59 protein-coding genes (1 of these 59 running past the window's edge) are annotated in these 55,379 nt (G+C 67.7%); 32 read left to right on the top strand and 27 right to left on the bottom strand.

Translation table 11 applies throughout. From position 1 onward, the window contains the following. From GM656_RS17240 to GM656_RS17205, 8 genes are all read right to left on the bottom strand, one after another. Positions 1–691, bottom strand: partial view of an amino acid ABC transporter permease gene (locus tag GM656_RS17240; RefSeq protein ID WP_162414936.1) — the 5' portion only. 293 nt of this gene lie to the left of the window's left edge; 691 of the gene's 984 nt are visible here — the first part of the coding sequence; the start codon lies at positions 689–691; the stop codon falls past the left edge of the window. Continuing rightward, positions 688–1,443, bottom strand: coding sequence for an amino acid ABC transporter ATP-binding protein (locus tag GM656_RS17235; RefSeq protein ID WP_162414935.1), 756 nt, complete (start codon positions 1,441–1,443; stop codon positions 688–690). Before GM656_RS17235 ends, GM656_RS17240 begins: the two co-directional genes overlap by 4 nt. Further along, positions 1,440–2,120: an amino acid ABC transporter permease gene (locus GM656_RS17230; protein ID WP_162414934.1), complete on the bottom strand. Its 681-nt coding sequence runs from the start codon at positions 2,118–2,120 to the stop codon at positions 1,440–1,442. Before GM656_RS17230 ends, GM656_RS17235 begins: the two co-directional genes overlap by 4 nt. Positions 2,121–2,124: 4 nt before the next feature. Beyond that, on the bottom strand, positions 2,125–2,919 hold the full coding sequence (locus GM656_RS17225) for a transporter substrate-binding domain-containing protein (protein WP_162414933.1): 795 nt from the start codon (positions 2,917–2,919) through the stop codon (positions 2,125–2,127). 58 nt (positions 2,920–2,977) lie between these two features. Then, positions 2,978–4,300, bottom strand: coding sequence for an aminotransferase class III-fold pyridoxal phosphate-dependent enzyme (locus tag GM656_RS17220; RefSeq protein ID WP_162414932.1), 1,323 nt, complete (start codon positions 4,298–4,300; stop codon positions 2,978–2,980). A gap of 89 nt (positions 4,301–4,389) precedes the next feature. Continuing rightward, positions 4,390–5,343 (bottom strand): arginase, encoded by a 954-nt coding sequence (rocF, locus tag GM656_RS17215; protein WP_162414931.1) that lies wholly within the window; start codon positions 5,341–5,343, stop codon positions 4,390–4,392. Between the two features lie 6 nt (positions 5,344–5,349). Further along, positions 5,350–6,519, bottom strand: coding sequence for a Glu/Leu/Phe/Val family dehydrogenase (locus GM656_RS17210; protein ID WP_162414930.1), 1,170 nt, complete (start codon positions 6,517–6,519; stop codon positions 5,350–5,352). Between the two features lie 706 nt (positions 6,520–7,225). Further along, positions 7,226–8,032, bottom strand: a complete 807-nt coding sequence (locus GM656_RS17205) for an IclR family transcriptional regulator (protein WP_162414929.1) — start codon at positions 8,030–8,032, stop codon at positions 7,226–7,228. A gap of 536 nt (positions 8,033–8,568) precedes the next feature. Here GM656_RS17205 and GM656_RS17200 point away from each other — a divergent pair. From GM656_RS17200 to GM656_RS17165, 8 genes are all read left to right on the top strand, one after another. Further along, a complete protein-coding gene (locus GM656_RS17200; protein ID WP_162414928.1) occupies positions 8,569–9,294 on the top strand; it encodes a DUF7260 family protein in 726 nt (241 codons plus the stop codon). A 172-nt stretch (positions 9,295–9,466) separates the two neighbouring features. Beyond that, positions 9,467–10,210, top strand: a complete 744-nt coding sequence (locus GM656_RS17195) for a PHP-associated domain-containing protein (RefSeq protein WP_162414927.1) — start codon at positions 9,467–9,469, stop codon at positions 10,208–10,210. A gap of 141 nt (positions 10,211–10,351) precedes the next feature. Next, positions 10,352–10,885 carry a plastocyanin/azurin family copper-binding protein gene (locus GM656_RS17190; protein ID WP_162414926.1) on the top strand — a complete coding sequence of 178 codons (534 nt, stop codon included), beginning with the start codon at positions 10,352–10,354 and terminating at the stop codon, positions 10,883–10,885. A 2-nt stretch (positions 10,886–10,887) separates the two neighbouring features. Next, positions 10,888–12,867, top strand: coding sequence for a TAT-dependent nitrous-oxide reductase (gene nosZ / locus GM656_RS17185; RefSeq protein ID WP_162414925.1), 1,980 nt, complete (start codon positions 10,888–10,890; stop codon positions 12,865–12,867). 28 nt (positions 12,868–12,895) lie between these two features. Beyond that, positions 12,896–13,684, top strand: a complete 789-nt coding sequence (locus GM656_RS17180) for a hypothetical protein (protein ID WP_162414924.1) — start codon at positions 12,896–12,898, stop codon at positions 13,682–13,684. After that, positions 13,681–15,066, top strand: a complete 1,386-nt coding sequence (nosD, locus tag GM656_RS17175) for a nitrous oxide reductase family maturation protein NosD (protein ID WP_162414923.1) — start codon at positions 13,681–13,683, stop codon at positions 15,064–15,066. Before GM656_RS17180 ends, nosD begins: the two co-directional genes overlap by 4 nt. Continuing rightward, complete coding sequence (locus tag GM656_RS17170) at positions 15,053–16,039, top strand: ABC transporter ATP-binding protein (protein WP_162414922.1); 987 nt, start codon at positions 15,053–15,055, stop codon at positions 16,037–16,039. Before nosD ends, GM656_RS17170 begins: the two co-directional genes overlap by 14 nt. Then, complete coding sequence (locus GM656_RS17165; RefSeq protein ID WP_162414921.1) at positions 16,036–17,049, top strand: ABC transporter permease; 1,014 nt, start codon at positions 16,036–16,038, stop codon at positions 17,047–17,049. Before GM656_RS17170 ends, GM656_RS17165 begins: the two co-directional genes overlap by 4 nt. A gap of 15 nt (positions 17,050–17,064) precedes the next feature. Here the strand turns inward: GM656_RS17165 and GM656_RS17160 are convergent, their stop codons facing one another. The 3 genes from GM656_RS17160 to GM656_RS17150 all read right to left on the bottom strand — a co-directional run bounded on the left by GM656_RS17160 (position 17,065) and on the right by GM656_RS17150 (position 20,100). After that, complete coding sequence (locus GM656_RS17160) at positions 17,065–17,961, bottom strand: hypothetical protein (protein ID WP_162414920.1); 897 nt, start codon at positions 17,959–17,961, stop codon at positions 17,065–17,067. A 39-nt stretch (positions 17,962–18,000) separates the two neighbouring features. Beyond that, a complete protein-coding gene (locus GM656_RS17155) occupies positions 18,001–19,101 on the bottom strand; it encodes a hypothetical protein (protein ID WP_162414919.1) in 1,101 nt (366 codons plus the stop codon). Between the two features lie 168 nt (positions 19,102–19,269). Beyond that, the gene (locus tag GM656_RS17150) at positions 19,270–20,100 is read right to left on the bottom strand and encodes an MBL fold metallo-hydrolase (RefSeq protein WP_162414918.1); all 831 of its coding nucleotides are present in this window, start codon (positions 20,098–20,100) and stop codon (positions 19,270–19,272) included. A gap of 169 nt (positions 20,101–20,269) precedes the next feature. Between GM656_RS17150 and GM656_RS17145 the strand changes: the two genes are divergently transcribed. Continuing rightward, positions 20,270–20,719, top strand: coding sequence for a universal stress protein (locus tag GM656_RS17145; protein WP_162414917.1), 450 nt, complete (start codon positions 20,270–20,272; stop codon positions 20,717–20,719). A 55-nt stretch (positions 20,720–20,774) separates the two neighbouring features. On the opposite strand, the gene GM656_RS17140 is transcribed toward GM656_RS17145, so the two are convergent. Next, a complete protein-coding gene (locus GM656_RS17140; RefSeq protein WP_162414916.1) occupies positions 20,775–21,173 on the bottom strand; it encodes a YlbF family regulator in 399 nt (132 codons plus the stop codon). Positions 21,174–21,291: 118 nt separating this feature from the next. On the opposite strand from GM656_RS17140, the gene GM656_RS17135 reads away from it, so the two are divergent. The 7 genes from GM656_RS17135 (at position 21,292) to GM656_RS17105 (ending at position 28,942) form a co-directional block, all read left to right on the top strand. Beyond that, entirely contained in the window at positions 21,292–21,825 is a 534-nt protein-coding gene (locus GM656_RS17135) for a hypothetical protein (protein WP_162414915.1), read from the top strand. Positions 21,826–21,919: 94 nt separating this feature from the next. After that, the gene (locus tag GM656_RS17130) at positions 21,920–23,236 is read left to right on the top strand and encodes a methyl-accepting chemotaxis protein (protein WP_241692810.1); all 1,317 of its coding nucleotides are present in this window, start codon (positions 21,920–21,922) and stop codon (positions 23,234–23,236) included. A gap of 55 nt (positions 23,237–23,291) precedes the next feature. Next, positions 23,292–24,338: a diphthamide biosynthesis enzyme Dph2 gene (dph2, locus tag GM656_RS17125; RefSeq protein WP_162414914.1), complete on the top strand. Its 1,047-nt coding sequence runs from the start codon at positions 23,292–23,294 to the stop codon at positions 24,336–24,338. A gap of 68 nt (positions 24,339–24,406) precedes the next feature. Beyond that, a complete protein-coding gene (locus GM656_RS17120) occupies positions 24,407–26,740 on the top strand; it encodes a PAS domain-containing protein (RefSeq protein ID WP_162414913.1) in 2,334 nt (777 codons plus the stop codon). Next, positions 26,733–27,179: a response regulator gene (locus GM656_RS17115; protein ID WP_162414912.1), complete on the top strand. Its 447-nt coding sequence runs from the start codon at positions 26,733–26,735 to the stop codon at positions 27,177–27,179. The genes GM656_RS17120 and GM656_RS17115 overlap by 8 nt, the downstream gene beginning before the upstream one ends. Before the next feature lie 3 nt (positions 27,180–27,182). Further along, positions 27,183–28,253, top strand: coding sequence for a hybrid sensor histidine kinase/response regulator (locus tag GM656_RS17110; RefSeq protein ID WP_162414911.1), 1,071 nt, complete (start codon positions 27,183–27,185; stop codon positions 28,251–28,253). Positions 28,254–28,303: 50 nt separating this feature from the next. Beyond that, positions 28,304–28,942 (top strand): METTL5 family protein, encoded by a 639-nt coding sequence (locus tag GM656_RS17105; RefSeq protein ID WP_162414910.1) that lies wholly within the window; start codon positions 28,304–28,306, stop codon positions 28,940–28,942. Positions 28,943–29,007: 65 nt separating this feature from the next. Here the strand turns inward: GM656_RS17105 and GM656_RS17100 are convergent, their stop codons facing one another. Beyond that, positions 29,008–30,678, bottom strand: coding sequence for a rhomboid family intramembrane serine protease (locus GM656_RS17100; protein WP_162414909.1), 1,671 nt, complete (start codon positions 30,676–30,678; stop codon positions 29,008–29,010). A 128-nt stretch (positions 30,679–30,806) separates the two neighbouring features. Further along, positions 30,807–31,226 carry a DoxX family protein gene (locus tag GM656_RS17095; RefSeq protein WP_162414908.1) on the bottom strand — a complete coding sequence of 140 codons (420 nt, stop codon included), beginning with the start codon at positions 31,224–31,226 and terminating at the stop codon, positions 30,807–30,809. Between the two features lie 136 nt (positions 31,227–31,362). On the opposite strand from GM656_RS17095, the gene GM656_RS17090 reads away from it, so the two are divergent. Next, a complete protein-coding gene (locus GM656_RS17090; protein WP_162414907.1) occupies positions 31,363–31,722 on the top strand; it encodes a winged helix-turn-helix transcriptional regulator in 360 nt (119 codons plus the stop codon). Between the two features lie 88 nt (positions 31,723–31,810). After that, positions 31,811–32,137, top strand: coding sequence for a hypothetical protein (locus GM656_RS17085; protein WP_162414906.1), 327 nt, complete (start codon positions 31,811–31,813; stop codon positions 32,135–32,137). Here GM656_RS17085 and aglJ read toward each other — a convergent pair. From aglJ to GM656_RS17050, 7 genes are all read right to left on the bottom strand, one after another. Beyond that, positions 32,134–33,180 (bottom strand): S-layer glycoprotein N-glycosyltransferase AglJ, encoded by a 1,047-nt coding sequence (gene aglJ / locus GM656_RS17080; RefSeq protein ID WP_162414905.1) that lies wholly within the window; start codon positions 33,178–33,180, stop codon positions 32,134–32,136. The genes GM656_RS17085 and aglJ overlap by 4 nt on opposite strands. A 302-nt stretch (positions 33,181–33,482) precedes the next feature. After that, positions 33,483–34,142, bottom strand: a complete 660-nt coding sequence (locus GM656_RS17075; protein WP_162414904.1) for a hypothetical protein — start codon at positions 34,140–34,142, stop codon at positions 33,483–33,485. Next, complete coding sequence (locus tag GM656_RS17070) at positions 34,139–34,753, bottom strand: hypothetical protein (RefSeq protein ID WP_162414903.1); 615 nt, start codon at positions 34,751–34,753, stop codon at positions 34,139–34,141. The genes GM656_RS17075 and GM656_RS17070 overlap by 4 nt, the downstream gene beginning before the upstream one ends. A 73-nt stretch (positions 34,754–34,826) precedes the next feature. Next, the gene (locus GM656_RS17065) at positions 34,827–35,741 is read right to left on the bottom strand and encodes a metal-dependent hydrolase (RefSeq protein ID WP_162414902.1); all 915 of its coding nucleotides are present in this window, start codon (positions 35,739–35,741) and stop codon (positions 34,827–34,829) included. A gap of 67 nt (positions 35,742–35,808) precedes the next feature. After that, positions 35,809–36,342: a mechanosensitive ion channel domain-containing protein gene (locus GM656_RS17060; RefSeq protein WP_162414901.1), complete on the bottom strand. Its 534-nt coding sequence runs from the start codon at positions 36,340–36,342 to the stop codon at positions 35,809–35,811. Between the two features lie 45 nt (positions 36,343–36,387). After that, positions 36,388–36,702 carry a DUF7116 family protein gene (locus tag GM656_RS17055; protein ID WP_162414900.1) on the bottom strand — a complete coding sequence of 105 codons (315 nt, stop codon included), beginning with the start codon at positions 36,700–36,702 and terminating at the stop codon, positions 36,388–36,390. Positions 36,703–36,787: 85 nt separating this feature from the next. Continuing rightward, complete coding sequence (locus GM656_RS17050; RefSeq protein ID WP_162414899.1) at positions 36,788–37,027, bottom strand: DUF5816 domain-containing protein; 240 nt, start codon at positions 37,025–37,027, stop codon at positions 36,788–36,790. A 72-nt stretch (positions 37,028–37,099) separates the two neighbouring features. Here GM656_RS17050 and GM656_RS17045 point away from each other — a divergent pair, with 72 nt between their 5' ends. Then, positions 37,100–38,458, top strand: coding sequence for a bifunctional metallophosphatase/5'-nucleotidase (locus tag GM656_RS17045; protein ID WP_162414898.1), 1,359 nt, complete (start codon positions 37,100–37,102; stop codon positions 38,456–38,458). A gap of 32 nt (positions 38,459–38,490) precedes the next feature. Further along, a complete protein-coding gene (locus GM656_RS17040; protein WP_162414897.1) occupies positions 38,491–38,934 on the top strand; it encodes a universal stress protein in 444 nt (147 codons plus the stop codon). Here the strand turns inward: GM656_RS17040 and GM656_RS17035 are convergent. Beyond that, positions 38,931–39,962: a mechanosensitive ion channel family protein gene (locus GM656_RS17035; protein WP_162414896.1), complete on the bottom strand. Its 1,032-nt coding sequence runs from the start codon at positions 39,960–39,962 to the stop codon at positions 38,931–38,933. The two genes, GM656_RS17040 and GM656_RS17035, sit on opposite strands and share 4 nt — an antisense overlap. Before the next feature lie 77 nt (positions 39,963–40,039). Here GM656_RS17035 and GM656_RS17030 point away from each other — a divergent pair, with 77 nt between their 5' ends. Then, complete coding sequence (locus GM656_RS17030; protein ID WP_162414895.1) at positions 40,040–40,786, top strand: proteasome assembly chaperone family protein; 747 nt, start codon at positions 40,040–40,042, stop codon at positions 40,784–40,786. 125 nt (positions 40,787–40,911) lie between these two features. Next, entirely contained in the window at positions 40,912–41,103 is a 192-nt protein-coding gene (locus GM656_RS17025; RefSeq protein ID WP_162414894.1) for a hypothetical protein, read from the top strand. A 96-nt stretch (positions 41,104–41,199) separates the two neighbouring features. Here the strand turns inward: GM656_RS17025 and GM656_RS17020 are convergent, their stop codons facing one another. Continuing rightward, on the bottom strand, positions 41,200–42,051 hold the full coding sequence (locus GM656_RS17020; protein WP_162414893.1) for a translation initiation factor eIF-2B: 852 nt from the start codon (positions 42,049–42,051) through the stop codon (positions 41,200–41,202). A gap of 97 nt (positions 42,052–42,148) precedes the next feature. Between GM656_RS17020 and GM656_RS17015 the strand changes: the two genes are divergently transcribed. Continuing rightward, entirely contained in the window at positions 42,149–42,583 is a 435-nt protein-coding gene (locus GM656_RS17015) for a type IV pilin (protein WP_162414892.1), read from the top strand. Between the two features lie 15 nt (positions 42,584–42,598). On the opposite strand, the gene GM656_RS17010 is transcribed toward GM656_RS17015, so the two are convergent. Further along, positions 42,599–43,693, bottom strand: a complete 1,095-nt coding sequence (locus GM656_RS17010; protein WP_162414891.1) for a DoxX family protein — start codon at positions 43,691–43,693, stop codon at positions 42,599–42,601. 24 nt (positions 43,694–43,717) lie between these two features. Beyond that, the gene (locus GM656_RS17005; RefSeq protein WP_162414890.1) at positions 43,718–44,644 is read right to left on the bottom strand and encodes a DUF502 domain-containing protein; all 927 of its coding nucleotides are present in this window, start codon (positions 44,642–44,644) and stop codon (positions 43,718–43,720) included. A gap of 89 nt (positions 44,645–44,733) precedes the next feature. On the opposite strand from GM656_RS17005, the gene GM656_RS17000 reads away from it, so the two are divergent. From GM656_RS17000 to GM656_RS16980, 5 genes are all read left to right on the top strand, one after another. Next, positions 44,734–45,213 (top strand): GNAT family N-acetyltransferase, encoded by a 480-nt coding sequence (locus tag GM656_RS17000; RefSeq protein ID WP_162414889.1) that lies wholly within the window; start codon positions 44,734–44,736, stop codon positions 45,211–45,213. A 76-nt stretch (positions 45,214–45,289) separates the two neighbouring features. After that, entirely contained in the window at positions 45,290–46,468 is a 1,179-nt protein-coding gene (gene priS, locus GM656_RS16995) for a DNA primase small subunit PriS (RefSeq protein WP_162414888.1), read from the top strand. Next, on the top strand, positions 46,465–47,409 hold the full coding sequence (locus tag GM656_RS16990) for a DNA replication complex subunit Gins51 (RefSeq protein WP_162414887.1): 945 nt from the start codon (positions 46,465–46,467) through the stop codon (positions 47,407–47,409). The genes priS and GM656_RS16990 overlap by 4 nt, the downstream gene beginning before the upstream one ends. Before the next feature lie 114 nt (positions 47,410–47,523). After that, positions 47,524–48,699, top strand: a complete 1,176-nt coding sequence (locus GM656_RS16985) for a hypothetical protein (protein WP_162414886.1) — start codon at positions 47,524–47,526, stop codon at positions 48,697–48,699. A 90-nt stretch (positions 48,700–48,789) separates the two neighbouring features. Continuing rightward, on the top strand, positions 48,790–49,218 hold the full coding sequence (locus tag GM656_RS16980) for a hypothetical protein (protein ID WP_162414885.1): 429 nt from the start codon (positions 48,790–48,792) through the stop codon (positions 49,216–49,218). Between the two features lie 10 nt (positions 49,219–49,228). Here the strand turns inward: GM656_RS16980 and GM656_RS16975 are convergent, their stop codons facing one another. Together GM656_RS16975 and GM656_RS16970 are read right to left on the bottom strand one after the other, a co-directional pair. Next, a complete protein-coding gene (locus GM656_RS16975) occupies positions 49,229–50,329 on the bottom strand; it encodes a S1C family serine protease (protein ID WP_162414884.1) in 1,101 nt (366 codons plus the stop codon). Positions 50,330–50,400: 71 nt separating this feature from the next. Then, positions 50,401–50,916: a DUF21 domain-containing protein gene (locus GM656_RS16970; RefSeq protein WP_162414883.1), complete on the bottom strand. Its 516-nt coding sequence runs from the start codon at positions 50,914–50,916 to the stop codon at positions 50,401–50,403. A 141-nt stretch (positions 50,917–51,057) separates the two neighbouring features. On the opposite strand from GM656_RS16970, the gene GM656_RS16965 reads away from it, so the two are divergent. From GM656_RS16965 to GM656_RS16950, 4 genes are all read left to right on the top strand, one after another. Continuing rightward, a complete protein-coding gene (locus GM656_RS16965) occupies positions 51,058–51,321 on the top strand; it encodes a hypothetical protein (RefSeq protein ID WP_162414882.1) in 264 nt (87 codons plus the stop codon). Positions 51,322–51,457: 136 nt separating this feature from the next. Then, on the top strand, positions 51,458–54,040 hold the full coding sequence (locus GM656_RS16960; RefSeq protein WP_162414881.1) for a heavy metal translocating P-type ATPase: 2,583 nt from the start codon (positions 51,458–51,460) through the stop codon (positions 54,038–54,040). Positions 54,041–54,102: 62 nt separating this feature from the next. Continuing rightward, a complete protein-coding gene (locus GM656_RS16955) occupies positions 54,103–54,822 on the top strand; it encodes a metal-dependent hydrolase (RefSeq protein WP_162414880.1) in 720 nt (239 codons plus the stop codon). Between the two features lie 84 nt (positions 54,823–54,906). Continuing rightward, positions 54,907–55,302, top strand: a complete 396-nt coding sequence (locus GM656_RS16950) for an OsmC family protein (RefSeq protein WP_162414879.1) — start codon at positions 54,907–54,909, stop codon at positions 55,300–55,302. Positions 55,303–55,379: the final 77 nt, after the last annotated feature.

The raw sequence follows: 55,379 nt of genomic DNA, 5'->3' as shown, positions 1-55,379 counted from the left end.
AGAGGCCGACGGCGCGCGCGGCGGTCAGCTGACCGCTATCGACGGAGTCGAACGCGGCCCGCAGGTACTCGGACTGGTAGGCCGCGCTGTTGAGCGAGAAGCTGATGACCGCCACCCAGAAGGCCTGTGCCGGGACGAAGCCGACCCCGACGCCGGGAACCCCCCGCAGGACCTGCGTCAGCGAGGTGGCGAAGTAGAGCACGAAGAGTTGTGCCAGCAGCGGCGTCCCGCGGATGAGTTCGGTGTACGACAGCGCCGCCCAGCGTGCGGTCCGGCCGCCGTAGACGCGCAGCAGGCTGAGCGGGAGCGCGAGCGCGAACCCGAGACAGACGCTGACCGTCGTCAGCAGGACCGTCGTCCAGATGCCCCCTGCGAGGAGCGGCAGGTATCCGATTGCCTCCGCCGCGAACTCGAACCCGCCGGCGAGCCACAGAACCGGCTCACCAACGGGGCCGAGCGACGCGGCGAGGGCGGCGGCACTGTCAGCGGCCGCCGCGAACGGTGCCACGGGAACGAACGGCTCGCCGCGCCCGACGCCGACCGAGCCGACGAGGAGGAAGTCGTTGGCCAGGCGGCCCGACAGCCAGAGCCAGAACAGGGCGAGGCCGACCGTGAGCGGACGGACCGAGACGACTGACCCCATCCGTCGCCGCAGACGCGTTACCGGTGACGCTGATTCGGCCGTGCTCATGGCGTCCCCTCGTGTTCGGTCTGCAGGCGACCGAGGAACTCCCTCGTCCGGTCGGCCTCGGGTGTCTCGAACAGCTGTTCGGGCGGTCCGTGCTCGACGATTTCGCCGTCGTCGAGGAAGACGATGTCCGAGGCCGCCGAGCGGGCGAATCCCATCTCGTGGCTGACGACGAGCATGGTGATGCCGCGGTCGGCCAGATCGCGCATCACGTCGACGACCTCGCCGACGAGTTCGGGGTCGAGCGCGCTGGTCGGCTCGTCGAACAGCAGGAGTTCCGGATCCATAGCGAGCGCCCGGGCGATGCCGACGCGCTGTTGCTGCCCGCCCGAGAGCTCCGCGGGGTAGGAGTCCGCCTGATCGAGCAGACCCACCTGTTCGAGATGTTCACGGCCCCGCTCGCGGGCCTCGTCGGCGTCCATCCCCAGGACCTTGCGCGGTCCGAGCGTGACGTTGCCCAGGGCAGTCAGGTGCGCAAACAGATTGAAGTCCTGGAACACCATTCCCACCTGCTTGCGCAGTTCGTTCACGTCGGCCTCGGGGCGCGTCACATCGGTTCCGTCGAGGGCGACGGTCCCGCTGTCGATGTCGGTGAGCTGGTTCACACAACGGAGCAGCGTGGACTTCCCGGAACCGCTCGGCCCGATGAGCACGGTCACGTCGCCGCGGTCCATCTCCAGGTCGACCCCTTCGAGAACGTCTTCGCTGCCGTAGGACTTGTACAGGTCGTCGATGTCGAGTAGCGGTCGTGTCATGCGGTCCCCTCCGGAACGGCGTACCGGTCACTGAGTCTGTCGAGCGAGCGGTTCGTCGCGAAGGTCAGAACGAAGTAGATGAGGCTGACCGCGAGGAAGATCTCCAGCGCCGCGGTCGACCGGCCGCCCTCGTAGAGGTTTTGGCCCGTCGTCAGCAGTTCGCCGATACCGATGACGATGGCGATGCTGGTGTCTTTCAAGACGATGGTGAACTCGTTTTGAAACCCGGGGACGCTCCGTCTGAGCGCCTGCGGGACGACGACGTGACGGATGGCCTCGAAGCGCGACATCGCGACGGCGCGAGCGGCCTCCAACTGTCCTTCGTCGACGCTCTGGAGCGCGCCCCGAAAGATCTGCGTCTGGTAGGCGGCGCTTCGGAGGCCCAGGGCGGCCGTGGCCGTCGCGAACGCGCTGTCCGAGACGGAGACGACGAAGTACAGCATCATGATGATGACCAGCAGCGGCGTCCCGCGCAGGACCACGCCGGCGCGTTCGACCGCTCGCTTCGGCAGACCGGATCCATACACCTCCAGCGCGCCGGCCGGAAACCCGACGACGAATCCGAGAAGGATGCTGGCAGCGGTGAGCGCGACCGTGACGGCGGTCCCGCGGAGTAACAGCCCGAGGTTGTCGGCGACGAAGAGCCAGTCGGCCGCCTGTAGTAGCGTCGGTGTCATGGCCTCACTTCTGGCCGAACCACTTGGCGGTCAGTTCCTGGTACGTTCCGTCGTCCCTGACGGCGGTCAGCCCGCCGTTGAGCGCGCTGGCGAGCTGTTCGTTACCGGACTGGATACCGAACCCGAACTGCTCGCCGGTCTCGTAGACGAACGCCGTCGTGATCGGGCGGTCGCCCACGAAAGAGTTCGCGACGGGCACGTCGATGACGATGGCGTCGACGTTCTCGTTCAGCAGGTCCTCGACGGCCAGCACGTAGTTGCCGTAGGCCTTGTACGCGGAGGCCTCTATCGTGCCGGTCTCGACGAGCTGTTCGGTGATGACTGACTCGCCCGTCGTCCCCTTCTGTGCGCCCACGAGCGCACCGTCGAGGTCGTCGAGCGACGAGGGCGAGAACGACCCGGCCTCGCGGGTGACGATGGCCTGGTTCGAACTGTAGTACGGGTCGGAGAAGTCGATTGCCTCCTCGCGCTTCTCGTTGATCGTCATGCCGGCGGCGACTACGTCGACGTTCCCGTTGTTCAGCGCCGGGATGAGCGACTTGAACTCCAGTTCGTCCCAGCCGGATAGCTCGTAGTCGGACTTCGCGACGACGGCCTCCAGCAGACTCACGTCGAATCCGACCAGTTCTCCGTCCCGCTTCATCTCGAACGGCGGGAAGCCCGGTGCTGTACCGGCGGTGAGCGTCTGTGACCCGCCGCCGCTCGATTGGCACCCGGCGACCGACAGCGCCGCGACGGTCCCGCCGATTGCGTGCAGATACCTCCGTCTGTCCACGGTTACGCGTGCCTCTCGTGGCATAATCCCACCGTCGAATCCATCATATTTTAATATTTCGGTCACCGCTGAAGCGTCGCGCTCAGGCCGACGCCACGGTGTTCGAAACCTCGGTCAGCACCGACTCGAGGATATCGAGCGCGAGGTCCAGTTCGCGCTCGGTCACGTCGAGCGGCGGGAGGAGACGCAGCGACTTCCGACCGCAGCCGAGCGTGAGCAGGCCGTGCTGAAGCGCGGTCTCCATCACATCGTCGCGGCGGGCCTTCGTGTCGAACTCCAGCGCGGTCATCAGGCCGAGCCCGCGGGCGTCCTCGACGATCGGTCGGTCCGCCGAGAGGTCTCGGAGGCGGTCGAGGAAGTACGTCCCCTTCTCGGTGGCGTTGTCGAGCAGGTCGTGGTCCTCGATGGCGGCGAGCGTCAGCGCGCCCCGCATCGAGCCGAGGATGTCGCCCGCGCCCCACGTCGAGGAGAGCCGCGACGTCTCCGAGGGGAAGACGTCCGACCGGGAGACGGTCGCGCCCACGCGGAGCGCCTTCGCGCTGGTGATGACGTCAGGGGAGATGTCGTAGTGGTCGACGGCCCACATCTCGCCGGTGCGGCCGACGCCGGACTGGATCTCGTCGGCGATGATCGGGATGTCGTGTTCCGCGCACACGTCGTCGACCGCCGAGAGGAACTCGGGGCTGGGGACGTGGTAGCCGCCCTCTCCCTGGATCGGTTCGAGGATGAGGTACGCGACTTCCTCGGGCGGGATGTGACCGGTGTCCGGGTCGAGCTTCTCGCGGAGTCGCTCGACGCCGGCCTCGGAGAACGCCACGTCGTGGATGCCGCTGATCTCGGGGAACTTCCGGCGGTAGACCGACTTCGAGCGGTTCAGCGAGAGCGCGCCCAGCGTGCGGCCGTGGAACGCGCCGTCGAAGGTGATGCCGTACTTCGGCGTCTCGCAGTTGTCGTAGCAGATCTTGATGGCGTTCTCGACGGCCTCCGCGCCGGAGTTCGAGAGGAACACCGTATCGAAGCCGTACTGGCTGGAAATTTCGGTTAGCTTGTCCATCAGGTGAGCCGGCCCGGGCATCGAGGTCTCGTCGGGCGTACCGCCGGTGCTGACGTAGAAGTCCTGGCCGGCGATCTTCAGCGGGTCGACCATGTCGAACTCGTCGGCCCGGTCCATGATCTTGGGGTTGTTGTACCCGAGCGGCGAGGCGGCGACGTGGCTGGTGAAGTCCATGAGGACGTTCCCGTCGGCGTCGGTGCAGAACGGACCGATGGCGTCTTCGGTGATGTCCCAGACGAAGTCGTAGACGTAGGTGCTCGGCGCTGCGGTCTCGTGGTGGTACTCGACCCACTCGCTCGCTCGCGGGCCTGGCAGGGAGTCGACACGCGGTTCTACTGTATCGCGATCCATGCTAGCAATCAGGACATCATGAGTAATAAATCACCGTGTTCCCCGCCGGCGTCCGTCGATCAGCGCGGCCGGGTCGTCGAGGAGCGACGCTACAGTATCTGTTTGCCGAGCGCGGTCGCGGCGAGCGAGGCCGCCTTCTCGCCGGTCTCGTTGCGGGTGTCGAGCACGGGGTTGACCTCGACCACGTCGAGCGAGCGCAGCGCGGACTCGGCCGCGTCGCGGTCGGCGACCCGTTCCATCGCCGTGTGGGCCTCGCGGTAGGTGACGCCGCCGGGGACCGGCGTGCCTACGCCCGGGGCGTCCTCCGGATCGAGCCAGTCGAGGTCGAGGCTGACGTGGACGCCGTCGACGCCGTCGGTAGCGATGTCGAGTGCCTCCTCGACGACAGGCCCGATGCCGCGGCTGTCGATGTCGCTCATCGTGAACACCGACATGTCGCTGTCTCTGAGGACCGCCTGTTCGTCGCGGTCGAGGCTCCGCGCCCCCACGATGACGGTGTTCTCCTCGACGACGTTCGACGCCGTTGCCCAGGGCATCTCCGCGAAGTCGCCGTAGCCGTGCGCCGCGGCGAGAGGCATCCCGTGGACGTTCCCGCTGGGCGAGCTCGTCGGCGTGTTGTAGTCGCCGTGGGCGTCGAACCAGACGACGCCGAGGGGGCCCGCCCGCGCCGCGCCGCGCATGGTCCCCATCGCGATGGAGTGGTCGCCACCCAGCACGAGCGGGACGGTCCCCTCACCGAGGGCCCGGTCGACGCGGTCGGCCAGCGTCTCCGTCATCTCGGCGACGCCGTCGAGGTGCTTCGCGTCCGATTCGTCGGTCGCCTCGTCGGCGCGGGTCCGCAGGGTCGGCACGGCCAGGTCACCCGCGTCGGCGTAGTCGACGCCCGCGGCGTCGAGCGCCGCGGAGAGCCCGCCGTACCGGATTGCCGAGGGGCCCATGTCGACCCCGTGCCGGTCGGCACCGAGGTCGAACGGGACGCCGAGGACCGTGACCGGCGGGGCTGTGCGACTACCGTCACCCGACTGCGTAGACTGGAGCGACATTGGCTGTTAGGGCCATAGCCCGCGGGCGTTCAAAGCGTCACCGATGCGCGAGAGCGCGACGACGTACGCGGCGGTCCGCCACGTGACGCCGCGCTCTTCGACCGCGGACCGTACGTCCGCCCACGCGTCGAGCATCTCGGACTCGAGTTCCTCGTGGACGGCCTCCCGCGACCAGCTCCGGCGGTTGATGTGCTGGAGCCACTCGAAGTAGCTCGCGGTGACGCCACCCGCGTTGGCGAGGATGTCGGGAACGACTGGGATGGCGCGGTCCTCGAAGACGCTGTCGGCGGCCGCCGTCGTCGGCCCGTTGGCCCCTTCGACGATAATTCCGGCGCGGACCCTGCCTGCGTTGTCCGCCGTCAAGACGTTCCCGACGGCCGCGGGGATCAGCACGTCCACGTCGAGTTCGAGCAGTTCGGCGTTGGAGATTCGCCTCGGGGCGTCGTAATCGCGCAGGCGTCCGTGTTCGGCGCCGTCCGCCGGAACCGACGAGACATCGAGGCCGGTCTCGTCGTAGAGGCCGCCGTCGACGTCGTAGTCGTGGTAGTCGAGCGCCTCTCGGGCGATGATGGCGACGCTCCGTCCGGGGGCCTCCTCGCGCCCCTGTGTCCCGCCGACGACGGTCGGCTTCCCGGTGACGACGCCGGGGACCGTCTCGCCCTCCTGCATCGAGTAGGCGTCCATGAACCACGCGACGGTCTGTGCGTCCGTTCCCATGTCCGGCGCGGGGATGTCCTTCGTCGGACCGACGACCTCCCGAAGTTCCTCCGCGAACCGCCGCGTCAACTGCTCTTTCTCTCGCGTACTCAGGGTCGCCGGGTCGACGACGATGCCGCCCTTCGCACCGCCAAAGGGCAGGTCCATCACGGCGCACTTCCAGGTCATCAGCATCGCGAGGGCCGTACACTCCTCGGCGGAGACGCTCGGATGGTAGCGCATCCCGCCCTTGTACGGTCCCCTGACCTCGAAGTGCTGGACCCGGTAGCCGCTGAACACGTCGACCGTCCCGTCGTCCCGGCGGATCGGGACGGAGACCTCGACGGACTTCGTCGGGTGTCTGAGCTGCTCCAGCATCCCGTCGGACAGGTCCAGGTGGCCCGCCGCGCGTTCGAGCTGGTGGAGCGCCGTCTCGACTGGTGATACCGCGTCGTCGTTCGGCTCTGTTTGCTGACTCATGTTTGGTGTCGGGTGGCCGACGGTCGCTCCCGCACCGGCGCGGTCCGAGCGGTGCCGCTCGGGACCGACGGCCGTCGGCGCGGACGCGCTGTCGGCGGCCGCAGCCCTCTGTTCGGAGGACGCGGAGACGTGTCTCGACAGATTGCGGTATCATAAATAAACATTTGGGATCCCGCGGGTGACAGGCCGAGGGGGACATCGGATTGGGGTTTGAATATTTCAAATGAGATGTGATCGCGACATCGGACGAGCTGACCGGTCGAGCGCCCAATCCTGGGAAGTACCGTCGATTGTCGTGGGTCGATCAGCGTTGAAATAGACAAACCTCTGCGGTGGTACGGAGAACCGCCTACCGAACGGGGAGAACGCCCGAGAGGCGTAACCGGATGCTGGTCGGCGGTGACCGGATTTTGAGTCGCTCAAATACGCCACGGCCGACTGACGATGTCGCCCGCGTGAAACGCCCCGAGACGGGCGTCACCGAGTCCGATTCGTACCCTTCGGCCGTCGGTAGCTCGGTCCCGGAGCGGCCCGGAGCGCGTCGCCAGAGCGGCCGGCCACTAACGATGGTACGACTGTTATGCTATCCTGTGGGACGGCGTCTCGCGCGCCCGACCCCCGAGAATCGTCAGTCGGGAGAACGGTCGGCTTTGAAGTGGTCAAATCGCCCCCGCGAGCGCGTCCGGAACGCGTCGTCGGACGGTCGTCACGCGGTCCGGTCGAACGGCATCATCTCGAGGTTGACTTCGATGAGGTTCGCCGCCTCCATCACCATCTCCGGGATCTCACGATCGAATCGCTCGCCCTTCAGCCGGCTGGTCGGGGCCGTGACGCTGACCGCGCCGACGACGCTCCCGTCGCTGTCGACGACTGGCGCGCCGACCGCGCGGAGCCCCCTGATCTCTTCCTCGTCGTTGACCGCGTACCCCCGCTCTCGGACCGTCTCCAGTTCCGTCACGAGCCTGTCGCGATCGGTGATGGTGTTCTCCGTCTGTCGAACGAGTCCCTCGCGGGAGACGATCTCGCCGACTCGCTCCTCGGGGAGCCGAGAGAGAATGGCCTTCCCCGAGGCACTGTCGTGGAGGTGCTGGGGGGACTCGCGCAGCTTCAGGTGGTAGTCCTTGCCGACGGCGTGCTGGCCCCGGCGTTCGTAGATCGCCACCTCGCGGCCGTCGTTCTCGGTGACGAGATGGACGTACTCGCCGGACTTGTCGGCCAGTTTGTCGACCTCTTCCTGCCCGGCGGCGTACAGGTCCGTCTCGTTTCGCACGTGTTCGCCCATCGTGACGAACCGGAACCCGAGCTGATACGTCCCCTCCTCCTTCGTGAGGAAGCCACACTCGACGAGCGTCCCGAGATAGGTGTGGACCGTCCCCGCCGAGAGGTCGACCGCGTCGGTGAGTTCCCGGAGCGTGGCCCCGTTCGACCGCTGGACGGCCTCGATTAGCTCGCAGGCCTTCAGGACGGACTGGATACGTCGCTTCGAGTGGCGTTCGTCCGTTTCTCCGGTCATTACCCGGTACAAACGCTGTCGTTACTTAAAATTCCGGATGTGGTTCGGGTTCGAAGCGAACCGTGTTCATCCGTCCGTCGAGACATCACCGGCCCGATCAGTACGTCCGGAAAACGATGGGAGAGTCGGACACTCGGTGAGGATACTGCGTACGGATATAGACGTAATAGGATATATTCCCATATATGAACTCAAATAGGGTTAAAATAAATACAGAAAATTAAATAGAGGTTCGAAGTGGCAATTATTGCCCACAGATTGCCTGCTAATTTGCGGTTTTGATAATTCGATCCCTAGTATCGGGCTGTTTTATCGACGTATTGGTCCCTAATGGTATTCTATACTGTCTTCGGACCCGATTCCGAAGTCCGTTGGCCGTTTCGAATCGTTCGCTCGATGCCTCCTGACATGAGAACGCGCGGACATGCGGATTCGATCAATTTGGAGGCATGCCTGTATATAAATGGATGCCCGGACGACGGCGGTGTTGTCGGGTAACTAAAAGACTTATTGTTGTTACCGAGCGATATACTAGCATGTCGACCACGCCTGCGCCGGACGGGACGCAGTGGTTTCTGCACACGTGGCAGGACCACATCCTCGAACCGGTGGAGACGGCCCTCGACGTCTTAGCGCGTGAGCAGACGGAGTTGGCGGCGGAGCGCGAAGCTCTCGACGATTTTTTGACGCGTCTGGACCGTATCGAACCCGTCGAACAGCGAACTGTCCCCGTCGGCTCCCCCTCGGAGAGCGCCGGAACGGCTCCGATAGAAGGACTCCGCGAGGCGTACTCCGAGACGGTTCTCTCCGTCGAACACTTCGAGACGGTCTACGACGAGACGCTGGTCGAGAACGTCGCGGTCGAGTTCGGCCCGGACTACGCCGCAGTGTTTCACCCAGACTCTAACGTCCACTTCTCACCGCCGATCAAGCGGTCGCTCGTCGCCGCCACGGAACAGGCAATCGACGAACGCGAGTCGTTAGAACGGGCCGTCAAGTTGGAACAGCGCGCGATTTCGTCGTACCGGGAGCAGATTCAGTCCCTCCTCGACACGCTCGACAGCACCGTCGTGCCGGAGTGGTACCGCGAGACGTTCCACGAGAACGTCGCGGCGATACTCTCCGATCGCCAGGAGGAACTCCACTCCAGCGTGCACCGGTTCGATACGCTCGACTTCTGTTCGTACATGTACGAAGATCAGCTATGGACACATCCCGTACTGACCAGCGTCGCTCGGCTCCAGGAGTCGGTCGACAGCTAGGGGACTGACAGGTTCTCGCACGCGGCGCGGTGTCACTCTTCGTCGACAGTCGCTGAGTCCGCCAGAAAATATACGATACGATATACGGTCTCGAAATCCTATGTGTTCTGGTATATCTGACCCGAGGCCACCAACGGAAATCTTACACCGACCGGGAACCGAATGGTGGTGAATGGAAGACACCGTCACCGTCAGAATCGACCCCCACGTCCACTCCGAGGGGTCGTACGACGGCAGTGAACCGGTGGAACTCATCCTGGAGCAGGCGAGCGATATCGGCCTCGACGGCGTCGTCGTGACGGACCACGACGACATCGAGCAGTCGCTCCGTGCCGCCCGACTGGCCCCGGAGTACGGGCTACTCGGGATCCCCGGCGTCGAAGTGTCGACCGCGGACGGCCACCTCCTCGCCGTCGGTGTCGACGAGCAACCGACGCCCGGAAAGCCGTTCCTCTCGACGGTGGACGAGATCCGCGCACGCGGGGGCGTCGCCATCGTCCCGCACCCCTTCCAGCGGAGCCGACACGGGGTCCGAAAGCGCAAGCTCCGGGACTGCGACGCCGTCGAGGTGTACAACTCGATGCTGTTCACCGGCTACCGGAATCGCCGGGCGGGGTCGTTCGCGCGCCGCCACGACTACCCGCGGGTCGGCGCGAGCGACGCACACTCGATTCGGAATATCGGCCGTGCCTACACGGAGATTCACCTCCCTGAGTCGGTGGCCGCCAATGGCGTCGAGAGCCGGTCGGTCATCGACGCGCTCGCGGACGGCGCGACGACGATTCGCGGGCGGCGAACGCCGATTCACCGGAGCGCGCGACAGTACACCAACGGTGCCGCGAAGAAGAGCCTCTTTCTGACGACCTCCCGTCTGCCCGTCATCCCCACGCTCCCCGCCTCGTTCAGACAGTCCTGAGCGGCCCGCCGGCCCCGCGGCGTGGGCGATGGGCCCAGAGTGACCATCTCCCGACGAACATCTTCGGTCGGGTTCCAGCCCCGTGAGAGCGCGCGCCCCTATATATACAGGTCTGTCCACCAGTGCCGAATGTGAGCTCCCATGGCAACACGTAGAACGTTCATCCGAGGGCTGGCCGTAACGGCAACGGGAACGGCAATCGCTGGCTGTTCGTCGGGCGGTAGTTCGAGCGGCGGTAGCGGAGGCGGCGACGGTTCCGACGGCTCCGCCTCCGGGGACGGTTCAGGTGACGGGTCCAGTGGTGACGGCGGCGGATCGAGCGGCGGCGGCTCCGAGTGGACCCAGACGAGCACGGTCGAGATGACCGATTCGCTGGCCTTCGAACCGAAGAAGATCCAGGTCGAGGCCGGCACGACGGTCACGTTCGACAACGTCGGCAGTATCGGCCACACCGTGACCGCCTACGAGGACAAGATTCCCGACGGAGCGTCGTACTTCGCCTCCGGCGGATTCGACTCGCTGCAGGCCGCGAAGGACGGCTACAGCAACGGCATGAAGGGGAACATCCCGAAGGGCGAGAGCTACGAGGTGACCCTCGAGACGACGGGCACGTACGAGTACTACTGCATCCCCCACGAGATGAACGGGATGGTCGGCCAGATCAAGGTGGTCTAATCATGAGCGACGCAGAATCCCCGCGCGACCCGACGGACGTGATGGACGAGTACGAACAGACGCTCGACGAGGTGCTGGCGGAGGTGGACTCGCCACCGCGAGACGAAGACGACGGCGGCCTCTCGCTGGGCCTCCCCGGCCTCACGCTCGACCGGCGCGACTTCATGAAGGCCGGCGTCGCCGCCGGCGCGATGGGCTCGGTCGCGGGCTGTTCCGCCCTCAGCGGCGGTGGCGGCAGTTCCGGGAGCCAGTCGACGCCGTCCGGCAGCGGCGCGAGCCACGTCGTCGAACCCGGCGAACACGACGAGTACTACGGCTTCTGGTCCGGCGGCCACTCCGGCGAGCTGCGCGTCATCGGCATCCCGTCGATGCGCGAACTCACCCGCATCCCGGTGTTCAACACCGACTGCGCCTCGGGCTACGGCTACACGGACGGCACGCAAGAGCTGCTGGAGGAGGGCGGCGGCTACTCCTGGGGTGACAACCACCACCCGAACCTCTCGGAGACCGACGGCGACTACGACGGCGAGTACCTGTACGTCAACGACAAGGCCAACGGCCGCATCGCCCGCGTGAACCTCACCTACTTCGAGACGGACGCCATCACGGACGTGCCGAACATGCAGGCCATCCACGGCTGCTGTGTCCTCTCGCCCGACACGAAGTACGTGCTGGGTAACGGCGAGTTCCGCGCGCCCCTTCCCAACGACGGCCGTGACGTGAAGAACCCGGACAACTACACGTCGCTGTTCGTCGCCGTCGATCCCGAGTCGATGGAGACGCAGTGGCAGGTGAAAGTCGACGGGAACCTCGACATCGTCGACACGGGCAAGGAGGGCCGGTGGGCCATCGCCTCCTGTTACAACAGCGAGGAGGCCACGGACATCCAGGGAATGACCCGGGACGACCGGGACAACGTCAAGGCCTTCGACATCCCGGCCATCGAGCAGGCCGTCGAGAACGGGGAGTACGAGGAGGTCAACGGCATCCCCGTCGTCGACGGCACCCAGAGCAGTTCGCTCAATCAGGGCGACCGGCCGATCGTGAAGTACGTCCCGACGCCCAAGAGCCCCCACTGCGTCGAGGTCGGACCGAACGGCGACTACGCGTTCATCGCCGGGAAGCTCTCCCCGACGGTGACGATGCTCGACCTGAACAAACTCCCGGAGGTGTCGGACCCCGCCGAGGCCGTCGCTGGCCGTCCGCGGGTCGGCCTCGGGCCGCTGCACACGACTTTCGACGGCAACGGCCACGCCTACACGTCCCTGTTCATCGACTCGCAGGTGGCGAAGTGGGACATCCAGGCCGCCGTCGAGGCCGACGAGGGCTCCGAGGAGCCCATCATCGAGAAGCAGGACGTCCACTACAACCCCGGCCACATCCAGGCGCTCGAAGCGATGACGACCGACCCCGACGGCGAGTGGCTGGTCAGCCTCAACAAGCTCTCGAAAGACCGGTTCCTCCCCGTCGGCCCCATCATGCCCGACAACGACCAGCTCATCCACATCGGGCAGGGCGAGGAGTCGATGGAACTGGTCGCCGATCACCCGGCCTACCCCGAGCCACACGACTGCGTCTTCGCCCACAAGGACAAGATCGACGCGAAGAAGGTCTACGACAAGGCCGACTACGACCAGACCTACATCACCGAGGAGGACTCCGGCGTCGAGCGCACGGGCGAGAACAGCGTCCACGTCAAGATGACGACCAAGCGCTCGGAGTTCGGACTCCCCGACTTCACGGTCCAGGCGGGCGACGAGGTGAAGCTGTCCACGACCAACATCGAGGGCGTCCAGGACATCATCCACGGCGTCGCCATCCCCGAACACGACATCAACTACGCCGTGGCTCCCCAGGACACCCGCGAGGTCACGTTCACGGCCGACGACCCGGGCGTGTACTGGATCTACTGCACGTACTTCTGTAGCGCCCTGCACCTGGAGATGCGCAGTCGGATGATCGTCGAACCGGCGGAGGAGTAACCGCGTCCCCCTTCGGAGGTGTCCAGTCATGCAACGACCCACCCTCGACGACTTCCGCGAGGTCAGGCGGGGCCTCCCCGTGCTAGCGGCGCTGCTGTTCGTCGCGGCGCTCGCGTTCCCGATGTGGCGCATCAGCGTCGACGCCGTGCAGTACCCCAGCACGACGCTGCACGTCAATCTGTACGCCTACCCGCGGCTGACCGGGGACTACACCGAGATGGCCCGGCTGAACCACTACATCGGGTTCTACTTCCCGGACCCGGTGTTCATCGAGCCGAACTACCCGGTGGAAGAGCGGGCCATCGACGTGCCCGAGTGGTCGCTGGGGCCGTTCGCGTTCGTCGCCGTCTCACTGTTGTCGGTGTTCGTCGCCGTCGCACCGACAGCCGGGAAGCTCAAGCGCGGCCTGACCTACCAGTTCGCCGGCACGGTGCTCGTGTTCACCGTCATGCTCGCAGACATCCAGTTCCGGCTCTGGCAGGCCGGGCACACGCTCGACCCCGACGCCCCGGTGATGGGCGTCAGCGGCTTCACGCCGCCGTTGTGGGGGCGCTATCAGGTCGCGAACATCACCAGCGTCTCGCGATTCGGCCTCGGCGCGTACATGGCGATGGCCGCCGTCGCCCTGCTGGCCGCGGCGTTCTACTACCGCGACCGTGCGGTGACGTTCGGCGAGCTACCGGGTCGGCTCCGTGACGGCGTCACGGGCCTGCCCGGCGCAGTCCGCCGACGAGGCGGCCAAGACCGCGACGAGGACGACGGCTCGCACCGACCGACGACGACCACCGACGGAGACAGGGTTCCGAACCACCGATGACACCCACGTCCCACGGACTGGAGCGCGCGTTCACCGTCGCGATAGCGGCTGTACTGGTCTTTTCCGTCGTCGCTGCGAGCGCAGCGAGCGCCGACGGCGGACCCGACGACGACCTCGCGTTCGACCCCGACGTCTCGGATCCCGAGTCGTTCAGTGCCCCGTCGGCCGACGGCGTCGCAACGGTCGACGGCGAGACGTACGAGAGCGTGCAGGCGGCCGTCGACGCGGCCGACCCCGGTGAGACCGTCCGGCTTGACGGCCGCTTCGACGAGACCGTCGTCGTCGCGACGCCGAACGTCACGCTCGCGGGGAGCGGCCCCGGCACGGCGCTGCTCCACGGCGACGGGGAGGGAGACGTGCTCACCGTCGACGCGCCGGGCGTGACCGTCGCGGGACTCTGGGTCCGCAACGGCGGGTACAGCACCGCGGAGAACGACGCCGCGGTCTACGTCAACGCCAGCCGCGTCACCGTTCGCGACAGCCGCGTCACGGACATGACGTTCGGCATCTGGCTGAACGGTGTCAGCGACGCTCGTATCGCGAACAACACCATCGTCGGCCGCGCGGAGATCACGCGCCTGACCGACCGCGGCAACGGCATCCAGATCTGGAAGACCGAGGACAGCGTCGTCCGGAACAACGACATCACGACGGTCCGCGACGGCATCTACTACAACTGGGCGAAGGACGTGGTCGCCACGGGGAACGCGATGTGGGACCTCCGCTACGGGGTCCACTACATGTACTCCGACGACTGCGTCCTGCGGAACAACACCGCCTTCGACAACGACGCCGGCTACGCGCTGATGGTGTCGAAGCACCTCGTCGTCGCCGACAACGTCGCGGTGAACAACACGGGCCAGTCCGGCCACGGCATCCTCGTCAAGAGCATCGACGACACGGACATCAGGGGCAACCACCTCGTCGGCAACGGCAACGGCCTGTTCGTCTACAACTCCGTCAGCAACCGCGTCGTCGGGAACCTCGTCGCCGGCAACGACGTGGGCGTCCACATCTCCGCCGGCAGCACCGAGGAGACCGTCTACAACAACAGCTTCGTCCGGAACGACCGGCCGGTGCTCGCGGTGATGAACGACCAGGTCCACTGGAACGAGAGCGTCGGCAACTACTGGTCCCGGGCGAACCCGACCGACGTGGACGACGACGGCGTCGGCGACACGCGCTACAGGCCGGCCGGCGCGGTCCAGCAACTGACCGCCGAGAAGCCCGCGGCGCGGGTGTTCGCCAGCAGTCCGGCGTTCGACGCCGTCCGGCTGGCCGAGTCGTCCGTGCCGGTCGTCCGCTCGCCCGGCGTGGTCGACGCCCGCCCGCTCACCGAACCGCCCCACGACAACTGGAGGACGTACTATGAACGTGATTGACGTCGACGACGTATCGAAATCCTACGGCGACGTGCGCGCGCTCGACGGGCTCTCGCTGTCCGTCGAACGGGGGACGACCCTCGGCGTGTTCGGCACGAACGGCGCGGGGAAGACGACCCTGTTCAAACTGCTCGTCGGACTGAACCGCCCCGACGCCGGGACGGTGACCGTCGCCGGGGCGGACCCGGCCGACGGGACCACCGTCCGCGAGCGGGTCCGTTACCTGCCCGAGCACGCCGGCTTCCCGCCGGCGCTCACCGGCAGGGAGATACTCCGCTTCCACGCCCGGATGCGGTCGGTTCCGGCCGACCGCCGCGAGCGCCACGTCGAGCGGATCCTTCACACCGTCGGGCTGGCCGACGCCGCGGACCGACGCGTCGGCGGCTACTCGAACGGGATGAACCGCCGCCTCGGTCTCGGGACCGCGCTGGTCGGCGAGCCGGCAGTCCTGATACTGGACGAGCCGACCGCCGGGCTGGACCCGGACGGCATCCGCGCGTTCCACGACGTTGTGGCGTCGCTCGGAGAGAAGACCGACGTGACCATCGTCTTCTCCTCGCACGCGCTCGGCGAGATTCAGCGCCTCTGCGAGGAGGCGGTCGTCGTCGCCGACGGCCGGGTCGCCGCGGCCGGGCCGGTCGAGGACCTCCGGCGCGCCGCCGCAGACGAGGTCACGGTGTCGCTCTCGTTCGACAGGGAGGCGGACGCCGAAGGCGCGGCGGCCGCGCTCCGGGACCACGCGGCGGCGCTGGCCGTCGACCGCACCGACCTCGACGCGACGGCCACGGCCGAGCCGGCCGCTGCCTACGACCTCCTGACGGCGGTCGGAGAAGACTACGACATCGACCGCTTCGAAGTCCGGGAGCCCGGGCTGGAGGCCGCGTTCCACGAGGCGGTCGGCACGAGCGACGACCGGGCGTCTGAGACGGGCGCGGACACCGCCGCCGACGACTCGGGAGGTGAGCCGGCGTGAGCGACGACCGCGCTGGCGACGCGCCCTCCGGAGCGTCGACCGCGCCGACCCACGCGACCGACGCCGCTCCCGACGGTGGCGTCGCCGTCGACGGGCCGGCCGCCAGGCTCGACGGCGGTGGGACCGAACAACAGGTGAGCGGCCCGACCGCGGACGCGACCGACGGCCGCGCCGCGGACGCCGCCGAACGGTCCGCGTTCGCCCGACTGGCCGACGGCGGTCTCGTGACCATCGCACGGCGCGAGTACCGCCTGGCGGTCCGGAGCCGGTGGGCGCTCGGCGTCGCGCTCTTGTTCGGCTTCTTCACCGCCGCTGTCGTCCAGTTCGGCGCGAGTTCGGTCGGTCCCGGTCGCTTCGACGCGGTCGTGGCGACCATCGCCGAACTCGGCGTCTACCTCGTCCCGCTGGCGGCGCTCGCGGTCGGCTACGACGCAGTCGTCGGCGCGGACGAGCGAGGCTCGCTCGAACTCCTGCTCGCGCTCCCGGTCTCGCCGGGCCGCGTCGTCGTCGGCACGGCGCTCGGCCGCGCGACGGTCCTGGTGGGGTCGATGCTGCTCGGCTTCGTCCCCGGCGGGCTGTTGCTCGTCCGCTACCTCGGCGTCGCGAGCGTCGGGCCGTACGCGGCCGTCGCGCTCGCCGCGGCGCTCACGGGCTGTGCGATGCTCGGCGTCGCCGTCTTGCTCTCGACGGTCGCGCGAACCAAGACCCACGCGCTCGGTGCGTCGCTGGCCGTCTGGCTGTGGGTGGCGCTGCTGCACGACCTCGCGGCGCTCGGGGCCGTCGCCGGGTTCGACCTCGGATCGGGAGCCATCGCCGCGGCGGTGCTGCTCAACCCCGTCGACTGCTTCCGCGTGCTCGCGCTCTCGCAGGTGGACGTGGTCGCCGGCGGCTTCGCCGGCGTGCTGGCGCAGGCCGGCCTCTCGACGCCGGCGGTCGCCGCAACGCTGGTCGCCTGGCTGGTCGTTCCGGTCGCGGTCGCCACCCGACTCGTCCGCAGACGGCGGCTGTGAGCAGCTAACAGTTCTTCAGACGGACTGCAGCGCCGTCTCTTCCGGGTCCTCGAACAGGTCGGCGACGAGCCGGGTCGTCTCGGTCCGCTCGTGGGCGTTTTCCAGCAGCACCGTCTCGCTGGGGAACAGCCGCTCGCCGAGTTCGAGGCCGTGGTCGCGCGCTGTCGACCCCGTCACGGTGAGGTAGACGCCGAGGCCGGTCGCCGCGATGTCGGCCTCCTCCTCGCTGCCGTTCCTCGGGTAGGTAAAGCAGATGTCGTCGAGCGCGCCGGTTCCCAGCACCGCCTCGACCAGCCGCTCGTAGCGCGGCGAGATGCACAGCTCGCCCTCGTAGTTCGCGACGAACGCGCGGTCGAGGGGGCCGTCCTGCGAGTCCGCGACCTCCGGCGTCCCGAGCAGGGTGTGGTACACCGTGTCGCCGAGGCCGGTCACCACGCGAACGTCGGTGTCGAGCGGGTCGATGCGGTCGTTGATCTCGTCGATGCTGGTCAGCGCCTCGTCACGGAGCTGAACGACCTCCTCGAGGACGAGGTCGGCGCTGTCGAACCCGAGCGCGAACTCGTGGGTTCGCAGGGCGCGAAACGGCTCCTCGCGGCCGACGAGCTGCACGTCGCCGTGGTCGGTCGGGACGGTGACGCTGTCGAAGACGATGCGGCGCGGCATCCCCTCGCGGTCGTCGCGCAGCAGCGTGAACTCGGGTTCGTGAGGGTCGTCGAGCGTGGAGTAGTCGCCGATGCGATGGTACACGTCGCCGTCGGCGTCCTGGGTCCCTTTGGTGATGGCCTTCTCGTAGCGAAGCGTCGAGATGATCTCGTCGGCCAGCTCGGTCGCGCCGGTGCGCGCGGCGAGTCGCTCCAGCACGGCTTCGAGGGGCCGGCCCTTGCGGGGGACGGCCACTCTCGTCGTCGTCATTATGCAGGCACAGACGGTGGATCGGTAAAACGAGTTCGGTTACTCGCCGCCGCCGATGACCGAGGAGAGCTGTTCGCGCCACTCCTTGAGGTCCTCGATCTCCGACTCCGTCTCGTCCACCCGATCGGCGAGTTCGCCCTCGCCGATCTCGTCGCGGACGGCCTCGATTTCGCCCTCCAGATCGTCCACCTGGCTCTCGATGTCGTTCACGTCGGTCGCCAGCGTGTCGACTTCCTCGGAGGCCTCCGCGGCGGCCGATTTCGCCGTCTGAATGTCGTCTTCGAAGTCGTCGAGCGTCGATTCGAAGGACTCCAGGCGCTCGCTGAAGTCCTCGATCATGTCCTCGCCGGTCCCGTTCTCGTCCAGGAACTCCTCGAGCGCGCCCGTGTAGGCCCGAAGGTCGGCGATATCGGCCTGAAGCCGCTGGATTCGGGCCTCGTTGACGCCGTCGTCGGCCGTCTCATCGTCGTCGGAGACGGCGTCCAGCGCTCGTTTGAGCAGTTTTACGTCATCGGCCGAGACGTTCTGCTGGCGGATCTCCTCGGCCATGGTCGCGATGACTGCGCCGGTCTCCACCTCGGCGTCGGCCGTCGACCCGTCCCCCTCGCTCGACTCGGCCCCGGCGTCCGGGTTGTTCGGATCCGCGAGCTCCAGTGTCTCGATGTCCTCGTCTTCGTCGCCATCCTCGTCCAGGCCGGGGACGCTGTCCACGTCACCGGAGATCACGTCGCGAACCGCGTCGGAACTGCCGACGAGGTCCTCCTCACCGTCGTCGAGCGGCGGATCGACGCTCTCGATTTCGGGTTCGGTGAGGAACTTTTCGACGTCGTCGGTCCCGGTCGCGCGGATGCCGTACACCGTCGTGTAGTCGGCCTCCGGGTCGAGTTCCTTCTCGAAGGCGATTCGGTCCTCGTTGATGTCCCAGTACTCACTTCCGTACTCCGGATGGAAGCCGAGGTCTTCGACCGCCACGTCCTCGGGGACCGTATCGACGAGTCTGACGGTGACCGCCCCAGTCCGACGCGACCGGAGATTGAACGCGATCGCGGGGACGGGAAACTCGTCCGCCTCGAACCGCTTTGTCACCGTCACGCCGTCGGACGCGACAGTGACCTCCTCGTAGGCCTGTGTATCGCTCATGCACTGTATGCGCTCATCAACGGTATTAAAGGTACGTACCTGGCCAACATTTACACCTTTTTTCCGAACGTCTGTCCTTAAGATAATGGCCGTTTTTCACGACTGGTAACGAGACCAGTCGTCGGCTATCGGTTCCGATCACCGCGCTTTCACCCGCTTCTGATTCCGCTACAGGTCGTAGCGGTCCCCGATTTCGACGACCGATAGGGACTCGGGATACTCGAAGCTGTTGGCGTGGTTGTGTAGCACCGTCGGCTCCGTCGTCATGCCCTTCCACATGTCCCAGTGAGTGGGCAACAGCGTGTCCAACTGGAGTTCGTTGGCGGCCTCGACGATCATGTTCTCGTCGTTGTACCACTTCGTCCGCTTGGGTTCGCCGGTCTCCTTGTCGTCGATCATCCCGACCGCGCCGAACGCCAGCGCGGCCGCGTCGATGTCGTAGCGCTCGCCGACCGCCTCGAACTCGCCGGGTCGCGCGTCGCCGCCGTGGAAGAAGGTCCCGGACTCGTGCTCGAAGACGTACGACACCGGGTGGTCGGCGTCGGGGTCGTTGGCCGGTTCGACGTGGACCGTCAGGTCGCCCACCTCGACGGTGTCGCCCTCCGCGACCTCGTGCAGTTGGTCGTCGACGACGCTCCAGTGCTCCATCCAGCCCTCGTCGTCGATGACTTCGTGGCCGCTGTCGGTCGTGTAGTAGTCCGCACCCGTGCCGGCGAGGATCGGGGCCTGGGACGGTCCGTGGACGTGGTCGACGTGCTCGTGGGTCCCGAAGACGGCGTCGCACTCCGTGATGTCCTCGGGGTTGAACGGCACCGGGATCATCCGCACGGTCCGGGGCGGGTCCCCGGTGCCCAGGTACGGATCGACGAACACCGTCGTTCCGCCGCTCGATTTCAGAATGAACCCGTTACAGCCCAGATACCAGATCGCCAGTCCGTCGGGCGAGGCCGACTCGACCGCGCGCGGCAGCCAGTCCTCCCAGTCTGATTCGACCGTCATACCCGGGAGTGTCCGTCCCTGTCGCTAAGGTGTTTCGAAGACCGTAGCGGCGCGTGCTCGCCGGGCGTCTCCGAGCGGCACGCGGCGGGTCCGCCGTTCGACGGCCCGCTCTCGCTCGTCGGGAACCCGACACCGGTTTTATTTCGTGACCCGGCGTAGCCGGACCCGAATGTACGACACGATACTGCTGGCCACGGACGGTACCGTCGCGTCGAGGGACGCGGAATCGCACGCGATCTCGCTGGCGCAGTCGCACGACGCGACGCTGCACGCCCTGTTCGTCGTCGACGAGGACGTGTACACCGCCTACAGCGGCGACGAGTACGTCGACGAGGCGGAGGGGCCGGAGCACGGCCTCGAAGAGGAAGGGGAAGAAGCGCTCGCGGCGGTGCGTGAAGCCGCCGAGGACGCGGGCGTCGACGTCGTCGAGACGCTGATCCACGGGAGCCCGGTCGAGTCGATCATCGCCACCGCAGAGGACAGCGACGCCGACGTGATCGTCCTCGGGACCAAGCGCCGCCCGGCGGAGTACCGCAGCCTGCTCGGGAGCGTCACCGACAAGGTCGTGCGGCTGACGGCGCGGCCGACCGTCGTCGTGAAGACCGAAGTCGACGAGTAGCGCCGCTCCGCGCTCGTTCGGGACGGGAAAACGGCGCTCTGTCGGAGGCCGGTGCTCAGTCCTCGCAGCAACCGCCGGCCTTCTGGCCGAAGTCGACTGCCAGTTCCTCGGAGACGACCTCGTTGAGTTCCTGCAGGCGCAGTTCGAGTTCGTTCTGGGCCTGGAGGTAGTCGCTCATCACCGGGATGTCGTGGAGCTCCTCCTGTTTCTGCTGGACCGTGCGGAGGTCCTCCTGCGAGGCCTGGCCGGTCTGGCGCGCGAGCATGAACTCCTCGCGGATCTGCTCGAACTCCTGGATGGCCTCCTGGGCCTCCTCGTGGTTTTCGACGGCGTCCTTGGCCGCCTCGAATCGCTGGTACACCGGCAGTTCGGCGATCGCTTCGCCGAACTCCGTCGCGAGCTCATCGACGCGGTCGCCGTCGACGTCGGCGGCGGTGTCGGTCTCGATGCTCATCGCCAGACGGTTTGGACTCGGGCGGTATAGGCCTGCCGAAACCCCGAGCCGGTCCGGGCGCGGAACACGCGGTCCGGCGCGGGCGAGCGTTGAATAGCCGCCGGTGAGTCCATCGGACATGCAACTGGTCGAGGGGATCGGTGCAGTGCTCGCGATATTCCTGTACCTCCTGCTGTTGGCGGTGCTGGGGCTGGGGATATTCTTCGGGCTCGCGGCTACGGTCGGACTGGTCGGCGCGGTACCGTCGATACCCCTCATGTACGTCCTCCCGGACGTGCGTCGGTTCCTGGCGCTCGCCACCGGCGGCGGTCCAGACGACGAGACGCCGCCGTGGCGCGTCGCGATCCGGCCCCGGTACCTGCTCCTGTCGATGGCGGGCGGCGTCGCCTACGGGACGGTCTTTCTGCTCCTGTTTATCCCGGTTCGGGAACTCGGGCTGGTGGACGTGACGGTCGGTCCGGTCCCCGTCTGGCTGGGTATCCCGGTCGCGTTCGTCGGGTTCGCCGTCCCGGTGGCGTACGTCGCCCATCGGAACTCGCGCGCCTGGACGGAGGCGACCGACGCACGCTCGGCGCTCCTCCAGTGGCTCGCGTTCGTGAGCGCGGTCGTGGCCGTCGAGTCGACTGTCCCGTTTCTCGCGATATGGCTCTGAGGACGGTGATCGACCGACAGCGGCCACCATCTCGTTATCAAAGTTTGAGATTGGCTGTGTGGATTTATCAGCCCGAACGTATTTCGCTCACGTGATGACCACGGAGGGACACGCGAAGCAGTTACTGCCCGAGTCGATAGCGTCCAGCGACGAGTTCTGGCTCCACGCGTTCGAATCGCTCATCGAAGACCTGCCGGAGGGCGCGTTCATCGTCGACGCGGACGGCGATATCACGCACTGGAATCAGGCGGTCGCCGAGATGCTCGGACTGCCGGCGAGCGAGGCGATCGGGCTGAACGCCTACGACGTGTTCGGGACGGAGGGCGAGTCGGAGACGCTCGCGGAGGAAGTGATCCGGACCGAAACGCCGAAGCGAGAGGCCGAGTTTCGGTCCGCGGAGCGCCCCGACGGGACGCTGGCACACGCTCGTGCGCTGGCGATCCCGCTCCTGAGTCCGAGCGGTGAGGCCGTCGGTGCGGTGGAGCTGTTGCTCGACTTCAGCGACATCGTCAATCAGCGCGAGGACCTGCGTGACCTCCAGTCGCAGATGGCCGAGGACGTCGACCAGGCTGTCGGCGAACTCAGCGAGTCGGCGAGCGCGGTCACGGAGCAGTCCGACGAGATCAGAGAGGTGGCCGCGGAGCAGGCGGACAACCTCGACGAGGTCCAGACCGAGGTCTCCGGCTTCGGCGCGACCGTCGAGGAGATCGCGTCCAGCGCCGAGGAGGTGAGCGCACAGAGCGGCGAGGCGCGCGAACTCGCGGCGGAGTCCGTCGAGACCGCGACGGAGACGATCGAGCGCGTGGAAGACGCGACCGAGTCGGCGGAGCAGGTCGCCGAGGACGCGGAGGAACTGCGCGGCCACGTCGAGGAGATCGACGAGTTCGTCGAAGTGATCAACGACATCGCCGACCAGACGAACATGCTGGCGCTCAACGCGAACATCGAGGCCGCGCGGAGCGACGGCAACAGCGACGGGTTCGCCGTCGTCGCCGACGAGATCAAGGAGCTAGCGGACCAGTCCAAACAGCACGCCGACGAGGTCGAGCGGATCGTCGCGGAGGTCCGAGAGATGACCGACGACACCGCCACGAACGTCGGGGAGACCACGGACGCGATTCAGCGGTCGCTCGGCGACCTCGAAACCGTCCTCGACAACCAGGAGGCGATCCTCTCGGCGACGACGGAGACCGACCAGGGAATCAGTGAAATCGCCGAAGCGACGGACGAACAGGCCGCGAGCGCCGAGGAGATCGCCGGGATGATCGACGAGGTCGCGGACAGAGCCGCCGAAATCGCCGCGGCGATCGACGAACTTGCGGACGCGAACGGGACCCAGCACCAGAAGGTCCGAGACCTGGAGGCGAACGTCGAGCGCGTCGAGCAGCAACTGAACACGATCATGGAGTGAGCGGGCGCTTCCCGAAACACGGGGGTTATGCCGCTCGAACGGATACACGGTTGCAATGAGTCAAGAGCGGACCGAGGGCGACCTCCGGAACACCGGGCTGTCGCTCAAACACGATCGCGAGTGGGACTACGAACTCGATCGCATCATCGACGCCGTCGAGGAGCGTGACGCCGAGAAGGTGGGCCTCCAGTTCCCCGAGGGACTGAAGCGACGCGGCCCGGCCGTCGCCGACGACCTCCGCGAGGAACTGCCCGACGACGTGACCGTGCTGCTCTCCGGCCAGCCCTGTTACGGGGCCTGCGACCTCGACACGTACATGATGCGCCGGACGGACGTGTTCGTCCACTTCGGGCACTCCCCGATGAAGGAGTCCGAGAAGATCATCTACGTGCCGCTGTTCTCCAACGTCGACGTCTTCCCCATCATGGAGCAGGCCCGCGAGGAACAGCTCGCGGACCCCGAGGACGACCCCGACGTGGGGCTGGTGACGACGGCCCAGCACATGAACAAGTTCGACGAGATGCGCGAGTGGCTCGAAGAGCGCGGCTACACCGTCCACACGCGGCGCGGCGACGAGCGGCTGACCCACGAGGGGCAGGTGCTCGGCTGTAACTACGCCAGCGCCGACGTGGACGCCGACCAGATGCTGTACGTCGGCGGCGGGAAGTTCCACCCGCTCGGACTCGCGATGGAACACCCCGAGAAACACGTCGTCATCGCGGACCCGGTCAACAACGTCGTCACCGTCGCGGACACGGAGAAGTTCATGAAACAGCGCTACGCCTCGGTCCACAAGGCGATGGACGCCGAGACGTGGGGCGTCATCTTCTGCACGAAGATCGGGCAGGGCCGCTGGGAGAAAGCCGAGGAGATCGTCGAGAACAACGACAACGCCTACCTCATCACGATGGACGAGGTGACGCCGGACCGCCTGACGAACTTCGGGATGGACGCCTACGTCAACACCGGCTGTCCGCGCATCACGACCGACGACGGCCCGCAGTTCAAGAAGCCGATGCTCACCCCGGGCGAATACGAGATCGCAGTCGGCGAGAAGCCTCTCGAGTCGCTGGAGTTCGACACGTTCCACGGCACCTGGTAGCCGGATCTGATTTTCGCATCTGAGAACCGGACGCGTAGTTCCTTATATCTGCCAGCCGATTCATCGCTATGGCCTCGACAGAGGGTGAGAGCCAGCCCTACCGGGACGTGTTCGACGCGTCCCCGGACCCGATTTTCGTTCACGATCCCGACTCCGGCGAGGTCACCGGGGCGAACGCCGCCGCGGCCGACCTCCTCGGCGTCGACCCCGAGCAGATCGCCGGGATGCACGTCGGGGATTTCAGCCCCCCGGAGTACTCGACGGCCGCGGCGAACGACCTGATACGGACCGCTCACGAGACCGGCGAGTCACACGTGGAGTGGAAAGTCGAGGGTCCGGACGGTGACCCACGATGGACCGACGTCGAACTCCGGGGGACGACCATCGACGGGGAACCGCGAGTCGTCGCCTACGCCCGGGACGTGACCGAGTATCGGGCCGCAGAGCAACGGTACCGCACCGAGCGGAACCTCCTCGACAGGCTGCTGGACGTCAGCCCCGTCGGGATCGTCATCCACGGCGCCGACGGAACGATCCAGCGGACGAACGAACGGGCGGAGTCGATGCTCGGGGTCGACCGGGCGGAACTCGTCGGTGCGGAGTCCGTCCCGGTGCAGTTCGATCTGCGCACGGTCGATGGAGACCCGCTCAGCGAAGACAGGGCACCCGTCGAGCGCGTTCTCGAGACCGGGTCGACCGTCACGGACACCGAACTGAGATTCACGCGAGGGGACGGAGAGAAGGTCGTCGCCTCGGTCAGCGCGACGCCAATGTTCGGCGACGGCGGGAGCATCGAGCGAGTCGTCGTGAGTCTCGCGGACGTCACCACGCGCCGGGAGCGGGAACGGCGACGCAAGGAACGGAACGAACAGCTCCGGACGATGGTCGATAATCTCCCGGTCGTCGTGTTCACGCTCGACCCGGACGGCGTGTTCACTCACTCGGCTGGACGGGGACTGGCGACGCTCGGGCTCGAAGCGGGCGAGCTCGAGGGCGTCTCGGTCTTCGACGCCTACGCCGGCTATCCGGACGTGATCGACGCCGTGACCGCGGCGCTCGACGGCGAGGAGGTGCGTACGACGCAAGCCCTAGACGGTCTGACGTTCGAGACGTGGTATCAGCCGGTCCACGACGACGCGGGCGATCTGAAGAACGTCGTCGGCGTCGCGCGCGACATCACCGAACTGACGCGCCGGCAGGCCCGCGTCGAACGGCTCAACGACGCCACGCAGGAGCTGCTGTTCGCGGAGTCGCGCGAGGAGATCGGCGACGCGGTGACGCGGATCGCCCGAGACGTGACCGGGCGACCGCTCGCGGCGATGTGGGCCTACGACGAGGAGGCCCACGAGCTCAATCTCGTCGGTACCACGATCGAGAACGCCGAGTTCGAACCGCCCGACGACGTCGACGTGGCTCCCGTCGAGCCGGGTCACGACGAGATGTCGATCTTCGAGGACGGCGAGGTGACCTATATCCGGGACTACCGGGAGCTGTCGGCTCCGTCGAACCCGGACGCTCCGCTCCGGTCGGTCCTGTGTCTCCCGCTGGACGAATACGGCATGCTGATGATCGGCGCTGAGTCGGTCGAGCAGTACGGCGAGACCGAGCGCCATCTCCTCGAGATTCTCTCGAGCACGACAACCGCGGCGCTCGATCGGGCCGAGCGGGCGCACGAACTCCGCGAGTATCGCGACGAACTCGAACGCTCCAACGAGAGCCTCCAGCAGTTCGCCTACGTGGCCTCACACGACCTGCAGGAGCCGCTCCGGATGGTTTCGAGTTACGTCGACCTCCTCGATTCGGAGTACGGCGACGACCTGGACGACGAGGCCAGCGAGTACATGGCGTTCGCGGTCGACGGTGCTCGTCGGATGCAGGAGATGATCGACGGCCTGCTGGCGTACTCGCGGGTCCAGACGGACGCCAGGGAGTTCGAAGAGACCGACGCCACCGCCGTCCTCGACGAGACGATCACCGCCCTCCAGTTCCACATCGCGGACGCCGACGCGGAGGTGACGGCGGCGGATCTCCCCCCTGTGGAGGCAGACTCGAACCAGCTCGGCCAGGTCTTCCAGAACCTCGTCAAAAACGCCGTCACGTACGCCGACGACGGCGAAACGCCGCCGCGGATCGAAATCGACGCCGAGCGTGGCGAGGAGATGGTGACGTTCAGCGTCTCCGACAACGGGCCCGGGATTCCGGAGTCCGCGAGAGAGGACGTCTTCGAAGTGTTCACGCGCGCAGGGACCCACGACGCCGAGGGGACCGGCATCGGGCTCCCCGTCTGTGAGCGCATCGTCCACCGGCACGGGGGCGAGATCTGGGTCGAGTCGCCGCCCGGCGAGGGCGCGACGTTCCGGTTTACCGTGCCAGCGGTCACAGAACAGGAGAACTATGTCTGAGAACCCAAACGGAGAACCGATCGAGATACTGCTCGCCGAGGACAACCCCGGCGACGTGAAACTGACGGAGAAGGCCCTCGAGAAGGGGAACGTACTCAACAACCTCCACGTCGTCACCGACGGCGTCGAGGCGCTCCAGTTCCTGCGAAGGGAAAACGAGTACGACGACAAACCGCGACCGGACCTGCTGTTGCTGGATCTCAACATGCCGCGAAAGGGTGGCCGCGAGGTCCTCGACGACGTGAAGTCCGATCCGGAACTGCGGCGCATCCCCGTCGTCGTGCTGACGAGTTCGGAGGCCGAAGAAGACATCGTCGCCTCGTACGACCTGCACGCGAACGCCTATCTCACGAAACCGGTGAACTTCGACGGCTTCATCGACACGATCAATCGAATCGAGGACTTCTGGCTGACCGTCGTCAAGCGGCCCCCGAAGTGACCGATGTCGGAGACGTCCACGCGGCTCGATGTCCTCCTCGTGGAAGACAACCCCGGCGACGCGAAGCTCGTCGAGCACTACCTCGATCTCCCGGCGGTCTCGCAGTTCGTCGACGACCTGACGCTGGACCACGTGGAGTCCCTGGACGAGGCCGCCGGCGAAGCCGCGAGCCACGACGTGGTACTGCTCGACCTCGGCCTCCCCGGATCGACCGGACTGGAAACGCTCGACAGGGCGACCGACCTGCTCGCGGAGACGCCGATCATCGTCCTGACGGGGATGAGCGACCAGGAAACGGCGCTCGAAGCGGTCAGGCGCGGGGCACAGGACTACCTCCCGAAAGGCGATCTTGACGGCGATCGCCTCGTCAGAGCGCTCCGGTACACCGTCGTTCGGAGCCGCCAGCAAGACCGGCTCCGTCGCCAGGCCGACCGGATGGAGTTCTTCAACAGCATCCTCCGTCACGACATGCTCAACGGGATGAACGTCATTCGGGCCAGAGGCGAGATGCTGGAGGCGGAACTCGGCGGTCAGCAGGGCGAGTTCGCGGCGACGATCGTCGACTGGAGCGACGACATCATCGCGTTGACCGGAAAGGTCCGATCGGTGCTCGACACGGTGTCCGAGCAGGGTATCACCGACGTCAGTCGGGTCGAACTCGCACCGGCCATCGAAGCCGCGGCCGACCGGGCGCGGTCGATGAGCGACGGCTGCCGCGTGACCGTGGAACCGGTGGACGTCGTCGTCCAGGCCGACGAACTCCTCGAGGACGTGTTCAGCAATCTGTTTATCAACGCCGTCGAGCACGGCGGCGACGACGTGACCGTGTCCGTCACGACGACGCTCGACGAGTCCTCGGTGACGGTCCGAGTCGCCGACGACGGGCCGGGCGTCTCTCCGGCCGAGCGGCGAACGGTCTTCCGTCGCGGGAAGAAGGGGACGGAGTCCACCGGGACCGGGTTCGGGCTCTACTTCGTCGACGCGATGGTCGACAGCTACGGCGGATCGATCCACGTCGAGGACAGCGATCTCGGGGGCGCGGCCTTCGTGGTCGACCTCCCGCTGGGAGTATAACCTTCGAGCATTTCCAAACATTTTTGCATGAATCTGGCGTATGGGCGCTGATGCCGACAAAGAGCGCGCTCGCCCAGCAGCTCGCCGTCGTCGCTGGGTTCGACGACCCGCGGGCCAGTCTCGAACAGTACCGGACGCCGCCGGACTTGGCGGCCCACCTCGTCCACACCGCGGACCTGCAGGGCGACGTTCAGGACCGGACGGTCGTCGACCTCGGCTGCGGGACCGGCATGCTGGCGCTCGGAGCCGCGCTCCGGTCGCCGTCCCGGGTCGTCGGTCTCGACATCGACCCCGCACCGCTGTCGACCGCCCGTGACAACGAGCGCAAGGTCGGGTCGACCACGTCGGTCTCGTGGGTGCGCGCGGACGCGACGGCGGCACCGCTGTGTCCGCCCGTCGACGAGACGACGGTCGTCATGAACCCGCCGTTCGGCGCGCAGTCGGACAACGAGCACGCCGACCGTCGCTTTCTCGAAACCGCGGCGGCCGTTTCGAGCGTCTCCTACTCCGTCCACAACGAGGGGAGCCGCGAGTTCGTCGAGGCCTTCGCCACGGACAACGGCGGCGAGGTCACCCACGCCTTCGAGACGGAGTTCGATCTCCCTCGGCAGTTCGACTTCCACGAGGACGAGCGCCGGACCATCACAGCCGAAGTCTACCGGATCGACTGGGGCGACAGCGGCCGATGATCGACTGGGCGACAGCGGCCGATAACAGTCAGTGTACGGTCGAGTATCGGACGGGACTCATCGGTTCAGCGGCTCCGCTCGCGGTCGCGCTGTCGCCGCTCCGCGACCTGGACGCGCGTCCCGTCGGTCCGCGCGTACAGCCGCGTCCGGTTGCGCTCGAACGTGAGCCCGCCGATGGTCGCTCGCGTCATGTTCGCCGGGAGCGGACCGCGGCCGACCGTCTCGTTGCCGTCGGTGACCGCGATGTCGAAGCCCCCTTCGCTCGCCGACAGCGTCACGTTCCGCCCGTCGAGTATCACGTCCGCCGTCGACGGTTCGGACGTGTAGACCGTCCGTCGCTCGCCGCCGGCCGGCCGTAGCTGCACCCGATAGACGCTCTCGTTGCCGAGCACCGACCAGTCGGTCCGCGTCGCGTGCACTGACGAGCGCCACGTCGGCCCGCCGACGGTCACGGTCTCGCGGCCGTCGACAGCGAGCCGACCGGGCTGGACGGCGACGATCCACACCTCCCGCTCGGCGCTGGCGACGATGACGCCGCTCGCGTTGACCGAGACGCCCCCCTGCGTCGGGTACCAGATGTTCTCGAAGTAGCGGTTCGGCACGTCCTCGTCGTAGGTGACGGCGTAGTCTCGCACCTCGACGCCGTCTTCGGGCAGGTCGTCGGCCTGCAGGTCGACGACGTTCGTCGGGACGGACGCGACACAGAGTGCGCCCAGCGCGACGACGATGACGACGCCGGCGAGCGACGCAGGTCGGCGGTCGAAGCTCGGGACCCTCGGGCGGTCGGCGTCGAGCGTCACCGCCGCGGTCAGGAACGCGAGGACGAACACCAGCGCCGCGCCGAGGAAGCGATACAGCCGGAACCGGCCGCCGCCGAGCGGGACGTACACCGCCCAGAGCCCCTGAAAGACGGCGAAGACGAGCGCCGCGAAGAACACCCGCGGCGCGCTGGGACGCTCGTTGCGGTACCACAGCAGGCCGGCGGCCACGACGATGCCGGCGAGCAGGCCGATGGCGTGGCCCTGGATGGCGACGTTCGACCACCAGGGCGTCACGAACCGGGTCTGGCCCGACGCCGTCGACACCGGATACCGGAGCGCCGAGTACAGGAGGTCCACGACGCGGCTCCCGACCAGCGCGCCGAGGAACAGCGTCGGCCGCGTCACGAGCGCGAACCCAGCGAGGGCGAACACAACGCCCGAGAAGCCGACGACTGGCCCGACGGCGAACACCGCGGTGTAGACGCCGACGACGGACAGGACGACCGGGACCGCGAGGATCCGTGCAAAGGGATTCGTCCGCAGGGACGTGAACGTCTGCGCGCCGCGCTTTCGGGGGTAGTGGCCCCAGACGTACTCGGCCACCGACCCGTACACCAGCGTCCCCACGAGGTTCCCGGTGACGTGGCCCTGACCGCCGTGGGTGAAGGCCCCGGTGAGCATCCCCAGCGGATAGAAGTACGACCACGTCCGGAACGGCGTGACCAGCGGGTTCCGGGGGTACCACCACGCGCCCTGGACGAACAGATACACGGCGAGGACGCCGCCCATCGTCAGCAGCGTCCCCCATGGAACGCCGAGAAGCAGTCGCGCCCGAAGCGCATTGCCGGGCCGGTCGCCGGCGATTCGACGGACGCCGAGGAGGACCGCGACGACCACGGCGAGGACGACCAGTTCCTGCCACGGCAGCCACGCTGGCGGCGTCGGCAGCGCGTCCGTCGGCAGCGACTGGATCATTCACGCTCAGTTCAGGTACGGGACGGCTTAGGAGTGACGGCGGACGGCGGTCGAGTCGGCGGAAAACAGGCACTCGCGACCATCCCGACGACGGTCGACAGCGAACGTGTCCTCGGGACGGTGGCCGCCTAGACGAGACCGATGCCGACGCTGTAGGTCCAGGACGTGCCGGCGACCGCGAGCACGGCGAGCGCGCCGCCCGCGAGGGCGACGTTCTTCAGGAACTGCGTCAGTTCGTCCTGCGTCTGGTCGTCGGGAACGGCCCAGAAGTCGTGCATCGCGACGGCGGAGCCGACGAGGAACGTCGCGAGCGCGCCCGCAGCGACGACCGGATAGATCCCGAGGACGACGAAAACCCCGCTCACGGCGAGCAGGCCGCCGCTGCCGTAGACGGCCGCGGTCGGGGCGGGGAGACCCTTCGCCTCGGCGTAGGGTGCCAGCTGCTCGGCGCTGCTGAAGTGGTTCAGGCCCATGAACGCGAGGACGCCGCCGAACAACACGCGGGCGACGAGGAACAGTTCGGCCGCGCCGGCGGTCTCGAACGCCATCAGGCGCTCACCCCCGCGGCGTCAGCGGTTTGAGAGCGGTACAGCGAACCGAAGTATTGCGGTTTCATTACGTTACTTGGTTCGAATCCGAACCTATATATCGCTTCCCGGACAATGGAGACACCAGGTAACACCGATGTCTTCGGAAGTATTCACCGACGCGGCGAAGGAGGAGGAAAAGAGCGGTCCCTGTGCGGTCGTGAAGTCTCTCGACCAGATCGGCTCGCGCTGGCGGCTCGTCGTCTTGCACCAGCTCCGGAACGGCGAGCACCGCTTCAACGAACTCAAGCGGGCGACCGATGCCAGTTCCCGGACGCTCTCGCGGGTCCTCGACGACCTCCAGGAGATGGATTTCGTCGACCGCCGTCTGGAGGAGGACGCGCCGGTCGCCACGTACTACCGGCTGACGCCGAAGGGGGAGTCGCTCTGTCCCGTGTTCGAGGAGATCGAGACGTGGGCCGACGAGTGGCTGGCCGACTGCCAGCGCGAGGCCTGAAGCGGCGTTCGTCGGTCGATAGCGCGTCGGCTCCGGCGCTCGTCCGACAACACAGATTTTTCTATCCCCCGGTCCCACCTCTCTCACAATGGGAGTACGGCCACCAGCCGACAACAACGACGAACCGGACGTCATCGAGTTCGGTATCGCGGCCCTCGACGACCGCCTCTCGGACGTGGAGATCGACTATCCCGCGACCGCCGACGAGGTCCGCGACGCCGCCGGTCACGTCTCGGTCCCGTTCGACGCGTCGGGACACTCGATGACCGTCGCCGAGGCGCTCTCGGAGGCGAACGCGACGCGGTTCGAGAACGAACAGGACCTCCTGAACGCCCTCCACCCCGTGTTCGAGCGCCGACGCGAGGCGACCCGGAACAGCCTGCTGTCGCAACTGCGCTCGCTCGTCCCGTTCTAACGCTGGTCGTCCGTCCCCGTCGAAACGGTCGTCTCCGCCGAGGACGTCTTCGATTCCGTCACCGTCTCCTCCGTCTCGGCCGCGTCGTCGAAGGCGTCACCCGCCCACTCCTCGCCCTGTGAGAGCGTGACGGCGATGTCCTCCAGCCGGCGCGTCTGCTCGCGGTTGACCGCGACGAGCATGTCCGACAGCACGCCGAACATCAGGAGCTGAATCCCGAGCAGGATGCCGAAGGAGCCGACGACGGCGATGACCTCGTGTGAGGTGCTGTTGACGACCCAGTCGTAGGCGACGAACGCGCCGAGCGCCAGCCCGACCGTCGTGCTGGCGATGCCGACGCTCCCGAAGTAAAACAGCGGGTTGTTCGTCTTCGCCATCTGGTACAGCGTCAGGATGATGGTCGCGCCGTCGCGGAACGGACGGAGGTTCGTGTCGGACTCGTCGGGCCGGGGCTGGTAGGTGATGGGGACCACCGCCGTCGAGATGTTGTGCTTGACGCACTCGACCGCCATCTCCGTCTCGATGCCGAAGCCCTCCGCCGTGAGGGAGCTCCGGAGGAACGACTCGCGGGTGAACGCCCGGTAGCCCGAGAGGATGTCGGTCAGGTTCCGGCCGTGGATGACCTCGAAGGCCTTGTTGATGATCCGGTTCCCGAACTGGTTCAGCCGCGTCATCGCGCCGGACTGCATGTTCGCGAAGCGGTTTCCGATGACGTGGGCCGCGCGCCCGGACAGCAGCGGCTTGAGCAGGCGGTCGGCCTCGTCGGGCCGATAGGTCGCGTCGCCGTCTGCCATCAGCACGTAGGGCTCGTCGACGTGCTGGGCCACCGCCTCCCTGACCGCCTGGCCCTTTCCGGACCCGGTCTGTTCGACGACGCGCGCGCCGGCCGACTCGGCGATATCGCGCGTCCCGTCGGTGGAGCCGCCGTCGATGACGAGGACGTTTGGAAACCCCTGCTCCCGGAAGCCGGAGACGACCGACTCGATGGTCTCGGCCTCGTTGTACGTGGGCAGCAGTACGCAGACGTCGTCTCGGTCGGCCATTGCCCCAACGTCCGCCACGCGGCCTCAAATAAATACGGATACGCTCTCAGACGAATCGCCGTGGGTCAGTTCCGTCCCGACCGGCCGCTGTCAGCGGTCGCGGCGGGACGCGGTCGCGTCGGCCCGTCTCACTCGTCGCGGCGCTCGCTCGTGTGCTCCCAGACCTCCGCGCAGCCGCAGCCGTCGTCGATGTCCGCCAGGTGCTCGTAGTCGTCGGTCTGGGTTCGTTCGGTCATGGTTACTCGGTCTGCGAGTAACTAATCGCCGCCATCTACAAATAGATTCCGGCGAACCGGTCAGTGTCATCCCGCCCGTCGTTCGAGCAGCGATTCGACGTGGCCGACCACGTCAGTGAGGTGGGCCGTGCCCCAGATGGCCACGACGACCGCGCCGACGGTGTCGAAGACGAGGTCGAGCATCGTATCGCTGAGGCCGAACTGCGTGAGGATGGTGTCGCTGCCGATGGCTTCGGCCGACAGCGAGATGGCGAACTCGATGACCTCCCAGAACACGCCGAAGGCCATCACGAACAGGAGGATGAACACGAAGGTAAAGCGCGGCGGGAGGTAGATCTCCTCCGAGTGCTCGTCGAGGGCGCGGACGGTCGTGTAGCCGACGGCGGCGACGACGGACGACGAGAGCGCGTGGGTGAGATGGTCCCACCACCAGATCGTGACGTAGAAGTTCTCCTCCGCGCCGGGGAGGCCGGCGGTCCCGAGCGCGTGCAGGAAGACGGCGGCGGTGATCCAGAGGGTCAGCGCGGGGTCGAGCGCGATGCCGTAGTCGCGTTCGAGCACCGGCGGCAGCTGCGTGACGGCGATGCCGACGGCGGAGTTGACCATGATGCCCGGATTGCCGCGCTCCAGACCGACGGCGAAGATGCCGACGAGCGCGAACGAGAGGACCCGAGAGAGCCGTCGTTGCCAGACGGTGCTCAGACCGACGCGGTCGCGGACCCTCATGCGTCGGCCTCCACGGCGACGCGCTCGACGCCGATCTGTCGTCGGACGTAGTACGCGAAGACGACGCCGGCCCCGACGCCGGCGATGGTGGAGGCGACGAACTCCCACATCAGGTCCTCCTCGATGGCGTGGTCGGACAGCGCCGGGTCGAGGAGGAACGTCGTCCCGAGGGCGAGGTCGGCCGTCCAGCGGACGACGGCCCACGCCCCCGCTGTGGCCATCGTGGCGATGGCGACGAAGACGACGGCGAACCGCGGCGTCATCCGAACGGGCGTGAACACGTGGAGTTCGACGGAGACGATGAGGGCGATGGCGGCGACCGAGAGGTACGTCGCGAGGTTCCCCGTGGCCGGGAGCGTCGCGAACACGCGCCCGACGACGGGCAGAGCGGCGAGGAACAGGATCTCCCAGGGGAGCATCGCGTAGCGGTGTCGGAGCAACACCGGCGGTAAGAGCGCGAGCGCCGCGACGGCGCCGGCGAATCCCATCCACAGCAGGTCGCCGCGGACGAAGCTCCAGCCGGCGACGGCGACGAGCAACGCCACGACGAGCCAGGCCGCGGCGGCGTTGACGCGCTGGTCGCGAAGCAACTGGGTGACGTCGCCTTTCATACCCTTAGGGGTGACGGCAGTCAAAAAACGCTGTCGCAACGGTCGGGCGAGCGCGTCGCGGGACCGGCGCCGCTCACAGCGCGCCGTAGGCCATCGCGTACGCGAGCGCCGCGACGGTCACCGCCGCCAGTCCCGTCACGAGCGTCTCCAGCCAGTCGACGCCCCGGCTGAACGGCCGCACCGGCGCGCCGACGACGCCCAGCGCGAGGACGCTGAAGACGAAGTGCGCCGACCGTTCGAGCGTCGGGGCCGGCAGGAAGATTGCGGCCGCAGCGTACCCCAGCCCAAGCGCCGCCCGCGGGCGGACGAGGCCGGTGAGCGTGAAGCCACGGAGGTGGACGTACGTCCGAACGGCGAGCCAGACGGCGGCGAGTTCGATGGCGAACGCGGCGAGCAGGTGCGTCGTCGGGTCGGGGTGTAACACGACGCGCTCGGCGACCAGCGTCACGTCGAACGGGTAGAGGAACGGCGGTGGGCCGCCGGTGAAGAGGTCGCCGAACGGGTGCGAGAGCAGGCCGAGGAGCGCGACGCCGGCCGTCGCTCGGGGGCCGACATTCTGCCGCCGCGCGACGGTCGCGACGCCGAAGCCGGCGACGACGAACACGGCGGTGACGAACCCGCCGACGAGCCCGCTGTAGGCCGCCCCGACGGCGACGAGCGAGACGCCCACGGCCGCCGAGAGAGCGCGAGTGTGGACCGAGTCGACCGCCCAGAGCCCGGCGGCGACGGCGAGCGCCGCGCCGAGGACGAGCGAGTGCGTGGGCCCGCGGTGGACGACGTTCGCGGTCTCCCAGAACACGTCGGGCGTCAGCGTCCCGACGGCACCGACGACGAGGCCGACCGGCGCGTAGACGATGTCCACGTCGGGCACGGCGGCGAACAGGCCTGCGAACACGGCTAACTGGAGCGCGCGCTCTCGGGAACAGCCGAGTTGCCTCGCGCCGAGCGCGGCCAGGGCGAACGCTAGCAGCGCGTGGCCGACGAACATGCTCGTCCGTACGATGTCGACAGGCTTAAATATCGCGTGTCAACGGATAGCGGGTCGCACCGGGGCGTCAGGAGCCGGACTCGACCTTCGTCCAGCGTTCCTCGATGCCGGCGTTGGCCCTGACGACCGTGTCGCCGTCCACGCGGAAGCGGGTCTTGCGGAGTTCGATGGCGGTCACTTCGCCGGTGGTGTCGCCGACGGTCACGGTGTCGCCGGGGTTGAAGTCGGGGTCCCGGAGCAGGTAGACGCCGGCGACGGCGTCCTTGATCATGGCCGAGAGCGCGTAGGAGACGCCGAGCGCGAGGAAGCCGGTGGCCGTGCCGAGCGAAGCCGCGATGGCGGTCAGGCCGACGATGGAGAGAAAGGAGAGCGCGACGCCGAACCAGAGGAAGACGAGGACGATGGTGGCGATGAACTGCCGGTAGACCGGGGCCTCGCCGGGGAGCGCGCGTTCCAGCGCGGCCCGGACCACGGTCATCACGATCTTGATTCCGAGTGCGGCGATGGCGAGGAAGGCGAACCCGGTGATGATGGCCGGGAGCGCGTCGAGGACGTTCGCGGCTAACTGTTCGAGCGCGCGGTTGATGACGCCGACTTGCACGCCGGGTACGTCGGCGGAGAGCCTCCTAAGTGTTGGCGTGTGCCGTTACGCGGTGATCTCGCCCGGCCGGCGGAGGACGTCGTAGTCGCCGTCGTCGCCGACGCCGATGACCGCCCAGTCGTACCCGAGGTCGCGCCGGTCGAGGCGGCGACAGAGCCCCCCGGCGTCGGACCGCCGTGTGACGAAACAGCGCAAGTCGCCGTCCTCCGGGACCGGGTCCTGTGGATCGACCACGGAGACGGTGACGACCCGCCATTGGTGCTCGGCTCGCAGTTCGGTACCAGTGCGCGACACGGTGTATCCGAGGTCGTCGAATATCGACCGGGCCTGCTCGTCGAGTGATGTGGTAACGGCCCCCATCTGTCAGCCCGTACCAGGGGCTATCGCATAAACGTTCCTACTCGACAGATGGTCGACAGTACCCGCGCGAGCGGTCGGGTGGCGGCTACTCGTGAGCGGCGTCCCACTCCTCCGCTTTCCGGAGGTTCGAACAGTCGTTACAGCGGATGCGTCCCATCGAGTCCATCGCGTTGTTGAACGTCTCGCAGTTGCCACAGAAGTAGCCCCAGCGCCGTTCGCGGTTCTCGTCGAGGTAGACGACGTAGAAGGGGCCTTTGGTGCCGATGTCGCCGTCGCTCCTGTCGACGTACAGCGTCGCGCCGTCGGGTCCGTCCATCGCGTCCATACCCCGACGTGACCGCCCAGCGGCTAAATCACTGCGGAAGTCATTTGTCGATCCCGGCCCTGGTAGTTCGGTATGAGTCCGCGCCTCGTCCACTACTCGGACGTCGAGAAGGCCTACGACACGCCCGAGCGCATCGGACGGTTCGCGGGGACCATTGCCGCGGCGGACGGCGCTGACGCCCTCCTCGTCGGGACCGGCGACAACACCGGCCCCGGCGTGCTCTCGCTCGTCACCGACGGCCGACAGTCCCTCGACCTCTTCACCGCCGTGTCGCCGGCGTTCGAGACCTTCGGCAACCACGATTTCGACCACGGTCTCGACGCCACGCGGCGCGTCGTCGCGCAGTCGCCCCAGACCTGGCTGACCGCCAACGTCGAGCAGGACGGCGAGCGGTTCGCGCCGCGTTTGACCGAGTCGTGGGCGACCCGCTCCGTCGACGGCGCGCGGATCGGGTTCGTCGGCGTCACCGATCCCGACACGGCGTCGGCCAACCCGCAGGCTGAGACGCTGTCGTTCACAGACCCGGTCGCCGCCGTCGCCGAGGCCGCCGACGCGCTCCGCGACGCGGGCGCGTCGCTGGTCGTCGTCCTCTCGCACCTCGGCCGCGGCGACGACGACCTCGCCCGGGCCTGCGACGTGGACGCGATCCTGGGCGGGCACGTCCACGAGCGCCGCATCGACCGCGTCGCCGGGACGCTGCTCACCAGACCGGGTGCCAACGGGGACGCGGTGGTCGAGGTCGATCTCGGCGGCACGGAGCCGACGGCGAAGTTCCGCGAGGTGGCCGACGGGCCAGTCGACGAGCGAGTGAAGACCGCGGTCGAGAACCGCCTCGCCGAGGCCGGCCTCGACGAGGTGGTCGGGCACGCCGACGAGCCGCTGGACCGGAGCCGCGAGACGACCTACGGCGGCGAGTGCCGGCTGGGGAACCTCGTCGCCGACGCCTACCGCTGGGCGACCGGCGCGGACGTGGGGCTCCAGAACAGCGGCGGGCTCCGGAACGACACGGTCCCGCTCGCCGGCGCGCTGACCGTGGCCGACATGGTCTCGGTCGTCCCCTTCGAGGAGCCCCTGACGGTCGCCGAACTCACCGGCGCGGAACTGCGGACGCTGTGTCGCCAGGCCAGCGGCCGGCGGGTGCGCTTCGGCGAGCCCGACTGGTGGCACGCCCACCTCAGCGGGGCCGAGGTGGTCTGGGACCACGAAACCGACACGGTCGAGCGGCTGGCCGTCGACGGCCGGCCGGTGCGCGACGACGAGACCTACACCCTCGCGACGAGCAACTACCTCTACTACACGACCCAGGAGTTCCCCGTCCTGACCGAGTCTCACCGGGTCGAGGTCGCGTCGGTCCAGTACGAGGCGCTCACCGACTACGTCAGGGCCAACGGGGTCGACGCTCCCGTCGACGGTCGGGTCCGCTGTCGCTAGCGATTTAACCCTCGCCGTCGAATCACTCGTCGATGCCACAGGTCGTCGTCCCGGTCAGGTACCCGCTCTCCGAGAACTCCCGCGCCACGCTCGGGAAAGCCATCCAGCTCGCCGAGGCGGAGGACGCTGACCTCACGGTGCTCCACGTCAACCTCTATCAGAACAGCCACCGCGTCAAGCGGACGGAACTCAAGCGCGCCGTGGAGGAGGCGTTCGGCCACCTCCCGCGGACGCGGTACGTCGTCCGCTCGGGGATGCTGGTCGAGGAGACGATCCTGGACGAGGTCGCCGCACAGGAGGCCGACGTCGTCGTCATCGGGAGCAAGCAGGTGAGCCGCTGGCGGGAGATGATCCGCCGGCTCGTCAGCGACCCCGACGTGGAACAGTATCTGCGCGAGGAACTGGACTGCGAGATCGTCACCGTCACGCCGGAGGACGCGCCGACACAGCAGTCGACGGGCTCCTCGGAGTCCTAACTGTCCGAGAGCGGGCCGTCGCGGTCGAGCGGGTCCGTCGGATCGAGGTTCTCGACGCCGTTCCCCCCGGTGAGCGAGACGTTCATCTCGCCGCTGGTCTCGTCGAAGTACAGGTGCGAGTGCGGGTAGGCGATCTCCACGTCGGCCTCTTCGAGCCGTCGCCAGACGTTCGTCTGGACGCGCGAGCGGGCGGTGAGGAGCTTGTACGGTTCGGTCACCCAGTAGCGCAGCGTCAGCAGGACGCCGTGGTCGGCGAACTCGTTGATGTACACCGTCGGTGCGGCCGGATACCGGGCCGCGCCGACGCGGATGTTCGGGCCGCCGCCGATGACGTTGTCCACCTCGCGTGCGGCGTCCTCGATCAGCTTCCGCGCGGCCGGGATGTCGCTCTCGTAGGTGACGATGATGTCGAGCGAGAGCCGCGTCCGGGAGTCCTCAGCCGAGTAGTTGACCACGTCGCGCTGGCGCATCTCGCCGTTGGGGATGACGAGGAAGGTGTTGTCGAGCGTGAACATCTTGGTGTGTCGCAGCGTGATGTCCTCGACGAAGCCGCGCTGGCCCCGGTCGGCGAGTTCGACCATGTCGCCGATCTCGTACGGCTGATCGGCAAGCAGGAACACGCCGGAGACGATGCTTCCGACGATGGGGGCAAGGACGACACCCACCACGGCCGAGAAGATCGCGACGGAGAGCCCGATTTCCGAGAGCCGGAGCCCGTAGATGTTCAGGACGGTCAACAGCGCGAAGACGTACACGCTGACGCGGATGCCCCGGAGCGCCGTCCGGGTCAGGCTGGGCCGGCGAAACCGCTGTGCCACTCGCCGGCCGAGGAGCCGAACGAGGACGCGAGACACCACGATCGCCAGCGCGATGACGACGAGCGAGCGCCCGATGTTCGCGGCCCACATCGGAATCTCGAAGGGGAGGAGACCGCCGATGTCGGTCGCGACGTCCGTGGCGGTCGCCGTCGCCGCCTCGGTCGGCGTGGGTGACGAGGTCTGTAAGGGCCAGACGGGACCGGAACGCATGGCACACGTTCGACGCCGCCGTGAGAAAAGGGTTCCCCTCCCAAAACGCTTAGCCGCCGGCGGCCGTCTGGTCCGCCATGTCGTCGGACGAGACACAGCGAGTCAAGATAGCGTTGACCGACGAGTGCCCGCCCGTCGAGACGCTCGTCGTCGGTATCTCCGAGTACGGACTGGCCGGCCTCACGGCGGTCGACTACCTCGCCGACCAGCGCTCGATGCGGCAGGTCGGTCACCTCCGCGGAGGCGGCCCGCCCTCTATCGCGCCGTTCCGCGACGGGACGCCGCGGCACCACACGCGGCTGTACGCCGACGAGGACGAGTCGCTGGCCGTGCTGGTCGGCGAGCGGTTCGTCGCCCCGCCCCTCGTCGAAGACGTAGCCGAGGCGGTGCTCTCGACCGGCGAGGACCTCGGCGTCTCGAACGTCACCATGCTCACGGGCGTACCCGTGGCCCACGGTCCCGAGGACCACGTCCCCTTCTACATCGCGACCGAAGACTATCAGGCGGCGTTCCTCTCGGAGACGGACATCAGGTCGATGGGGAACGGCTTTCTGGAGGGCCTGAGCGCCGAGCTGGTCACGCGCGGCATCAGCGACGACAGCCTCGCGACCGGCGTGTTCACCACGCCGGCACACCCGCAAGCGCCCGACGCCGCCGCCGCGATCAGGCTGGTCAAGGCGCTGAGAGCGACTCACGACATCGCTGTCGATACCGGGCCGCTGGAGGCGTTCGCCGCCAACGTCGAGGCGCACTACCAGGCGCTGGCCGAGCGCCTCGAAGCGGAGGCAACGGATAGCATGCCAGATGACCGCATGTACATGTGAAGAACGGGTAATGAACCGAACATCCAGTTTGGCACGGTCTATCACCACAGTATCTCGCGAATGTGCGTGAATAATCAAACAGTCTGCCGACACATTTTTCCGTCGCCGGTGCGTTCTTTTCTCCAATGACTTCCACCGAAATCTACGCCTGCGGCGCGGTCGAGGCGGACCCCCCGTCCCGGACGCGCTCGAAGTCCGCACTGTTCTGTCCCGACTGCGAATACGAGGGCCCGATCGACGGGTGGACCGTCGAGCAGTCCGACGGAGATCGGACGGTTCGCTGTCCGAACTGCGGAACCGACGTGCAGCACCGATAGCGGCGTCCAGTCCCCGAGCGCCCTTCCAGTCACACCGCTTCTTCCGGCGGATTTTCACTGTCCTCGCGAGCGTAGCATCCGAAAAGCCCGGTGTCGTCAGTACTCGTGCGTCGCCGCGTCGGTGACGACCGTGTCGAGGAGGCGCGTCGGGGTGGCGTCGTAGGCCGGATTGGCCACGTCGAACCCCTCGGCCGGCTCTCTGAGGACCTCCGACGGCGAGCGGTACTCGTTCTCGAACCCGAAGGCTCCCTCGACGTACTTGGCGGCCGAGCCGACGACCGTCACCGGCACGTCGTTGTCGGCGGCCGTCGCGGCGATGGGGTACGTCCCGACGCGGTTGTACAGCGTCTCGTCGACGATGCAGTCCATCCCGACCAGGACGCGGTCGACCTCGGACATGAAGTGGCCGGCCGCGCTGTCGACGAGGAGCGTCACGTCGACCCCCTCGCGTTCGGAGAGGTGGCGCGCCATCTTCCGGCCGATGAACCGCGGCCGGGACTCGGTGACGTACACGTCGAAGGAGTGGCCCGCCGCCACTGCGTTGTCGATGGTGGCGAGGACGGTCGAGGAGAAGTCGTGGGTCAGCAGCGCCCCGTCGTCGGCGATGACCGAGGCCGCCCGCTCGGCCGCGCGGTCCTTCGCCGACTCCACCGCCTCGATGACTGCGTCGATGGCGTCGAGCGTCAGTTCCTTCGCGGCGGCGACGTCGGTCGGGTCGGCGTCCGAGACCGTCTCGACGATCTCGACCTGGGTCGTGTACAGGGAGGCGTGCGACGGGTTCGCCCGGCGGAGCGCGCTGCTGTTGCGGTCGAGCGAGCGGAGGTAGTCCTCGACGGTCGGGTACTCTCGGTCGGTCAGCACACGGAGCGCCCGCGCGGCCTTGACCGCGACCACGGAGGAACTGTGCGTCTGCATCTCCGAGATCTCCTCGACAGTCTCGTCTATCATGTGGGTGGCTGTGACCCGAACCGGCATGTGTCTTCCCCTCGCCGTCGCGCCGCCGAATGACATTTAACGCCGTCTCACGTTGGGGCGACACACGGCCATGGGACGGTTCAGCACTGACACGGCGGGGATGTCCGAGAACATCGGCGTCGCGGCGCTCATCGGACTGACGCTGCTGGTGACGGCCATCGTCGGGCTGAACGTCCTCGTCATCGACGACGACACCGGCGGACCACAGGCCAACTTCACCTACGACTACGTCAGCCAGAACGAGTTGCTCATCGTCACGCACCAGCGCGGCGACGAATTCCCGGCGGGCGACCTCGAACTCGAAGGCCCCGCGGCGACGGTGACCTGGGCCGAACTCGCCAACCGAGAACCGAGCGCGATGATCGGTCCCGGGGACCTGGCACAGTTGAGTAGCGGCAACGCCTACGGTAGCCGAGTAAGCGCTCGCGACACGGTCACGATCTACTACAACGCGAGCGGGAGCCAGAACCGCACGCAGCTCGACCAGTGGTCGGGCGCGAACTGACCACGGCGGGCCGCGTCAGTCGGCGGTGACGGCCGACTCAGCGTCGCTGTCTGCCGGCCGACCGAACCACTGATCGAACGAGAGCGGCCCGGCCCCCATCGTGAACACGGCGGAGGCCATTCCGAACAGCGTGACGTGCGCCAGGACGGGGTCGTCCGGAAGCCCGAACAGGGTCGTCGTGAACAGCACGAACGAGGTGGCGGCGGCACCGCGCGTGAGGAACCCGGCGATCAGCGCCACACCGACGAGCATTTCGGTGAGCCCCGCTCCGACCACCCACAGCCCCGGATCGACCGGGACGACCGCGGTGAGATCGTACTTCTCGACGACGAGCAGCGCCTGGCCGGGTTCGGCGAGCTTCTGGAACAGCCCCAGGTAGACGAACGTCACGCCCATGCCGACCCGGACGACGACCGGGACGTATCGTCGGTACGGTTCGGTCGCCGCGTCGAGGAACGACTTCAGGTGGTGAATCGGGTCGACGCGGCCGTAGTACGTCCCGTCGGTGCTCGCGACGCGCTGGAGGATGTGGTCGGCGCTGGGCCGGCCGCCCCCGAGGACCAGCAGCGCGAGAAACGCCGGGACGTACTCCATCGCCAGGACGACCCCGACGTCGACGGTCAGCGCCCACGCGAACGTCAGGAGGGCGACGGTCGTGACGATACGGGTCGCCAGTCCGAACAGGAGCAGGAATCCGAGCCCGATGAACAGGACTCGAAGGGCGGGGTGCGTGGCGGTGTCGAACGTCACGGTCGGGGCGAACAGGTACCCCTGGAAGCCGGCTCCGACGAGGGGCAGACCCACGCTGAGCCGGAGCATCCACGGGACGAGGTCGGCGTAACCGACGAGGGTGTCACGGAGGACGACGATGTCTTCGACCGTGGGTCGTACCCGGAGGTACACCGCGAGACCGGCGACCGTCGCGAGTCCCGAGACGCCGACGATGGCCGCGTTCACCGGATTCGCGAGGACGGACAGGAAGAAGGCCAGCGCGTCGAGCGCCGCGCCGGGGCCGTCCGTCACGTAATCGACGTGTGCCGACGCGGTCGCGGGACCGAGCGTCAGCGCGAGTGTGGCGGTGCCTGCGGTGACCAGCGAGCGGCGATCCATACCTGATGATTCGCGTCGGAGACGCTAATCCTGTTCGTCTTCGCGCCGCAGGTCCGACGGCGTGTCCGTGTCGTCGCCGAGCGTCTCGCCGTCGCCCTCGCGCCTGCTGACGGCGTCCGGCGTCTCCGCGTGCTCCGGGTCCACCTGATCGATGTACGCCGCCCAGCGGTCGTCGGGGTCGGCGTGGGCTGTCGGCTCTCGGCCAGACGGGTCCCGGTCGAAGGTCGCTTCGTCGGGGTGGTCGGCGGTCACCGAGGACCGCGAGGTCCCGATGGGACGCTCGACGCTCCCCTCGCCGATCGCGACGCCGCTCGTGACGATGGACTGGACGCCCTCCTCGACGGACATGTCCACGTCGTAGACCCGCTCGTTCGAGACGTGGATGACGTACCCGCCCATCACGGGGTTGGGAGCCATCGGCATGAACAGGGTGACCATCTCGCTGTTGCCGGTCGCCGAGCGGATGGTCTCCGGCGTGTTCGCCGTGACGAACGCGATGGTGTAGGACCCCGGTGTCGGGTACTCGACGAGGACCACTTCCTGAAAGCTCTGCGTGTCGCTGTCGAGCACCATCTCGCTCATCTTGTCGAAGCTGGTGTACAGCGACCCGATGGCGGGCAGTCGCTTCACCGTCGATTCGAGGAACAGTTCGATGCGGCCGGGGCCGGACCGGCGCTCGGCGACGAACCCCACCGCGAACACCCCACAGAGCAGGACGAGGAACGCGACGAGTTTCAGGAGCGCCGTCGAGGTCTGTGCGGGGTCCGCACCGGACAGGCTCACGAGAAACCGGACGACCGGGTCGAGCACGCCGGAGAGCGTGTTGACGACGACTCCGACCACGAGCACGGTGACGAGCAGGGGAATCGTCAGGGCGAACCCGCTGACCATCGACTGGCGGACGGAGGTTCTGACGGTGTCGGTGGAGACCCGGTCACGCGCGTCGCTCATGCAACAGTCAACTATTCCGGTGTCGGAAAAAGCTGTACCCCTTGCACAGGCGGTGGAATTATATCCACGCCCCCGCTAATCCTACGGCAGTGAGCGTCAACATCGAAACAAAAATCGTCGACCGGGGCAGCGACGAGCACGTCGGCGAGGCGTGGGACCTCAAGGAGAAGATCCGAGAGTCCGACGGGGTGCTGCGCCAGCGACGGGGGTTCTTTCGCGACGCCTACCGACGGTCGACCACCTACCTCTACACCGACCGGTCGAGCGACCGGCTCGTCGGATTCGCGGCCGTGCGTCGCGACGGCTACATCCTCTTTCTCGCCGTCGACGAGGAGTACCGCGGCCACGGCTTTGGCAAGCGCCTCGTCGCACGCGTCGCCGAGGACTACGGGAGCGTTACCTGCCACGCCCGGGCGACGAACCGCGAGGCGCTCGGGTTCTACCAGCACATCGGCTTCGAGATCCGCCGCCGCATCGACAACTACTACGAGGACGGCGGCGACGCCTACTACCTGAAACTGGGCGAGGACTCGATCAAGGACAAGCTCTCGAAGTACCTGCCCGGCTGAAAGGGGCAGCACTCCGTCCCCCTCCGGCGTCCCGACAAGGAACGCTTTTCACGGGTAGCCACAAACGAGGTAGCCGATGGAAGAGCGGACCCGCGCGTACCTCCGCGGCCGGTTCGGCGACCACTACCGGCGGGCGTCGGTGACGCCGCCGCCGGCCGCAAACGAACGCGAGTGGGGGTTCATCCCGTGGACCGAGGGCCCCGGCGAGACGATGGTCCGTCACCGGTCGCTGCTGGACCTCGGCGAGATCGAGGACTTCCTCGGACGGAAGAAGCCCCGACACGTCTACTTCTCCGCGGGCCGCTACGACGACCCGAGCGCCTCGACGATGGCCGAGAAGGGCTGGCGCTCCTCGGACCTCGTCTTCGACCTCGACGCCGATCACCTGCCGAGCGTCGTGCTCGGCGAGGACAGCTACGCGGAGATGCTCGCGAAGTGCAAGGACGCGCTGTTGCGACTCCTCGATTTCCTCGAAGACGACTTCGGCTTCGACGACATGACCGTCGTCTTCTCGGGCGGTCGCGGCTACCACGTCCACGTCCGCGACGAGCGGATCCGCCACCTGGAGCGGGACGCCCGCCGTGAAGTCGTCGACTACGTGCGCGGCATCGGCCTGGAGTTCGACGAGCTCGTCGACGAGGAGTCCGTCGCCGGCACGGCCGGCCGCTCCAGCCCGGCGCAGAAGCGGACGCTGACCACGGAGGGCGGCTGGAGCGCCCGCGCCCACCGACACCTGCTCTCGTTCGTCGACGACCTGCTCGACATGGAGGAGGACGACGCACTCGAGCGGCTCCAGTCCTACGACGGCATCGGCGAGGGGAAGGCGACGGCGGCGCTGAACGCGGCGCGCTCGAACTACGAGCAGCTGGCGGCCGGCAACATCGACGTGCACCCGGCCGTCTACCAGCTCGCGCAGGTCGTCGTCCACGAGGTCGTGGCCGCCGACAACGCTCCGATCGACGAGCCGGTGACGACCGACACGAACCGCCTCATCCGGCTCCCCGGATCGCTCCACGGCGGAAGCGGGCTCGAAGTCCAGCGCATCGAGCGCGACAAGCTCGACGCGTTCGACCCGCTGACCGACGCGGTCCCGGAGACGTTCCGGGGCCACGAGATCGCCGTCGAGGTCACCGACGGCGGTCCGGTCGAACTCGGCGGCGATAGTTTTACACTGGAGGCGGGTAATCAAACCGTACCAGAGCACGTGGGCGTGTTCCTGATGGCTCGCGGTCGAGCGGAGAAGGGGAAGGAATGAATCTAGACGAACTGCAGTCCGTCCAGTCGAGAGAGCGCCAGACCGACCAGCTCCAGCAGCTGCGCGCGACGTTTTACGAGGAGGCGGGGCAGTTCATCCAGCAGCTCCGCGACGAACGCGAGCGCGCGGCCGAGCGCGCCGACGACCCCTTCGACTCGCCCGAGGTCAACCGCCTGACCGACGACATCAAGACCGCCGAGCAGACCGTCGAGGCGGTCTACGAGCGCCGCGTCGGCAAGATCGTCAAGATGGCGTCGCTGGCCGCGGCGGACATGCCCACCGAGGACGACGGGCTCACGCGGGAGGAGCGCGACCTGTTCGAGACGATGGTCACCGCCATCGAGTCCAACCGCTCGCACGTCCTCGACGTGATCGCCGGCGAGGCCCCGACCGGTGCGGTGGGCGACGGGGAGTCGACGACCGACGACGCCGCGAGCGACCAGACGCCGACTGCGGACCAGTCCGGCGACCGAACCGCGGACCCGACTCCCGACCAGATGCCGGACGCGGTGCCGGAACCCGAATCGAGAGACGGGACTACGACGAGTCCGGAACCGAACGTGGACGCCGCCGATATCATGGGCGGCGGCGACGGTCGAGCGGCCGACACCGCCGGCGATCCCACTGAATCTGACTCGGCGACCCACCCGTCCGAACAGGACCCGGCCCGACCGGCCGAGGAAGGGGCGGCAGCCACCGGGACAGCCGAAGCGCCACCGCCACCACCGCCCGAGGACCCGGACGCTGCCCCACCGAAGGACGCCGCCGGCGGGACGCCCGACGCCATCGAGCGAAAGACCGTCCGCATCACCGACGACGTCGGCGAGATCTTCGGCGTCGACCAGCGCGAGTACGACCTCTCGGCCGACGACGTGGTGACGCTGCCGGCCGACAACGCCGACCCGCTGGTCGAGCGTGACGCCGCCGAACCACTGGAATAGGCCGTCTGCGAACGCTTCAGTCCGTTTTCACGATCCGACAGAGCTCGCCGTGAGATCCGACAGTAGCGGGCAGCGTCAGCTATAATGTAGTGCAAATTATATTACGTCAGTATCATGAGCGCGGTTCGAACGGTGGTACTCGCCGCCGTCGTAGTCCTCGCTGGGTGCTCCGGGTTCTTCGGAGAGACGACGGAGACAGCGACTCCGTCCGAGACGGCGTCGGGGGGCGTCCCGCCGGCGGAGACCGAGACAGCGGCGGCGACGGCGACACCGAGTCCGACGCAGACGCCGCAAGGGACGGTACCGGAAACTGACTCTCCGAGCGGCGATCAACGGCTCGCGCCGGGCATCACGCGCGACGGCATCGTCAACCCCGTCGAACTGATGAGCGCGCACCAGCGCGAACTGCTCGCCGCGGGCTACGAGATCAATCAGACCGTCGTCAGCACGTACAACGGGTCCGTCAGCAACCGACTCGTCGTCCACACCACCGCGGGGCCGGGCGGCGAGATTGCCTACCAGAACGGCACGTCCTACGGGTACGACTTCGACGGCAACGAGAGCGTCACCGGCAACGCCGTGTGGCTGAACACGACATCGATGGTCACGAGACACGTCAAGGCCGGGACCACGACCTACCGGGTCCAGCCGCGTCTCTACCCGCCGGAGTCGCTCATCTGGTACAGCGGGCTCCAGCGCGACATCCAGTTCGCCGCCGACGAGTACGAGGTGACGAGCGTCGACCGGCGAGACGGCGTGCGCGTCGTCACGCTGGAGGCGTCGATCGACCGGGTGGCCGGCGACGACATCGACGACACGACCTCGACGCTCCGAATCGACGAGAACGGCGTCATCAGGGACGCGGAGACGGAGGTGAACTACGGCACCGGAAACGTCTATCACACGTACTACGCGGTCGAACAGGTCGGCTCGGAGCCCCCGGAGCGACCCGCCTGGCTGGACGCCGTCCCGCCGAGCGCCTCGCTCGACGTGGGGATGGACGTGTTCGGCTTCGACGAGACCAGCGTCGAACTGGTCCACACCTACGGCGACGCCGCGCCCGCCGGCTCGATCGTCACGGTCGTCTCCAACGGGACGCTGTACGAGGCCACGCTGGACGACCCGTTCCGCGGCGACACGCTGTACCTCTGGGTCGACGCCGACGGCGAACTCCGGGCGACGGCCGACCGGCCCGACTCGACCGCCGCCCGCGAACTGGGACCGGTGGTGACGGTCACCGTTCGCGCGCCGGACGGCGGGGAACTGTTCTCGACCAGCCTCGGCCGCTGACAGCGACACGGGTCCAGCGAACGGCTCCCGCCTCCCGCCCGTGACGGAACGGCGTCCAGTTTCTTATCCTCGCTTGACATACCCGTCGGTATGAACAGGTACCTCCGTGTCTTGGTCAGTCTGGCCCTCGGCGTGGTTGCGTTCGTCGTCACGACCGTCGCGGTGACGGCCGGTTTCGAACCACAGATCGAGTTCTCGCTGCTCATCGGGCTCCCGATGGGCGTCACCGCCGGTCTGACCGCGTTCTTCGCCGGCTCCGTCCTGCTGTGGTATCGGGACCGGACGGCGGCGGGCGCGGTTTCCGGGCGCGCGGTCCGACTGCGAGCGGCCGCGCTGGCGGCCGTCGCCGACTTCCTCGCCGTCGCCGCCGCCGGCGTCGGCCTCTACGTCGTCGCGAGCGACAGCATCGGCATCGGTCTGCTGGTGGCGGGACTGCCCGTGACGGTGGTGCTCGCCGCCGTCGTCGGCTACCTCGTGGCCGGCCGCGACCGCGACAGTCGGCGCGGATTCGGAACCTGACCCGAGCGTCTCACGGCTCCGGTCGCGAGCCGAGCGTGAGTTCGACCGTCCGCTCCGCGCCGTCGCGCTCGACGAGCACGTCGATGGTGTCGCCCGGGCTGGTCGAGAGCGCGAGGAAGCTGGCGAGCGCCTGTCGGGTGGGCGTCGGCGTGTCGCCGAGCCGGCGGACCACGTCACCGCCGACTGGGACGCTCGTCTCCGAGACGAGTTCGGTGCCACTGGAGCCCCGCAAGACGCCGTCAGAGGGACCGCCCTCGACCACGCGGTCGATATAGACGCCCGACGCGGGGTCGAGGTCGTTCGCCCGGGCGACGAGCGGCGAGACGCTCCGGAGGCCGACGCCCATGTAGGAGTGATCGTAGTCGCCGCTCGTGATGAGCGCCGGAACGACGCGCTGTGTCAGCGGCGCGGAGATGGCGAACGCGACGTTGTCGCCGCCGCCGGCGTTGATGACGCCGACGACTTCGCCGTCGAGCGTGACGAGCGGGCCGCCGCTGTTGCCGGGGTTGACCGGCGCGTCCGTCTGGACCGTGTCGGCGATGGAGAAGTTGTTCGCGCCTTCGAGCGTCCGGTCGACGCCGCTGACGATGCCGGCGGTCACCGAGCCCGAGAGGCCGAACGGATTCCCGATGGCGACGACTTCGGTCCCGACGGGCGGTTCCGTCTCGACGAACGAGAGGGGCGTCACTCCCGCCGGCGGCGCGTCGATCCGTAGGACGGCGAGGTCGCTGTACACGTCCGCGCCGACGACGGAGACGGACCGCCAGCCGGTGTCCGAAAAGCGGACGGAGACCTCCGAGCCGCCGGCGACGACGTGCTGGTTCGTCACGATGTGCTCGCCGTCGACGAGAAAGCCGCTGCCCTGGCTGGCGCTCCCGGCGTCGGTGTAGACCCTGATCGAGGCCACGGCGTCCACGACCTGTTCGTAGACGGCCGTGTAAGCGCTTTCCGGCTGCGTCGATTCGCCGGCCGACGGCGACTGGTCCGCGTTGGTCGCCTGATCGCCGGCGGACGACTCGGCCGGTGACCCGGGGGCCTGACAGCCCGCCGTGGCGGCGACGGCTCCGCCGAACGCGCCGAGGAGTCGCCGGCGCGTGAGTGACTGCTTCATACCGGACCGTCGCCCCTGCCGGCGAAAAAGCCACGGTTCCGAACACCCGCCCGGCGACTGGTGGCCGCTGATCAGTCCACGTACGGCTTCTCGATGTCGCTCTCGACGGTGAGGACGACGCTGATTCGACGCGTGATGCCGTCGAGGAGCGAGATGACAGGCGAGAGGAGCCGCTCGGTCAGGCGAATGGGTGTCGAAACGGTGAGCGCCCAGTACTTCGCGTTGCCGAGGCCGAAGGCCTTCGGGACGATCTCCCCGAAGACGAGGATGAGGAAACTGGTGAACAGCGTCGTCGCGACGACGGCCGGGCCGGCGGGGAGGTAGGTGGTCACGATAACGGTCACGATGCTGGAAATCGCGATGTTCACGACGTTGTTGCCGGCGAGGAGCGTGACGAGGAGTCGGTGGGGATCGTCGGATAGCTCTTTCAACAGGCGGGCCCGACGGTCGCCCGTCGCGGCCTGTTCGTCGATCCACCCTCTCGGGAGCGAGAAGACGGCCGTCTCCGAACTCGAGAAGAACGCGCTCAGACAGAGCAGGACGACGAGCGCTCCGCCCCCGACGACGGCGAGTGACAACGTGCTCATAGCCACAGTACAGACAGCCACGCCATCAATGTGGCGCGCGGCCGGCGGCATCGCCCTCGGGACGCCCTGACCGTTTCGCCCACCGCTCCGCGTCGCCGAGCGGGCACAACATTCAATCGTCTCGGCGTCGTACGCCGGCCAATGTCCGAGGAACGGTCCAGTTCGAAGCCGCCGACGCCGGGGTTCCTGTTGCCCGGCCTGCGCTGCGGCGTCGAGATGGCGCTGGTCGGAACGATCATCCTCCTCGTGGGCCTGCCGGCCGAGGAGCCGCTCCGGCTCGGAATCGTGCTGCTGGCCGCGCTGCTCGCGATGACGGTCGTCCTCTTCTGGGCGATGGGGCGACACGTGCGCCGCTGGATCCGCTACGCGCAGGGCAAGCCGACCCAGCACACGCCGTTCGACTGAACGCGCTCCGTCGTGGTATCGGCTCGCGATGAGCGGCTGAATTAATAACTCAATCCAGATTCTTTATTAATCAGTCCCATTTCGACGGGCTATTCTAACAGTCGAATTAATAAGACGGGGCGGCCTAGCTTCGTCAATGACAGATTCAGGACCCGCGGACCCGGGCGGTGGTGAGCAGACCCACGACCGGACGACGGGCCGCGATCACGACGCCGATCGCGACGGCGAGCGCGTCGCGCAGTTCGCGGTCCCCGAAATGGACTGCCCGTCCTGTGCGGGCAAGGTCGAGGGCAGCGTCCGAACGCTCGACGGCATCGAGACGGTCGACCCCCAGGTCACCACGGGGACGCTCACCGTCTCGTTCGACGCCGACGAGACGGACGCCGAGGCGATCGCAGACCGCGTCGAGAAGGCCGGCTACGCCGTCGAATCAGACGACGCGAGCGGGTCGTTCGCGGTCCCGGACATGGACTGTGCGTCCTGCGCCGGCAAGGTCGAGAACGCGCTGTCGAGGGTCGACGGCGTCAGGGACATCGAGACGCGGCCGACGACGGGCACGGTCGAGGTCACGTACGACCCGTCGCAGACCGACGCCGACGCGCTCGCGAGCGCCATCGAGAGCGCCGGCTACGAGGTGACTGAGCACTCGGCCGACGGAGACGAGGGGCGTGCGAGCGGCGAGCCTTCGTCCGCGGACGACATCTGGACGAGTCCGCGCGCCCTGAAGACCTGGACCAGCGGCGTGTTCGTCGCGCTCGGCCTGACTTTCGAGTTCCTGCTGCGCGGCGGCAACGCGCAGATCGCGACCGTTCTCGGGTCCGACCTCCACGTCGCCGACGCGCTGTTCCTCGTGGCCGTCGCCGCCGGCGGCCAGGAGATCCTCCGCAACGGGTACTACTCCCTGCGGAACCGGAACCTCGACATCGACCTCCTGATGTCCATCGCCATCCTCGGCGCGCTCGTGGCGAGCGTCGTCTTCGGCGAGGCGCTGTACTTCGAGGCCGCGACGCTCGCGTTCCTGTTCAGCGTCGCGGAGCTCTTAGAGCGGTACTCGATGGACCGCGCCCGCAACTCCCTGGAGGAACTGATGGACCTCTCGCCCGACGAGGCGACGGTCCTGCGCGACGGCGAGGAGGTGACGGTCTCCGTCGAGGAGGTCAGCGTCGGCGACACCGTGGTCATCAGGCCCGGCGAGAAGATTCCGATGGACGGCGAGGTCACCGACGGCGACAGCGCGGTCAATCAGGCCCCCATCACCGGCGAGAGCGTCCCGGTCGACAAGACCGAGGGCGACGAGGTGTACGCCGGGACCATCAACGAGGAGGGGTACCTCGAAGTCCGCGTCACCGCCGCGGCCAGCGACAACACGCTCTCCCGTATCGTCCAGCTGGTCGAGGACGCCCAGTCGAACAAGACGGAGCGCGAGCAGTTCGTCGAGCGCTTCTCGGCGTACTACACGCCGGTCGTGGTCGTGTTCGCCGTCCTCGTCGCGCTCGCCAGCCCGGTCGTCCTCGGGACGACGGCCTCGACGGCCGTCGTCTACGGACTCACCCTCCTCGTCCTCGCGTGCCCCTGCGCGTTCGTCATCTCGACGCCAGTCTCCGTCGTCTCGGGCATCACCAGCGCCGCGAAGAACGGCGTCCTCATCAAGGGCGGGAACCACCTCGAAGCGATGGGGGCGGTCGACGTGGTCGCCTTCGACAAGACGGGCACGCTCACGAAGGGCGAACTCACCGTCACCGACGTGGTCCCGCTGAACGGCAACTCCGAGGAGGACGTGCTCCGGTGCGCCCAGGGACTCGAACGTCGCAGCGAACACCCAATCGGCGAGGCCATCGTCGCGAAGGCCGGTGCAGCCGGCGTCTCGGAGCGCGAGATCGATGACTTCGAGAGCATCACTGGCAAGGGCGTCCGCGCAGACCTCGACGGGACGGCCCACTACGCCGGCAAGCCGGGGCTGTTCGACGACCTCGGATTCGATCTCTCGCACGTCCACGCGACCACCGACGGCGGCGTCGTCACGCAGACGGCACAGCACATCTGCGAGCGAAACAACTGCCTCGACCTGCTCGACGACACCGTCCCAGCGCTCCAGGCAGAGGGGAAGACGGTGGTCCTCGTCGGGACCGAAGACGAACTGGAGGGCGTCATCGCCGTCGCCGACGAGGTCCGTCCGGAGGCGAAGGCGACCATCGCGCGCCTGCGCGACCTCGGCGTCGAGCGGACGGTGATGCTCACGGGCGACAACGAGCGGACGGCGCGGGCCATCGCCGAGTCGGTCGGCGTCGACGCCTACCGCGCCGAACTCCTGCCCGACGAGAAGGTCGCGGAGATCGACGCGCTGGTCGAGGAGTACGAGGGCGTGGCGATGGTGGGCGACGGCATCAACGACGCGCCGGCGCTGGCGAGCGCGACCGTCGGCGTCGCGATGGGCGCGGCCGGGACCGACACGGCGCTCGAAACGGCCGACATCGCACTGATGAGCGACGACCTCTCGAAGCTCCCGTACCTGTACGAACTGGCCCACGACGCGAACGGCGTCATCCGGCAGAACGTCTGGGCCAGCCTGGCGGTCAAGGCCGGCCTCGCGGTCGCGGTCCCGTTCGGCCTCGTGCCGATCTGGGTCGCCGTGCTGGCCGGCGACGCCGGGATGACGACCGCGGTCACCGGGAACGCGATGCGGCTCTCGCGGATCCGGCCGGCCGCGGGCGGTGAGTGAGCGGCGGTTCGGCTTCCTCTCAGTGAGGTATTAAGTAGCGCCCGCGAGTAGCGAGTGCCGGCATGGAACTCACTTGGCACGGCCACTCGACGTGGCACGTCACGGTCGACGACACAGAGTTGCTCATCGATCCGTTCTTCGACAACCCGCACACGGACACCGACCCCGAGGAACTCGATCCCGACTACGTGCTGTTGACCCACGGCCACGCCGACCACATCGGCGACGTGGACCGCTACGAGGGGGCCGGCCTGGTCGCGACCCCCGAACTCGTCGAGTACTGCGAGGACAACTTCGGAGAGTTCGACGCCGTCGGCGGCATGGGGATGAACCTCGGCGGCACCGTCGAGATCGGCGACGCCTTCGTCACGATGCACCGGGCGGACCACACCAACGGGATCGACACCACCTACGGTACGAGCGGCGGGATGCCAGCGGGCTTCGTCATCTCGGACACGAAGCCGACGCAGGTCAGCGACGCCGAGTCGACGACGTTCTATCACGCAGGCGACACCGGCCTCATGACCGAGATGCGCGAGGTCATCGGGCCGTACCTCGAACCGGACGCGGCCGCCGTCCCGGTCGGCGATCACTTCACGATGGGACCGATGCAGGCCGCCATCGCCGTGGACTGGCTCGACGTGGACCACGCATTCCCGATGCACTACGACACGTTCCCGCCGATCGAGATCGAGACGGAGGACTTCGTCAAGGAGGTCAAGGCGGCCGGGAGCGACACCGAAGTCCACGTCCTCGACGGCGACGAGACGTTCGAACTCTGAGCCGCGGGCGCGGACTTTCCGACATCGCACTTATTGGTCGGTCGAGAAACGTTTAGGAGGGAGCGCCGAGACAGCCGGAACGCTATGGCAGATATCGAAGTCGAGAGCACTTGCGAGGAAGGCTACACAGTAGAGAGCATCATCAACGGCGAGTGGCAACTCGTCGTCGACGCCCTGAGCGAGGAGGGGCCGTCGGCGAACGAGGTCCTCGCGGCCGACTACGCGTCCTGTTACATCCCGGCGTTCCGCGTCGCGGCGGACAAACACGGCTACGACGACATCGGCGAGGTCACGGTCGAGGTCGCCGCGGACCTGGACGAGGACGACGACCTGGAAGCCATCGACTTCCACATCGAGGTCGAGGAGAGCCTCGGCGACGACGCCTGGGACATCGTCGAACTGGGCGAGGACATCTGTCACGTCCACTCGGCGCTGCGCGAGGAACTCCACGCCGAGATCACGATCGAGTCCGGCGTCTGATTCGGGACCGGCGGACGGTCATCGGCCGCCGGCGACCGGCCGCGCCGGGAAACGCTCATACATCAGGCCCGCTAACG

It is taken from the genome of Haloarcula salina, from assembly GCF_010119195.1.
Taxonomy (GTDB): Archaea; Halobacteriota; Halobacteria; order Halobacteriales; family Haloarculaceae; genus Haloarcula; species Haloarcula salina.
The sequence above is the reverse complement of the archived record's forward strand: the minus strand, read 5'-3'. Positions and strand labels throughout refer to the sequence as shown.

Coding starts and splice junctions, on each gene's coding strand:
- GM656_RS17235 (WP_162414935.1), bottom strand. CDS start 1,443: ATGACACGACCGCTACTCGACATCGACGACCTGTACAAGTCCTACGGC.
- GM656_RS17230 (WP_162414934.1), bottom strand. CDS start 2,120: ATGACACCGACGCTACTACAGGCGGCCGACTGGCTCTTCGTCGCCGAC.
- GM656_RS17225 (WP_162414933.1), bottom strand. CDS start 2,919: ATGCCACGAGAGGCACGCGTAACCGTGGACAGACGGAGGTATCTGCAC.
- GM656_RS17220 (WP_162414932.1), bottom strand. CDS start 4,300: ATGGATCGCGATACAGTAGAACCGCGTGTCGACTCCCTGCCAGGCCCG.
- rocF (WP_162414931.1), bottom strand. CDS start 5,343: ATGTCGCTCCAGTCTACGCAGTCGGGTGACGGTAGTCGCACAGCCCCG.
- GM656_RS17210 (WP_162414930.1), bottom strand. CDS start 6,519: ATGAGTCAGCAAACAGAGCCGAACGACGACGCGGTATCACCAGTCGAG.
- GM656_RS17205 (WP_162414929.1), bottom strand. CDS start 8,032: ATGACCGGAGAAACGGACGAACGCCACTCGAAGCGACGTATCCAGTCC.
- GM656_RS17200 (WP_162414928.1), top strand. CDS start 8,569: ATGTCGACCACGCCTGCGCCGGACGGGACGCAGTGGTTTCTGCACACG.
- GM656_RS17195 (WP_162414927.1), top strand. CDS start 9,467: ATGGAAGACACCGTCACCGTCAGAATCGACCCCCACGTCCACTCCGAG.
- GM656_RS17190 (WP_162414926.1), top strand. CDS start 10,352: ATGGCAACACGTAGAACGTTCATCCGAGGGCTGGCCGTAACGGCAACG.
- nosZ (WP_162414925.1), top strand. CDS start 10,888: ATGAGCGACGCAGAATCCCCGCGCGACCCGACGGACGTGATGGACGAG.
- GM656_RS17180 (WP_162414924.1), top strand. CDS start 12,896: ATGCAACGACCCACCCTCGACGACTTCCGCGAGGTCAGGCGGGGCCTC.
- nosD (WP_162414923.1), top strand. CDS start 13,681: ATGACACCCACGTCCCACGGACTGGAGCGCGCGTTCACCGTCGCGATA.
- GM656_RS17170 (WP_162414922.1), top strand. CDS start 15,053: ATGAACGTGATTGACGTCGACGACGTATCGAAATCCTACGGCGACGTG.
- GM656_RS17160 (WP_162414920.1), bottom strand. CDS start 17,961: ATGACGACGACGAGAGTGGCCGTCCCCCGCAAGGGCCGGCCCCTCGAA.
- GM656_RS17155 (WP_162414919.1), bottom strand. CDS start 19,101: ATGAGCGATACACAGGCCTACGAGGAGGTCACTGTCGCGTCCGACGGC.
- GM656_RS17150 (WP_162414918.1), bottom strand. CDS start 20,100: ATGACGGTCGAATCAGACTGGGAGGACTGGCTGCCGCGCGCGGTCGAG.
- GM656_RS17145 (WP_162414917.1), top strand. CDS start 20,270: ATGTACGACACGATACTGCTGGCCACGGACGGTACCGTCGCGTCGAGG.
- GM656_RS17140 (WP_162414916.1), bottom strand. CDS start 21,173: ATGAGCATCGAGACCGACACCGCCGCCGACGTCGACGGCGACCGCGTC.
- GM656_RS17135 (WP_162414915.1), top strand. CDS start 21,292: ATGCAACTGGTCGAGGGGATCGGTGCAGTGCTCGCGATATTCCTGTAC.
- GM656_RS17130 (WP_241692810.1), top strand. CDS start 21,920: ATGACCACGGAGGGACACGCGAAGCAGTTACTGCCCGAGTCGATAGCG.
- dph2 (WP_162414914.1), top strand. CDS start 23,292: ATGAGTCAAGAGCGGACCGAGGGCGACCTCCGGAACACCGGGCTGTCG.
- GM656_RS17120 (WP_162414913.1), top strand. CDS start 24,407: ATGGCCTCGACAGAGGGTGAGAGCCAGCCCTACCGGGACGTGTTCGAC.
- GM656_RS17115 (WP_162414912.1), top strand. CDS start 26,733: ATGTCTGAGAACCCAAACGGAGAACCGATCGAGATACTGCTCGCCGAG.
- GM656_RS17110 (WP_162414911.1), top strand. CDS start 27,183: ATGTCGGAGACGTCCACGCGGCTCGATGTCCTCCTCGTGGAAGACAAC.
- GM656_RS17105 (WP_162414910.1), top strand. CDS start 28,304: ATGCCGACAAAGAGCGCGCTCGCCCAGCAGCTCGCCGTCGTCGCTGGG.
- GM656_RS17100 (WP_162414909.1), bottom strand. CDS start 30,678: ATGATCCAGTCGCTGCCGACGGACGCGCTGCCGACGCCGCCAGCGTGG.
- GM656_RS17095 (WP_162414908.1), bottom strand. CDS start 31,226: ATGGCGTTCGAGACCGCCGGCGCGGCCGAACTGTTCCTCGTCGCCCGC.
- GM656_RS17090 (WP_162414907.1), top strand. CDS start 31,363: ATGTCTTCGGAAGTATTCACCGACGCGGCGAAGGAGGAGGAAAAGAGC.
- GM656_RS17085 (WP_162414906.1), top strand. CDS start 31,811: ATGGGAGTACGGCCACCAGCCGACAACAACGACGAACCGGACGTCATC.
- aglJ (WP_162414905.1), bottom strand. CDS start 33,180: ATGGCCGACCGAGACGACGTCTGCGTACTGCTGCCCACGTACAACGAG.
- GM656_RS17075 (WP_162414904.1), bottom strand. CDS start 34,142: ATGAGGGTCCGCGACCGCGTCGGTCTGAGCACCGTCTGGCAACGACGG.
- GM656_RS17070 (WP_162414903.1), bottom strand. CDS start 34,753: ATGAAAGGCGACGTCACCCAGTTGCTTCGCGACCAGCGCGTCAACGCC.
- GM656_RS17065 (WP_162414902.1), bottom strand. CDS start 35,741: ATGTTCGTCGGCCACGCGCTGCTAGCGTTCGCCCTGGCCGCGCTCGGC.
- GM656_RS17055 (WP_162414900.1), bottom strand. CDS start 36,702: ATGGGGGCCGTTACCACATCACTCGACGAGCAGGCCCGGTCGATATTC.
- GM656_RS17050 (WP_162414899.1), bottom strand. CDS start 37,027: ATGGACGCGATGGACGGACCCGACGGCGCGACGCTGTACGTCGACAGG.
- GM656_RS17045 (WP_162414898.1), top strand. CDS start 37,100: ATGAGTCCGCGCCTCGTCCACTACTCGGACGTCGAGAAGGCCTACGAC.
- GM656_RS17040 (WP_162414897.1), top strand. CDS start 38,491: ATGCCACAGGTCGTCGTCCCGGTCAGGTACCCGCTCTCCGAGAACTCC.
- GM656_RS17035 (WP_162414896.1), bottom strand. CDS start 39,962: ATGCGTTCCGGTCCCGTCTGGCCCTTACAGACCTCGTCACCCACGCCG.
- GM656_RS17030 (WP_162414895.1), top strand. CDS start 40,040: ATGTCGTCGGACGAGACACAGCGAGTCAAGATAGCGTTGACCGACGAG.
- GM656_RS17025 (WP_162414894.1), top strand. CDS start 40,912: ATGACTTCCACCGAAATCTACGCCTGCGGCGCGGTCGAGGCGGACCCC.
- GM656_RS17020 (WP_162414893.1), bottom strand. CDS start 42,051: ATGATAGACGAGACTGTCGAGGAGATCTCGGAGATGCAGACGCACAGT.
- GM656_RS17015 (WP_162414892.1), top strand. CDS start 42,149: ATGGGACGGTTCAGCACTGACACGGCGGGGATGTCCGAGAACATCGGC.
- GM656_RS17010 (WP_162414891.1), bottom strand. CDS start 43,693: ATGGATCGCCGCTCGCTGGTCACCGCAGGCACCGCCACACTCGCGCTG.
- GM656_RS17005 (WP_162414890.1), bottom strand. CDS start 44,644: ATGAGCGACGCGCGTGACCGGGTCTCCACCGACACCGTCAGAACCTCC.
- priS (WP_162414888.1), top strand. CDS start 45,290: ATGGAAGAGCGGACCCGCGCGTACCTCCGCGGCCGGTTCGGCGACCAC.
- GM656_RS16990 (WP_162414887.1), top strand. CDS start 46,465: ATGAATCTAGACGAACTGCAGTCCGTCCAGTCGAGAGAGCGCCAGACC.
- GM656_RS16985 (WP_162414886.1), top strand. CDS start 47,524: ATGAGCGCGGTTCGAACGGTGGTACTCGCCGCCGTCGTAGTCCTCGCT.
- GM656_RS16980 (WP_162414885.1), top strand. CDS start 48,790: ATGAACAGGTACCTCCGTGTCTTGGTCAGTCTGGCCCTCGGCGTGGTT.
- GM656_RS16975 (WP_162414884.1), bottom strand. CDS start 50,329: ATGAAGCAGTCACTCACGCGCCGGCGACTCCTCGGCGCGTTCGGCGGA.
- GM656_RS16970 (WP_162414883.1), bottom strand. CDS start 50,916: ATGAGCACGTTGTCACTCGCCGTCGTCGGGGGCGGAGCGCTCGTCGTC.
- GM656_RS16965 (WP_162414882.1), top strand. CDS start 51,058: ATGTCCGAGGAACGGTCCAGTTCGAAGCCGCCGACGCCGGGGTTCCTG.
- GM656_RS16960 (WP_162414881.1), top strand. CDS start 51,458: ATGACAGATTCAGGACCCGCGGACCCGGGCGGTGGTGAGCAGACCCAC.
- GM656_RS16955 (WP_162414880.1), top strand. CDS start 54,103: ATGGAACTCACTTGGCACGGCCACTCGACGTGGCACGTCACGGTCGAC.
- GM656_RS16950 (WP_162414879.1), top strand. CDS start 54,907: ATGGCAGATATCGAAGTCGAGAGCACTTGCGAGGAAGGCTACACAGTA.